At 64.9% G+C, this 55,739-nt stretch carries 51 protein-coding genes and 2 pseudogenes (2 of these 53 cut by a window edge); 37 read left to right on the top strand and 16 right to left on the bottom strand.

Features of this window, described 5'->3' with window-relative positions:
• Positions 1-2,405, bottom strand: partial view of a DNA mismatch repair protein MutS gene (gene mutS, locus H7F16_RS11100; RefSeq protein WP_338401998.1) — the 5' portion only. 238 nt of this gene lie to the left of the window's left edge; the window shows 2,405 of its 2,643 coding nt (coding positions 1-2,405); it begins with the start codon at positions 2,403-2,405; its stop codon lies off the left edge, out of view.
• A gap of 110 nt (positions 2,406-2,515) precedes the next feature.
• On the opposite strand from mutS, the gene H7F16_RS11105 reads away from it, so the two are divergent.
• Together H7F16_RS11105 and H7F16_RS11110 are read left to right on the top strand one after the other, a co-directional pair.
• Positions 2,516-3,418 (top strand): D-amino acid aminotransferase, encoded by a 903-nt coding sequence (locus tag H7F16_RS11105; protein WP_185797674.1) that lies wholly within the window; start codon positions 2,516-2,518, stop codon positions 3,416-3,418.
• Complete coding sequence (locus H7F16_RS11110; RefSeq protein ID WP_479682942.1) at positions 3,415-4,131, top strand: sulfotransferase-like domain-containing protein; 717 nt, start codon at positions 3,415-3,417, stop codon at positions 4,129-4,131. The genes H7F16_RS11105 and H7F16_RS11110 overlap by 4 nt, the downstream gene beginning before the upstream one ends.
• 47 nt (positions 4,132-4,178) lie before the next feature.
• On the opposite strand, the gene H7F16_RS11115 is transcribed toward H7F16_RS11110, so the two are convergent.
• Positions 4,179-5,408, bottom strand: a complete 1,230-nt coding sequence (locus tag H7F16_RS11115) for an argininosuccinate synthase (protein ID WP_185797675.1) — start codon at positions 5,406-5,408, stop codon at positions 4,179-4,181.
• A 126-nt stretch (positions 5,409-5,534) separates the two neighbouring features.
• Between H7F16_RS11115 and H7F16_RS11120 the strand changes: the two genes are divergently transcribed.
• The gene (locus H7F16_RS11120) at positions 5,535-6,275 is read left to right on the top strand and encodes a threonine dehydratase (protein WP_185797676.1); all 741 of its coding nucleotides are present in this window, start codon (positions 5,535-5,537) and stop codon (positions 6,273-6,275) included.
• Between the two features lie 55 nt (positions 6,276-6,330).
• Here the strand turns inward: H7F16_RS11120 and H7F16_RS11125 are convergent, their stop codons facing one another.
• Complete coding sequence (locus tag H7F16_RS11125) at positions 6,331-7,215, bottom strand: hypothetical protein (protein WP_185797677.1); 885 nt, start codon at positions 7,213-7,215, stop codon at positions 6,331-6,333.
• 101 nt (positions 7,216-7,316) lie between these two features.
• Here H7F16_RS11125 and ilvA point away from each other — a divergent pair, with 101 nt between their 5' ends.
• Positions 7,317-8,564 carry a threonine ammonia-lyase IlvA gene (ilvA, locus tag H7F16_RS11130; protein WP_185797678.1) on the top strand — a complete coding sequence of 416 codons (1,248 nt, stop codon included), beginning with the start codon at positions 7,317-7,319 and terminating at the stop codon, positions 8,562-8,564.
• On the opposite strand, the gene H7F16_RS11135 is transcribed toward ilvA, so the two are convergent.
• Positions 8,561-8,842, bottom strand: a complete 282-nt coding sequence (locus tag H7F16_RS11135; RefSeq protein ID WP_185797679.1) for an Hpt domain-containing protein — start codon at positions 8,840-8,842, stop codon at positions 8,561-8,563. The genes ilvA and H7F16_RS11135 overlap by 4 nt on opposite strands.
• Positions 8,843-8,975: 133 nt before the next feature.
• Here H7F16_RS11135 and H7F16_RS11140 point away from each other — a divergent pair, with 133 nt between their 5' ends.
• Positions 8,976-10,211, top strand: a complete 1,236-nt coding sequence (locus H7F16_RS11140; protein ID WP_185797680.1) for a PP2C family protein-serine/threonine phosphatase — start codon at positions 8,976-8,978, stop codon at positions 10,209-10,211.
• Here H7F16_RS11140 and H7F16_RS11145 read toward each other — a convergent pair.
• Entirely contained in the window at positions 10,142-10,594 is a 453-nt protein-coding gene (locus H7F16_RS11145) for an NUDIX hydrolase (protein WP_185798122.1), read from the bottom strand. The genes H7F16_RS11140 and H7F16_RS11145 overlap by 70 nt on opposite strands.
• 75 nt (positions 10,595-10,669) lie before the next feature.
• On the opposite strand from H7F16_RS11145, the gene hslO reads away from it, so the two are divergent.
• The 7 genes from hslO to H7F16_RS11180 all read left to right on the top strand — a co-directional run bounded on the left by hslO (position 10,670) and on the right by H7F16_RS11180 (position 18,945).
• Positions 10,670-11,668 carry an Hsp33 family molecular chaperone HslO gene (gene hslO, locus H7F16_RS11150; RefSeq protein ID WP_185797681.1) on the top strand — a complete coding sequence of 333 codons (999 nt, stop codon included), beginning with the start codon at positions 10,670-10,672 and terminating at the stop codon, positions 11,666-11,668.
• The gene (locus tag H7F16_RS11155) at positions 11,658-12,254 is read left to right on the top strand and encodes a CoA pyrophosphatase (RefSeq protein ID WP_185797682.1); all 597 of its coding nucleotides are present in this window, start codon (positions 11,658-11,660) and stop codon (positions 12,252-12,254) included. The genes hslO and H7F16_RS11155 overlap by 11 nt, the downstream gene beginning before the upstream one ends.
• Positions 12,251-13,393 (top strand): CCA tRNA nucleotidyltransferase, encoded by a 1,143-nt coding sequence (locus H7F16_RS11160; RefSeq protein ID WP_185797683.1) that lies wholly within the window; start codon positions 12,251-12,253, stop codon positions 13,391-13,393. Before H7F16_RS11155 ends, H7F16_RS11160 begins: the two co-directional genes overlap by 4 nt.
• Positions 13,394-13,453: 60 nt before the next feature.
• Positions 13,454-15,301: an ATP-binding cassette domain-containing protein gene (locus H7F16_RS11165; protein ID WP_185797684.1), complete on the top strand. Its 1,848-nt coding sequence runs from the start codon at positions 13,454-13,456 to the stop codon at positions 15,299-15,301.
• The gene (locus H7F16_RS11170; RefSeq protein WP_185797685.1) at positions 15,298-17,148 is read left to right on the top strand and encodes an ABC transporter ATP-binding protein; all 1,851 of its coding nucleotides are present in this window, start codon (positions 15,298-15,300) and stop codon (positions 17,146-17,148) included. Before H7F16_RS11165 ends, H7F16_RS11170 begins: the two co-directional genes overlap by 4 nt.
• On the top strand, positions 17,145-18,353 hold the full coding sequence (locus H7F16_RS11175; protein ID WP_185797686.1) for a class I SAM-dependent RNA methyltransferase: 1,209 nt from the start codon (positions 17,145-17,147) through the stop codon (positions 18,351-18,353). The genes H7F16_RS11170 and H7F16_RS11175 overlap by 4 nt, the downstream gene beginning before the upstream one ends.
• Before the next feature lie 100 nt (positions 18,354-18,453).
• Positions 18,454-18,945, top strand: coding sequence for a L,D-transpeptidase family protein (locus H7F16_RS11180; RefSeq protein ID WP_185797687.1), 492 nt, complete (start codon positions 18,454-18,456; stop codon positions 18,943-18,945).
• Positions 18,946-19,012: 67 nt separating this feature from the next.
• On the opposite strand, the gene dalA is transcribed toward H7F16_RS11180, so the two are convergent.
• Entirely contained in the window at positions 19,013-19,540 is a 528-nt protein-coding gene (gene dalA / locus H7F16_RS11185; protein WP_185797688.1) for a divisome-associated lipoprotein DalA, read from the bottom strand.
• Positions 19,541-19,720: 180 nt separating this feature from the next.
• Here dalA and H7F16_RS11190 point away from each other — a divergent pair, with 180 nt between their 5' ends.
• The gene (locus tag H7F16_RS11190) at positions 19,721-20,320 is read left to right on the top strand and encodes a L,D-transpeptidase (RefSeq protein ID WP_185797689.1); all 600 of its coding nucleotides are present in this window, start codon (positions 19,721-19,723) and stop codon (positions 20,318-20,320) included.
• Positions 20,321-20,468: 148 nt separating this feature from the next.
• Entirely contained in the window at positions 20,469-20,648 is a 180-nt protein-coding gene (locus H7F16_RS11195) for a hypothetical protein (RefSeq protein WP_185797690.1), read from the top strand.
• A 144-nt stretch (positions 20,649-20,792) separates the two neighbouring features.
• Here the strand turns inward: H7F16_RS11195 and hemH are convergent, their stop codons facing one another.
• Both hemH and H7F16_RS11205 read right to left on the bottom strand, forming a co-directional pair.
• Complete coding sequence (gene hemH, locus H7F16_RS11200) at positions 20,793-21,848, bottom strand: ferrochelatase (RefSeq protein WP_241741440.1); 1,056 nt, start codon at positions 21,846-21,848, stop codon at positions 20,793-20,795.
• A 93-nt stretch (positions 21,849-21,941) separates the two neighbouring features.
• Positions 21,942-22,769 carry a methyltransferase domain-containing protein gene (locus H7F16_RS11205; protein ID WP_185797691.1) on the bottom strand — a complete coding sequence of 276 codons (828 nt, stop codon included), beginning with the start codon at positions 22,767-22,769 and terminating at the stop codon, positions 21,942-21,944.
• A 23-nt stretch (positions 22,770-22,792) separates the two neighbouring features.
• Here H7F16_RS11205 and H7F16_RS11210 point away from each other — a divergent pair, with 23 nt between their 5' ends.
• The 5 genes from H7F16_RS11210 to H7F16_RS11230 are packed head-to-tail and all read left to right on the top strand — an operon-like array spanning position 22,793 to position 25,911.
• Complete coding sequence (locus H7F16_RS11210; RefSeq protein ID WP_185797692.1) at positions 22,793-23,515, top strand: ComF family protein; 723 nt, start codon at positions 22,793-22,795, stop codon at positions 23,513-23,515.
• A 38-nt stretch (positions 23,516-23,553) separates the two neighbouring features.
• A complete protein-coding gene (grxC, locus tag H7F16_RS11215) occupies positions 23,554-23,811 on the top strand; it encodes a glutaredoxin 3 (protein ID WP_185797693.1) in 258 nt (85 codons plus the stop codon).
• Positions 23,811-24,641: a carbon-nitrogen hydrolase family protein gene (locus H7F16_RS11220; protein WP_185797694.1), complete on the top strand. Its 831-nt coding sequence runs from the start codon at positions 23,811-23,813 to the stop codon at positions 24,639-24,641. The genes grxC and H7F16_RS11220 overlap by 1 nt, the downstream gene beginning before the upstream one ends.
• Positions 24,638-25,081 (top strand): MarR family winged helix-turn-helix transcriptional regulator, encoded by a 444-nt coding sequence (locus H7F16_RS11225; protein ID WP_185797695.1) that lies wholly within the window; start codon positions 24,638-24,640, stop codon positions 25,079-25,081. Before H7F16_RS11220 ends, H7F16_RS11225 begins: the two co-directional genes overlap by 4 nt.
• Positions 25,078-25,911, top strand: coding sequence for a YihY/virulence factor BrkB family protein (locus tag H7F16_RS11230; protein ID WP_185797696.1), 834 nt, complete (start codon positions 25,078-25,080; stop codon positions 25,909-25,911). The genes H7F16_RS11225 and H7F16_RS11230 overlap by 4 nt, the downstream gene beginning before the upstream one ends.
• On the opposite strand, the gene H7F16_RS11235 is transcribed toward H7F16_RS11230, so the two are convergent.
• The 3 genes from H7F16_RS11235 to H7F16_RS11245 form a co-directional block, all read right to left on the bottom strand.
• A complete protein-coding gene (locus tag H7F16_RS11235) occupies positions 25,905-29,435 on the bottom strand; it encodes a translocation/assembly module TamB domain-containing protein (RefSeq protein WP_185797697.1) in 3,531 nt (1,176 codons plus the stop codon). The genes H7F16_RS11230 and H7F16_RS11235 overlap by 7 nt on opposite strands.
• On the bottom strand, positions 29,435-31,255 hold the full coding sequence (locus tag H7F16_RS11240; RefSeq protein ID WP_185797698.1) for a BamA/TamA family outer membrane protein: 1,821 nt from the start codon (positions 31,253-31,255) through the stop codon (positions 29,435-29,437). Before H7F16_RS11240 ends, H7F16_RS11235 begins: the two co-directional genes overlap by 1 nt.
• 122 nt (positions 31,256-31,377) lie before the next feature.
• Positions 31,378-32,652 (bottom strand): ROK family transcriptional regulator, encoded by a 1,275-nt coding sequence (locus tag H7F16_RS11245; RefSeq protein WP_185797699.1) that lies wholly within the window; start codon positions 32,650-32,652, stop codon positions 31,378-31,380.
• 224 nt (positions 32,653-32,876) lie between these two features.
• On the opposite strand from H7F16_RS11245, the gene H7F16_RS11250 reads away from it, so the two are divergent.
• The 9 genes and pseudogenes from H7F16_RS11250 to H7F16_RS11290 all read left to right on the top strand — a co-directional run.
• Complete coding sequence (locus H7F16_RS11250; RefSeq protein ID WP_185797700.1) at positions 32,877-33,902, top strand: substrate-binding domain-containing protein; 1,026 nt, start codon at positions 32,877-32,879, stop codon at positions 33,900-33,902.
• A gap of 154 nt (positions 33,903-34,056) precedes the next feature.
• Positions 34,057-35,376: a sugar ABC transporter permease gene (locus H7F16_RS11255; RefSeq protein ID WP_185797701.1), complete on the top strand. Its 1,320-nt coding sequence runs from the start codon at positions 34,057-34,059 to the stop codon at positions 35,374-35,376.
• Between the two features lie 13 nt (positions 35,377-35,389).
• Positions 35,390-36,151 (top strand): ATP-binding cassette domain-containing protein, encoded by a 762-nt coding sequence (locus H7F16_RS11260; protein ID WP_185797702.1) that lies wholly within the window; start codon positions 35,390-35,392, stop codon positions 36,149-36,151.
• Positions 36,151-37,587 (top strand): xylulokinase, encoded by a 1,437-nt coding sequence (xylB, locus tag H7F16_RS11265; protein WP_185797703.1) that lies wholly within the window; start codon positions 36,151-36,153, stop codon positions 37,585-37,587. The genes H7F16_RS11260 and xylB overlap by 1 nt, the downstream gene beginning before the upstream one ends.
• A complete protein-coding gene (gene xylA / locus H7F16_RS11270; RefSeq protein ID WP_185797704.1) occupies positions 37,584-38,885 on the top strand; it encodes a xylose isomerase in 1,302 nt (433 codons plus the stop codon). The genes xylB and xylA overlap by 4 nt, the downstream gene beginning before the upstream one ends.
• A 72-nt stretch (positions 38,886-38,957) precedes the next feature.
• Positions 38,958-39,986 carry an L-glyceraldehyde 3-phosphate reductase gene (mgrA, locus tag H7F16_RS11275; protein ID WP_185798124.1) on the top strand — a complete coding sequence of 343 codons (1,029 nt, stop codon included), beginning with the start codon at positions 38,958-38,960 and terminating at the stop codon, positions 39,984-39,986.
• 205 nt (positions 39,987-40,191) lie between these two features.
• Positions 40,192-41,103: a hypothetical protein gene (locus H7F16_RS11280; RefSeq protein ID WP_185797705.1), complete on the top strand. Its 912-nt coding sequence runs from the start codon at positions 40,192-40,194 to the stop codon at positions 41,101-41,103.
• A gap of 60 nt (positions 41,104-41,163) precedes the next feature.
• Positions 41,164-41,997 carry a flagellar motor protein MotB gene (locus H7F16_RS11285; RefSeq protein WP_185797706.1) on the top strand — a complete coding sequence of 278 codons (834 nt, stop codon included), beginning with the start codon at positions 41,164-41,166 and terminating at the stop codon, positions 41,995-41,997.
• Positions 41,998-42,092: 95 nt separating this feature from the next.
• Positions 42,093-43,391, top strand: a pseudogene (locus tag H7F16_RS11290) (flagellar hook protein FlgE); the annotation flags it as partial.
• On the opposite strand, the pseudogene H7F16_RS19670 reads toward H7F16_RS11290, so the two are convergent.
• The 3 genes and pseudogenes from H7F16_RS19670 to H7F16_RS19675 all read right to left on the bottom strand — a co-directional run.
• A pseudogene (locus H7F16_RS19670) lies at positions 43,352-43,492 on the bottom strand (flagellin N-terminal helical domain-containing protein); the annotation flags it as partial. The pseudogenes H7F16_RS11290 and H7F16_RS19670 overlap by 40 nt on opposite strands.
• A gap of 168 nt (positions 43,493-43,660) precedes the next feature.
• Positions 43,661-43,789: a hypothetical protein gene (locus H7F16_RS19900; RefSeq protein ID WP_277818379.1), complete on the bottom strand. Its 129-nt coding sequence runs from the start codon at positions 43,787-43,789 to the stop codon at positions 43,661-43,663.
• 163 nt (positions 43,790-43,952) lie between these two features.
• Positions 43,953-44,216, bottom strand: coding sequence for a rod-binding protein (locus tag H7F16_RS19675; RefSeq protein ID WP_422121120.1), 264 nt, complete (start codon positions 44,214-44,216; stop codon positions 43,953-43,955).
• Between the two features lie 105 nt (positions 44,217-44,321).
• On the opposite strand from H7F16_RS19675, the gene H7F16_RS19680 reads away from it, so the two are divergent.
• The 3 genes from H7F16_RS19680 to H7F16_RS11310 are packed head-to-tail and all read left to right on the top strand — an operon-like array spanning position 44,322 to position 47,560.
• On the top strand, positions 44,322-46,073 hold the full coding sequence (locus H7F16_RS19680) for a flagellar hook-length control protein FliK (RefSeq protein WP_241741421.1): 1,752 nt from the start codon (positions 44,322-44,324) through the stop codon (positions 46,071-46,073).
• An 11-nt stretch (positions 46,074-46,084) separates the two neighbouring features.
• Positions 46,085-46,723 carry a flagellar hook capping FlgD N-terminal domain-containing protein gene (locus H7F16_RS11305; protein WP_185797710.1) on the top strand — a complete coding sequence of 213 codons (639 nt, stop codon included), beginning with the start codon at positions 46,085-46,087 and terminating at the stop codon, positions 46,721-46,723.
• A 39-nt stretch (positions 46,724-46,762) separates the two neighbouring features.
• Positions 46,763-47,560 carry a phosphotransferase family protein gene (locus H7F16_RS11310; protein WP_185797711.1) on the top strand — a complete coding sequence of 266 codons (798 nt, stop codon included), beginning with the start codon at positions 46,763-46,765 and terminating at the stop codon, positions 47,558-47,560.
• Here H7F16_RS11310 and ubiB read toward each other — a convergent pair.
• Both ubiB and ubiE read right to left on the bottom strand, forming a co-directional pair.
• Positions 47,548-49,077, bottom strand: coding sequence for a 2-polyprenylphenol 6-hydroxylase (gene ubiB, locus H7F16_RS11315; protein ID WP_185797712.1), 1,530 nt, complete (start codon positions 49,075-49,077; stop codon positions 47,548-47,550). The two genes, H7F16_RS11310 and ubiB, sit on opposite strands and share 13 nt — an antisense overlap.
• Positions 49,077-49,832 carry a bifunctional demethylmenaquinone methyltransferase/2-methoxy-6-polyprenyl-1,4-benzoquinol methylase UbiE gene (gene ubiE / locus H7F16_RS11320; RefSeq protein ID WP_185797713.1) on the bottom strand — a complete coding sequence of 252 codons (756 nt, stop codon included), beginning with the start codon at positions 49,830-49,832 and terminating at the stop codon, positions 49,077-49,079. The genes ubiB and ubiE overlap by 1 nt, the downstream gene beginning before the upstream one ends.
• A 99-nt stretch (positions 49,833-49,931) precedes the next feature.
• On the opposite strand from ubiE, the gene mutM reads away from it, so the two are divergent.
• From mutM to recF, 6 genes are all read left to right on the top strand, one after another.
• Positions 49,932-50,831, top strand: a complete 900-nt coding sequence (gene mutM, locus H7F16_RS11325) for a bifunctional DNA-formamidopyrimidine glycosylase/DNA-(apurinic or apyrimidinic site) lyase (protein WP_185797714.1) — start codon at positions 49,932-49,934, stop codon at positions 50,829-50,831.
• A gap of 62 nt (positions 50,832-50,893) precedes the next feature.
• A complete protein-coding gene (locus H7F16_RS11330) occupies positions 50,894-51,670 on the top strand; it encodes an enoyl-CoA hydratase (RefSeq protein ID WP_185797715.1) in 777 nt (258 codons plus the stop codon).
• Between the two features lie 167 nt (positions 51,671-51,837).
• Entirely contained in the window at positions 51,838-52,119 is a 282-nt protein-coding gene (rpsT, locus tag H7F16_RS11335; RefSeq protein WP_185797716.1) for a 30S ribosomal protein S20, read from the top strand.
• A gap of 632 nt (positions 52,120-52,751) precedes the next feature.
• Complete coding sequence (gene dnaA / locus H7F16_RS11340; RefSeq protein WP_185797717.1) at positions 52,752-54,158, top strand: chromosomal replication initiator protein DnaA; 1,407 nt, start codon at positions 52,752-52,754, stop codon at positions 54,156-54,158.
• A 133-nt stretch (positions 54,159-54,291) separates the two neighbouring features.
• A complete protein-coding gene (dnaN, locus tag H7F16_RS11345) occupies positions 54,292-55,410 on the top strand; it encodes a DNA polymerase III subunit beta (protein ID WP_185797718.1) in 1,119 nt (372 codons plus the stop codon).
• Positions 55,411-55,478: 68 nt separating this feature from the next.
• Positions 55,479-55,739, top strand: the 5' portion of a protein-coding gene (gene recF, locus H7F16_RS11350; RefSeq protein ID WP_185797719.1) for a DNA replication/repair protein RecF. The gene runs 834 nt beyond the window's last position; only the first 261 of its 1,095 coding nucleotides appear in the window; it begins with the start codon at positions 55,479-55,481; its stop codon lies beyond the right edge, outside the window.

The following is a 55,739-nucleotide window of genomic DNA, read 5'->3' on the forward strand; positions in this document are numbered from 1 at the left end:
TCGATCACGCTTTGCGGCAATCCGGCAAGCCGGGCGACCTGCACGCCGTAGCTGCGGTCGGCCGCGCCTTTCTTGACCTCGTGCAGGAAGATGACGTCGCCTTCCCATTCCTTGACCGTGACGGTGGCGTTTTCGACGCCGTCGAGTTTGGCCGAAAGGGCCGTCATCTCGTGGTAATGGGTGGCGAAGAGCGCGCGGCAGCGGTTTGCGCCGTGCAGGTGTTCCAGCGTGGCCCATGCGATGGAAAGGCCGTCATAGGTGGCGGTGCCGCGACCGATTTCGTCGAGGATCACAAGGGCGCGGTCATCGGCCTGATTGAGGATGGCGGCGGTTTCCACCATTTCGACCATGAAGGTCGAGCGGCCGCGCGCAAGGTCATCTGCCGCGCCGACGCGGCTGAAGAGCTGGCTGACAAGGCCGATATGCGCCGAGGCGGCGGGAACATAGCTGCCCGCCTGGGCCAGCAGTGCGATCAGGGCGTTCTGGCGGAGGAAGGTCGATTTACCCGCCATGTTCGGGCCGGTGAGCAGCCAGATGGCGGGGGTGTCGCCGGTCGTCAGGGCGCAGTCATTGGCGACGAACGGCCCCGCGCCCTGTTTGCGGAGCGCGCGTTCCACGACCGGATGGCGGCCTGCGGTGATTTCAAAGGCGCGGCTGTCGTCTACGGTCGGTTCCGACCAGTTCTCTTCCGCCGCAAGGTCGGCCCATGCGGCGGTGAGGTCGACTTCGGCCAGCGCGCGGGCAGCGGCGCCGATGGGTCCGGCGCAGTCGAGGATGGCTTGCCGCAGGGTTTCGAAGTGGCGCTTCTCGATTTCCAGCGCGTGGTTGCCCGCGTTCAGGATGCGGGTTTCCATTTCGGACAGTTCCACGGTGGTAAAGCGCACCTGTCCCGCGGTTGTCTGGCGGTGGATGAACCGTTCGGAAAGCGGCGGGGAGAGCATCTTTTCGGCGTGGGTCGAGGTGGTCTCGATGAAATAGCCCAGCACGTTGTTGTGCTTGATCTTGAGGCTGGAAATGCCGGTTTCGGTGATGAAATCGGCCTGCATTGCGGCGATGACGCCGCGCCCCTCGTCGCGGAGGCGGCGGGCCTCGTCGAGTTCGGCATCGTATCCGGGGGCGATGAAGCCGCCATCGCGGGCAAGCAGCGGGGGTTCGGCGACGAGCGCCTGATCCAGCAGGTCGGCGAGCGGGTCGTGGCCGACAAGCGCCTTGGCCGCCGCCGCCAACAGGGCGGGGGCGTTGGTCAGGCGTCCGGCAATGCTGCCCGATTGTGTCAGGCCGGCGCGGATGGCTGTCAGGTCACGGGGGCCGCCACGGTCGAGCGCGAGGCGCGAGAGGGCGCGGTCCATATCCGGCACGCGGCGCAGGGCATCGCGCAGGTCTGCGCGGAGGCGCGGTTCGTCCAGCAGGTGGCGCACGGCTTCGAGCCGTGTGTGGATGGTGGGAAGGTCGCGCGAGGGGGCCGAGATGCGGCGTTCAAGCAGGCGGGCGCCGGGGGCGGTGACGGTGCGGTCTATGGCCGAGAGAAGCGAGCCGTCGCGGCCACCCGAAAGCGCTGCGGTGAGTTCGAGGTTGCGGCGGGTTGCGGCGTCGATCTGGACGGTGCTGCCGCTGGATTCCCTGAGCGGCGGGCGAAGAAGCGGAAGTTTGCCGCGCTGGGTAAGATCGAGGTAGTCGACCAATGCGCCCATCGCGGACAGTTCGGCGCGATCGAACAGGCCGAAGGCGTCGAGCGAGCCGACATTGAACAGGGCGCAGAGGCGTTTTTCGGCCGAGGTGGAATCGAAAGACCCGCGCGAAAGCGGGGTCAAGGCGGCGCCCGATTCAGTCACTAACATGGCCAAATCGGCCTCGCGCGCTTCGCTTACCAGCACTTCGCGGGGGGACAGGCGGGCGAGTTCCGGTGACAGGCGCGCGGGTGTGCAGGCCATGACGCGCAGCTCGCCCGTCGAGATATCGGCCCATGCGAGGGCGCTTTCGTCGCGCACCTCGGCCCATGCGCAGAGGAAGTTGTGGCGGCGGGCTTCCAGAAGGGCATCTTCGGTCAGCGTGCCGGGGGTGACGAGGCGGACGACATCGCGTTTCACGACCGCCTTGTAGCCGCGCTTCTTTGCTTCGGCCGGGTCTTCGAGCTGTTCGGCGATGGCGACGCGGAAGCCTTTGCGGATCAGTTGCAGAAGGTAGCCTTCCGAGGCGTGGACCGGCACGCCGCACATGGCGATGGGTTCGCCAAGATGCGTGCCGCGCTTGGTCAGCGCGATGTCGAGTGCTTCGGCCGCCGCCACGGCATCGTCAAAGAACATCTCGTAGAAATCGCCCATGCGATAGAACAGAAGCGCGCCGGGGTTCTGCGCCTTGATCTCGAGATATTGCGCCATCATCGGCGTGACGGTGTCTTCGGTCACTCTGTCCCCCATGTTCTGGGCCGAACCCTACAAAAGCGGGGGGGGCGCGGAAAGGGCCATTGCGCGGGGCGGTTGCTTCGTTAGGTTTGCGGCAAAAGACAGGGGCCGTCATGACAGACCACGTTTCCACCCATGCCGCCGAGGAAGACGCGCGGAACGAGCAAATCCTGATCTATGTGAACGGCCGCATCCTGCCCAAGGCGCAGGCGGTGGTATCGGTTTACGATTCCGGCTTCATGCTGGGGGACGGGGTTTGGGAGGGGATACGGCTTTACGAGGGCAAGTGGGCCTTTATCGACGAGCATATGGACCGCCTGTTCGAGGCGGCGAAGGCGATTGATCTGGATATCGGGATGACCAAGGATCAGGTCGTTTCGGCAGTGTTAGAGACGCAAAAGGCCAATGGCATGGTCACGGATGCCCATGCCCGGCTGATGGTGACGCGGGGCGTCAAGACGCGGCCGTTCCAGAACCCGCGCTTGTCGCAGCAGGGGCCGACGGTCGCGATCATCATGGAGCATTCCAAGCCGAAAATCCCGCGTCCGATCACGCTGGCCACCGTGCCGCATCTGCGCGGCCTGCCGATGACGCAGGACCCGAAGCTGAACAGCCATTCCAAGCTGAACTGCATTCTGGCCTGCATCGCTGCGCAGAAGGCGGGGGCGGACGAGGCGCTGATGCTGGATGTGCATGGCTTTGTGAACACGACGAATGCCTGCAATTTCTTCATCGTGCGCAAGGGGCAGGTTTGGACCAGCACGGGCGATTACTGCATGAACGGGATCACGCGGGGCAAGGTGATCGATGTTTGCCGCGAGAACGGTATTCCGGTGTTCGAGCGGAATTTCAGTCTGGTCGATACCTATGGCGCGGACGAGGCGTTCCTGACGGGGACGTTCGGGGCGCAGACGCCTGTGGGCGTGATCGACGGGCGGGTGATCGGGACGGGGCAGATGGGGCCGATGACGGAACGGCTGCGGGCGCTGTACAAGGCGAAGGTTGCCGCATCGTGAGAATCGCGATGTGGAGCGGGCCACGGAACCTGTCCACGGCGCTGATGTATGCCTTTGCCGCGCGGGGCGATTGCGCGGTGTGGGACGAGCCTTTCTATGCGGCCTATCTGAAGGCCACGGGCATTGACCATCCGATGAAGGACGAGGTGATCGCGGCGGGCGAGGCGGATGCCGCGCGGGTGGCGGAAGCCTGTCTGGGGCCGCTGCCGGACGGGCGGGCGATCTGGTACCAGAAGCATATGACCATGCATATGGTGCCGGCCTTTGACCGTGGTTTCATGCGGGGGCTGACCAATGTGTTTCTGATCCGCCATCCGGCGCGCGTGGTGGCGAGCTATTCCAAGAAACGCGAGGCGGCGACCTTGGCGGATATCGGCTTTGTCCAGCAGGCCGAGTTGTTCGAGCAGGTCGCGGGGTTCACGGGGGAAACCCCGCTGGTGGTCGACAGCGCCGATATCCGCGCCGATCCACGCGGAACGCTGGGGCGGCTGTGCGCGCGCCTTGGCATCCCTTTTGTCGAGTCGATGTTGCGCTGGGAGGCGGGGCCGAAACCCTTTGACGGGGTCTGGGCGCCGCATTGGTACAACGCGGTTCATGCCTCGACGGGGATAGATGAACCCGAGGGGGATTTGCCGTCACTCGCAGCGGGCTATGCGCCGATCGTCGAGCAGGCTTTGCCCTATTACCAAAGGCTGGCGGCGCATCGGCTGTAAATGGGTCGAAAGAAAAGGGCCGCGTCGGTGGCGCGGCCCTTTTGCCTTTATTTCTTGGCGACCCGCGCGTTGCGCGTGGCGATCAGTTTCAGGCGAAGGGCGTTCAGCTTGATGAAGCCTGCCGCGTCCTTCTGGTCGTAGGCGCCCGCGTCCTCTTCAAAGGTCACGTGCTTTTCGGAATAGAGCGAATGGTCCGACCAGCGCGCCACGGTGCGGGCGCTGCCCTTGTAGAGTTTGACGCGGACGGTGCCGGTCACATGCTCTTGGCTCTTGTCGATCAGGGCTTGCAGCATTTCGCGTTCGGGCGAGAACCAGAAGCCGTTGTAGATCAGTTCCGCATAGCGCGGCATGATCGAATCTTTCAGGTGGCCTGCGCCGGCGTCGAGGGTGATCTGTTCGATGCCGCGATGGGCTTCGAGCAGGATCGTGCCGCCGGGGGTTTCGTAAAGGCCACGCGATTTCATGCCGACGAAACGGTTTTCCACAAGGTCGAGAAGGCCGACGCCGTGCTTGCCGCCAAGTTCGTTGAGGCGGGTCAGGATGGTGGCTGGCGAGAGGGCCTCACCGTTGATCGCCGTGGCGTCGCCGCGTTCGAAGGTGATTTCCACGTATTCGGGCGTATCGGGCGCTTTTTCGACCGGCGTCACGCGCTGGTAGACGAATTCGGGTGCCTCTTCGGCGGGGTTTTCAAGAACCTTGCCTTCGGACGAGGTGTGCAAAAGGTTCGCGTCGACCGAGAAGGGGGCATCGCCGCGCTTGTCCTTGGCGATCGGGATCTGGTTCGCCTCGGCAAACTCCAAAAGCTTGGTGCGGCTGGTCAGATCCCATTCGCGCCACGGGGCGATGACCTTGATCGACGGGTCGAGCGCATAGGCGGACAGCTCGAACCGGACCTGATCGTTGCCCTTGCCGGTCGCGCCGTGGGCCACGGCATCGGCGCCGGTTTCATGCGCGATGCGGACAAGGTGCTGCGAGATCAGCGGGCGGGCGATCGAGGTGCCGAGGAGGTAAAGCCCCTCATAAAGCGCGTTGGCGCGGAACATCGGGAAAACGAAGTCGCGGACGAATTCTTCGCGCACGTCGACGATGTGGATGTTTTCGGGCTTGATGCCCAGAAGAATGGCCTTCTGGCGGGCGGGTTCAAGCTCTTCGCCCTGGCCGAGATCGGCGGTGAAGGTGACGACCTCGCAGCCGTATTCGGTTTGCAGCCATTTCAGGATGATCGAGGTATCGAGGCCGCCCGAATAGGCAAGCACGACTTTTTTGGGCTTTTGCATCGGACGCTCCATCGCGGTTTCGCCTGCGATTAAAGGGAAATGCAGGGAGGCGCAAGGATGGCTGCTTGACAGGGGGAATCCGTGCTTGGCACGGTGTCACAGGTTCGTGAATTGATGGGGCGGAAGATGAAGGCTTGGCAGATTTTTACCCACTCGCTGCGGCAGGTGTTCGGCAATATGGGCGCTGCGGTGCGGGTGTCGCTGGTGCCGTTCGTCGGGCTGATCGTGGCTTTCCTTGTGCTGGGTGGCGGCATGATGTTTTCCATGATGGGCCGGATGGAGCAGGGCATGGAGGGCGGCATGGGCGGCGGCGGCATCGTGCTGATGCTGGTGCTGATCGTGGTCTATATCGGTGTGTTCACCATGATCGCGGTGAACTGGCACCGCTTTGTTCTGCTGAATGAACCCGTAGGCTGGATGCCGCAGGTGCGGATGGACCGGATTCTGGCCTATTTCGGAACGGCCTTGCTGGTTGGCCTGATCATGGCGGTCCTGTTTCTGATGGTCGGGCTGCTGGTTTCGTTGACGGGGATGGTCGGCATCATCGTCGGCATACCGGTGTTCGTGCTGCTGGTGTCGCAGAGCTTCCGCTTCACCACCGCTTTGCCGGGGGCGGCGCTGGGGCAGGGCGGCGGCATTTCGGGCGCGATGGCCGCGACCTCGGGGCAATGGCTGACGCTGCTGGGGCTGACGGTGATCTATCTGGCGGCAAGCATCGTGGTCGGGCTGGTCGCAGGGCTGCTTTCGATGATTCCGCTGCTGGGTATCCTGATCTACATCGCGTTCCAATGGGCGGCGATGATGGTCGGGCTTTCCATCCTGACCACGCTTTATGGCCATTACGTCGAAGGGCGCGCGCTGGCCTGACATGCAAAAGGGGCGGCCCGAAGGCCGCCCCTGTCGCTTGCGGGTTCGGGTCCGTTCAGCCTGCGGTGGCTGCCGCGATGGCGGCAAGCTCTTCGTCGGTGAAGCGGGCGCGCAGGCCGTCGAGCAGGGCCTGCTCTTCGGGGCTGATCGTTGCCGGATCGGCGTCGGGGTTCTTGTTCCAGTCAGCCAGAACGGCGGCTTCGGCCTCGGTCACTGCGGCGGCGGCTTCGGCAGCGGCGGCTTCGGCGGCAGCAAGTTCCTCGGCCGTCGGGCGCGTTTCGGTCGGCGCGGCGGTGGTCAGGTAGGTGTCGATGGCCTCGACCGCGACAAAGGCGCTGCCGTCGGGCGCTGTCGGAGCGGCGGTCGACTGGTCGGTGGCAAGCCAGGCGTCATAGTCGCTTTTGACCTGCGCGTATTGCTCGGCCGAAGTGTAGGACGTGCCGGCAAGCGCGTTGGTTTCCGCGGTTTCATAGGCAACCCATGCCGCTTCGGCTGCGGCCAGAGCCTCGGCCTCGGCCTCGGCTGCGGCGACGCCGGCGTCTGCGACCAAGAGACCGGCAAGCAGGCCGACGGGGCCGTTGGTGTTGCCGTTGCGGATATGGGCAAGCACGGCGTTCACGTTCGCATGGAGCGCGCCGTTCATGTTGCCGAGGCCGCTTGCGCCCTTGCCCTTGCCGTTCGATGCGACGGTGGTTTCGGTCGCTGCGGCAGCCTTGGCCGAGGAGGAATGCGCGGCGCTGTTTCCGCCACCGTTCCCGCCGGCATTGCCCGCGTTTCCGCCAGCATTGCCGCCGCCGTTACCCCCACCGTTGCCATTGCCGTTTCCGCCCTTGGCGGCAAATGCGGCATCGACTCCGGTCAGGTGAAACGCGGGTGCGAGAGGGGTCAGCATGAAGGTCGAGAGGCTGAGAACGACGATAAGCTTCTTGGGGTGGATCATGGTGTGGTCCTCGCTTAGGTTGCCTGCATGTTGCCCTTCAATCGGGCTGATGTTGGACGCTATTAAGTTATCTTAATGACACTGTGTAGGGGCAACACCGGATGAGTCGCTTTGCTGAGCGGGCAATCGCCACCACGCAAGCCCTGCGGGAGTTGTTTCCCGAAACGCCGTTGCAGCGGAACGAGCATCTTTCGCAACGCTATGAGGCGAACATTTACCTTAAGCGCGAAGATCTTAGCCCGGTCCGCAGCTACAAGTTGCGCGGGGCCTTCACGGCCATGCGCAAGGTCTTGGCGGAAAACCCCGACAAGACCGTGTTCGTCTGTGCCAGTGCGGGGAACCATGCCCAAGGCGTGGCCTTTGCCTGCCGCCATTTCGGGGTGACGGGCGTGATTTTCATGCCCGTGACGACGCCGCAGCAGAAGATCGACAAGACGCGGGCCTTTGGTGGCGACGCGGTCGAGATTATTCTGACAGGCGATTACTTCGACCAGACGCTTGCGGCGGCGCAGGCCTTTTGCGCCGAGCGGGGGGCGCATTTCCTTTCGCCCTTTGACGACGAAGATGTGATTCTGGGGCAGGCCACGGTTGCCGTGGAAATGCTGGAGCAGTTGGGCCAGGCGCCGGACATGGTGATTTTGCCGGTGGGCGGCGGGGGGCTTTCCTCGGGGGTGACGGCCTATCTGCGCGAGGCGGCGCCGGGGGTGGAATACCGGTTCGTCGAGCCATTGGGCGGGGCAAGCCTGATGGCGGCGCTGCGGGCGGGAAAGCCCGAGAAACTGGCGCGGGTGAACAGTTTCGTCGACGGTGCGGCAGTGGCGCGGCTGGGCGACCGGACCTATGCGCGGCTTGACTGGGTCGATGCGGCGCATGTGTTGCTGGCGCCCGAGGACCGGATTTGCGTGACCATGCTGGAAATGCTGAACGTCGAGGGGATCGTGCTGGAGCCGGCGGGGGCGCTGTCGGTCGATGTGCTGCCCGAACTGGCCGACGAGGTGCGCGGCAAGACGGTGGTCTGCGTGACCTCGGGCGGGAACTTTGACTTTGAACGCCTGCCGGAAGTGAAAGAGCGGGCGCAGCGCTATTCGGGGGTGAAGAAATACTTCATCTTGCGGATGCCGCAGCGTCCGGGGGCATTGCGCGAGTTTCTGGCGATGCTTGGCCCCGAGGATGACATCGCGCGCTTTGAATACCTGAAGAAATCGGCGCGCAACTTCGGCTCGGTCCTGATCGGGATCGAGGCGAAGCGGCCCGAGGCGTTCAAGGCGCTGTTCGCCAAACTGGACGAGGCGGCTTTTGTCTACCGCGACATCACGAATGACGAGATTTTGGCAGAGTTCCTGATCTAGACGGCCTCTGCCACCAGCGCGGCCTTGCTTTGCGCATATAGCGTGGCGAGGGCGGCGGGGTCGGTTCCGTCGCGGCAGCTTTCGGCCAGATCTGCAAAGCCGAGGTTCAGCGCCGCGCCGCGCAGAAAATGCAGCTCGGCACCTGTGACGGTTTCGCCCGCGTCGATGCGGGCGATGACGGCATCGCTTTCTTCCAGAAACAGGGCGACGACGTCTGAAAAGCTGTCGCCGCCGATTTCGTCACGCAATTCGCGGACGCGTGCCCAGTCAATCAGCATGAATGCACCCCTTTTGGTCCCACGGCGGCAAGCTTGGCGCGGCAGGCTTAAGGCAAGGTAAGCGTGGCGAAGTGGAATGCGGACAAGTCGAGCCTTCACCCCGTGTTAAACCTTGTCGGGCAGGCTGTGCGTCATGGGAGAGACGCGGATCAGGGTTCTGGTGGCCGATGAAAGCAGGGCGCAGCGGATGATGCTGGCGCTTCAGCTTTCGCGCTGGGGGTATGAGGTGCTTGAGGCCGCAACCGGACCCGAGGCGCTGGCGCTGGCGGTCGATGCCGATGTGATCCTGTCGGGCTGGGTGTTGCCCGGTATGGATGGGCCGGACCTGTGCCGCGCGTTTCGCGCCCTTGGGCGGGACCGGTACGGGTATTTCGTGCTGCTCACCTCGCGCACGGGAAAGGAGGATGTGGCGGGCGGTCTTGATTGCGGGGCGGATGACTTTCTGGCCAAGCCCATCGGCGCCGGAGAGTTGCGGGCGCGGCTGCGGGCCGGAGAGCGGATTTTGGGCATGCAGGCCGAACTTCTGGCCAAGAACCGCGCGCTGCGTGGCCTGTACGATGCGGTGGATCGTGACCTGGCCGAAGCGCGGCGGCTGCAAGAGTCGCTGGTGCCCGAGCGGGTGTTCCGCTTTGACGGGGTCGAGGTGTCGTTGCTGATGCGGCCTTCGGGCCATGTGGGGGGCGATCTGGTCGGCTGTTTGCGGCTGACGCCGGATCTGGTGGCGCTTTATGCCATCGACGTGTCGGGGCATGGCGTGGCGGCGGCGATGATGACGGCGCGTCTGGCGGGGATGCTGTCACCCCATGCGCCGGACCGGAATGTCGCATTGCGCGACGGCGTGCCGCTGCCGCCCGAAGAGGTCGCGGCGGTGCTGAACCGGATGATGCTGCGCGAGATGCGGGTGGACCAGTATTTTACGATGGTCTTTGCGCATCTGCGCCTGTCGACGGGCGAATTGCGGCTGGTGCAGGCGGGGCATCCGCATCCGGTGGTGATGCATGCAACGGGGTTCGTCAGCCGGATCGGGGCGGGGGGCTTTCCGGTCGGGCTGGTCGAGACGGCCGAGTATCCGGCGGTGTCGCTGCGGCTGGCGGCGGGCGACAGGGTGGTGATTCCCTCGGACGGGATCACGGAATGCCCCTGCGCGGACGGCGATCTGGGCGAGGCGGGAATGGTCAGGATGCTGCGCGGCAAGCGTGGCTTGGCAGGAACCGCGCTGCACCGGGCGTTGTTGCAGGATCTGGCGGCCGAAGCCGGTGGCGACGACCTGCCTGACGACGTGTCGGCGGTGATCGTCGATTACCGCGGCGGGTCGATGCCCAGAACCCCCGCAAGCATGGCCCTGTCGCCTTCGTTGCCAAGCAGGTGAACGGCGTCTTTCGCCGCCATCCAAACGGCGGAATGTCCGGCTTCGGACGGGGGGCCAAGGCGCATCACGGGGCGGGCCAGATAGACGGTGCAAAGCTTTTCGGCCCAGAGGTCGTATTCGGGCATATAGGTAAAGCGGCGGAACGCCCCGAGGCGCTGGGCGATGTCGATTTTCCAACCCGTTTCTTCGAACACCTCGCGGTGCAGGGCGGCTATGGGGTGTTCGCCCTTGTCTATTCCGCCTCCGGGAAGCTGGAATTCGGGGGTGGGTTCGGCCTGATGGGTGGCCAGAATGTCGGCGCCGTTCAACAAAATGGCATAAACGCCCGGCCTGCGCTTGTAGCGTTGACCTTTTCGCACAGTCTCACCATATCGACGGATCATGTTCATGCCTTTGGTCCGAAGGTTGCCGTAGCCATATTGGCGCGGTATGCCAGACGGACACAATCAGGAAACCCGATGACTCTTGGTTCTCAACTCGCATGGGACGATACCGTCCTGCCGTTTCAGCTTGACCGCTCGGATATCCGCGGGCGGGTCGCGCGCCTTGATGGCGTGCTCGAGCAGGTGTTGCGCCAGCACGATTACCCGCCGGTGATCGAGGCGCTGGTGGCTGAAGCCGCATTGCTGACCGCGCTGATCGGCCAGACAATCAAGCTGCGCTGGAAGCTGTCGTTGCAGGTGCGCGGCAAGGGTCCGGCGCGGTTGATCGCCACCGATTATTACGGCCCGACCGAAGATGGCCAGCCCGCGCGCATCCGCGCCTATGCCAGCTATGACGACGAACGTCTTGACCATGCGGCCGAACCGTTCAGCCAGATCGGCGAAGGCTATCTGGCCGTGTTGCTGGATCAGGGCGAGGGGAACGTGCCCTATTCCGGGATCACGCCGATTGCGGGTGCTTCGCTGTCGTCCTGTGCGGAAACCTATTTCGCGCAGTCCGAACAGCTTCCGACGCGCTTTGCCGTGACCTTTGGCAAAAGCCGGATGCCGGGCGGGGTTTCGCATTGGCGGGCGGGCGGCGTGATGTTGCAGCATATGCCCAAGGCCTCGCCCTTTGTCGCAAGCGAGGGCGGGTCGGGCGAGGGCGGGTTGCTGAGCCATAGCGACATCCTCGACGGTGCCGAAGCCGAAAACTGGACGCGGGCCAATGCGCTGCTTGATACCGTCGAGGAGATGGAGCTGATCGGGCCGACCGTGCAGCCGACCGAATTGCTGGTGCGCCTGTTCCACGAGGAAGAGCCGCGGGTGTTCGACGCGCAACCCGTGCGCTTCGGCTGCACCTGTTCCGAGGCGAAGGTGCGCAATTCCCTGTCGATCTATTCGGCCAAGGATATCCGGCACATGACCACGCCCGAAGGGATCGTGACGGCCGATTGCCAGTTCTGCGGCGCGCATTACGAACTCGACCCGCTGACGGTCGGCTTCGAGGCGGTGAAAACCCCCGATGCCGAGTGACGAGGAACGGCTGCGCGAGGCACTGACCCGCCCCGCGCGGCCTTCGTCGGATTTCGACCTCAACCCTGCGATCGTTCTGCCCGAGGGGCGGGTCTTGCGGCCTGCTGCCGTTCTGGTTGCCGTCTGGCTTCGGCCCGAGGGTGCGCGGCTGATCCTGACGAAGCGGGCATCGCATTTGCAGCACCATCCCGGCCAGATCGCCCTGCCCGGCGGTAAGGTGGATGCGGGCGACGATGGCCCCGTGGGGGCCGCGCTGCGCGAGGCGCGGGAAGAGATCGGCCTGCCAAGCGCGCAGGTCGAGGTTCTGGGTGAATTGCCCGCGCACGAGACGGTGACGGGTTTTTCGGTGACCCCGGTTCTGGCGCTGATGCGCGGCGATTTCGTGGCTGTTCCCGAAGCGGGCGAGGTGGACGAGGCGTTCGACGTGCCGCTGTCCCATGTGCTGGACCCTGCGCGCTACCGGATCGAGCGGCGGCGCTGGCGCGGGGAATGGCGGCGTTATTACGCGGTGCCGTGGGGGCCGTATTACATATGGGGCGCCACGGCGCGGATCTTGCGCGGTTTGGCCGACAGGGTGCAGGGATGAGGGTCGCGGGTCCGTGGATCGGCGATGCGGATGCCCAGGCGGTTTGCGCGGCGATTGTCGCGGGCGGATTTAAGGCGCTTTTCGTGGGTGGCTGCGTGCGCAACGCGCTGCTGGGCGCTGCGGTCGCCGACTACGACATCGCCACCGATGCAACGCCTGAAACAGTCACTAACCTTGCGGAAAAGGCCGGTCTTAAGGCGGTGCCTACGGGAATTGACCACGGCACGGTGACCGTGGTTTCAGGCGGAAAGCCGCATGAGGTGACGACATTTCGCCGCGATGTGGAAACCGACGGGCGGCGGGCGGTGGTGGCCTTTTCCCCGGACGTTGCCGAAGATGCGGCGCGGCGCGATTTCACCATGAACGCGCTTTACGCGACCGCCGAGGGCGAGCTGATCGACCCGCTTGGCGGCCTTGCGGATTTGCAGGCGCGGCGGGTGCGCTTTGTGGGCGATGCGGGCCAAAGGATCGCCGAGGATTATCTGCGCATCCTGCGGTTCTTCCGGTTCCATGCCTGGTATGGCGATGTGGCGGGCGGGATAGACCCCGAAGGTCTTGCCGCATGTGCAGCACTTTCGGCCGGAATAGAGACGCTTTCGCGCGAACGTATCGGGGCCGAGATGCGCAAGCTTCTAGCCGCGCCCGACCCCGCCCCCGCAGTGGCGAGCATGGCGCGTGCGGGGGTTCTTGCGGCGGTGCTGGCGGGGGCGGATGACCGCGCCTTGGCGCCGCTGGTCCATCTGGAAGCGGGGCGCGCGCCGCGATGGCAGGCGCGGCTGGCGGTGCTGGGCTTGCAGGATTGGTCCAAGGCGCTGCGCCTGTCGCGGGCCGAGGCGCGGGATATGGCGGCGCTGCGCGAAGCCGTGGGGTCGCTGCACCGGCCTGCCGCCCTGGGCTATCTGCTTGGGGCCGATCTGGGGGCGGATGCCGTGTTGGTGCGCGCCGCGCTGATGGAACAACCCCTGCCCGACGGGTGGCAGGCCGAGGTTGCGCGCGGTGCCGCATCGGTGCTGCCCGTGACGGCGGCAGACCTGATGCCCGCCCTGTCTGGCCCCGCGCTGGGCGCGCGGTTGAAACAGATCGAACAGCGGTGGCTTGCCGCCGATCTGCGGGCAAGTCGCGCCGAGTTGCTTGGCTGACGGTTTCCCTTTGGTTTCAACGGGCCTATATCGTTTGCGAACAGTGCGAGAGGCTTTGTGGTGTTTTCCTTCTTTGAAGGCCTCGTCGACCCTTATGGTCCTTACGAGCAGAACGATACGCCCGCGCGGCGGCTTTGGCCGTTTCTGCGCGAATACATCCGCCCTTTCCGGCGCGTGTTCGCGATTACGGGCTTTCTGTCGGTCGTCACGGCTTTTGCCGATGTGGCGCTGATCTGGTACGTCGGGCGGATCGTCGATCTGCTGTCGGTGGCAACCCCGGCCGAGTTCTGGGCGGCGCACGGGACCGAGGTGATGCTGGTCGCCCTTGCGCTGGTCGCGGTGCGGCCGGTGTTGCAGGTTACGCATGTGGCGCTGCTGCACAACACGATCATGCCGAACTTCGGCACGATGATGCGCTGGCGGGCGCATGGGCATGTAATCCGCCAGCCCGTCGGCTGGTTCGAAAGCGATTTCGCGGGGCGCATCGCCAACCGGATCATGCAGACGCCGCCGGCGGCGAATGATGCTGTGTTCCAGACATTCGACGCGGTGAGCTTTGCGTCGGTCACGGTGGTCGGCGCGGGGATCATGCTGGCGGATGCCGACTGGCGGCTGCTGGTGCCGCTGGTGGTGTGGTTCGTTCTTTATGCCGCGCTGGTGCGCTGGACGGTGCGACGGGCAGGGCCTGCGTCGAAGGCGGCGTCGGATGCGCGGTCGGCCATCACGGGGCGGGTGGTGGATGCCTATACCAACATCCATTCGGTCAAGCTGTTCGCCCAGAACGACCGCGAGATGGTCTACGCCCGCGAGGTGATCGAAACCGCGCGCGAGGCGTTCAAGGCCGAGCAGCGCATCACGACCAAGATGGACCTGTCGCTGACGTTGCTGAACGGGGCTTTGATCGTGACGATCACTGGGCTGGCGGTCTATCTGTGGATGCAGGGGTCGGCCACGGTGGGGACGGTGGCGGCCGCCTCGGCGCTGGTGCTGCGGCTGAACAATATGACCTATTGGATCATGTGGGCGTTTTCGTCGCTCGTGCAGTCGCTTGGCGTGGTGCAAGAGGGCATGGAGACGATCACCCAGCCGATCACGCTGGTCGATGCGGCGGGGGCGCAGCCCTTGCGGTTCGAACGCGGGATGATCGAGGTGCAGGAGGTCAGCCACCATTACGGGCGCGGGTCGGGCGGGTTGGAGAAGCTGTCGCTGACGGTCAAACCGGGCGAGAAGATCGGGCTTGTCGGCCGCTCTGGCGCCGGAAAATCAACCTTGGTGCGGCTGATGCTGCGGTTTTACGACTGCGAGGGCGGACGCATCCTGATTGACGGGCAGGATATCGCGGGCGTCACGCAGGACAGTTTGCGCCGCCAGATCGGGATGGTGCAGCAGGACAGCAGCCTGATGCACCGTTCGGTGCGGGACAACATCCTTTACGGACGCCCGGATGCCGGCGAGGCGGCGATGATTGCCGCCGCGAAACAGGCCGAGGCGCATGATTTCATTCTGACACTGGAAGACCCGCAGGGACGGCGCGGCTATGATGCCCATGTGGGCGAGCGCGGGGTCAAGCTGTCGGGCGGGCAGCGGCAGCGGGTGGCGCTGGCGCGGGTGATCCTGAAGGATGCGCCGATCCTGATTCTGGACGAGGCGACAAGCGCGCTGGATTCCGAAGCCGAGGCCGCGATTCAGGCCGCCCTGTCGGGGGTGATGCAGGGCAAGACGGTCATCGCCATTGCGCACCGGCTTTCGACCATTGCCGCGATGGACCGGATCGTCGTGCTGGAAGATGGCCATATCGCCGAAGACGGCACCCATGCGGAACTTTTGCAGCGGAACGGTCTTTATGCGCGGTTCTGGGCGCGGCAATCGGGCGGCTTTATCGGATCGGAAGAGGAGGCGGCGGAATGAGCGCCCTGTCACGGCTTGGCGACTGGATCGATGCCTTCCGCCCCGCGGATGGCCCGCCGCCGCAAAAGCTGGGCGCGTTCATGAACTGGTGCCTTTCGGGGTCGTGGCCGATGCTGGTTCTGGCGGGGGTGATCTCGTCGCTGTCGGGGGTGACCGAGGTTGTTTCGGCGCTGATCATGGGTTGGGTGATCGATGCGGCCATTGCATCGGGGCCGACGGGGTTTTTCACCGACCATATGCGGCTGATCGTCGGGTCGATCCTGTTCTACATGGTGCTTCGGCCGCTGGCCTTTGGCGTGTCGTCGGCGTCGAACGCCATCGTCATCGGGCCGAACGTGATGCCGCTGGTGCTGAGCCGCCTGCATCGCTGGACGCTGGGGCAGGCGGTGACCTTTTTCGACAACGATTTCGCCGGACGCATCGCGCAAAAGCAGATGCAGGCGGCGCGGGCTGTCACGGATGTGGCGACCGAGATCATCAACACGGTGTGTTTCGCCTTGGCCTCGGTCATCGGGTCGGTGATCTTTTTGCTGGCGATCGACTGGCGCATCGCGGCGGCGCTGGCGGTCTGGCTGGTGGGCTATGTGCTGCTGATCCGGTTCTTCATGCCGCGCGTGCGGGTCAACTCGGCCAGCCGTGCCAGTGCGCGGGCGATGGTTTCGGGGCAGGTCGTCGATACGATTACCAATATCAAGACCGTTAAGCTGTTCGCCCACGCCGCATTCGAGGACCGGGTCGCGCTGAAGGCGATGGAGGTTTTCCGCGAGAGCAGTGTCGAATTCGGAGAGATTTCCACCTGGTTCCGCTTGTCGCTGATGGGGATCGCGGGGGTGTTGCCCGTGCTGCTGATCGGCGGATCGGTGCTGTTGTGGCAGCAGGGGCTTGCGACCGAGGGCGCGATTGCGGCTTCGGGGGCGATTGCCATGCGGATCGCGCAGATGTCGGGCTGGGTCAGTTTCACCCTGATGTCGATTTACACCAGCGTGGGCGAGGTCGAGGACGCGATGAAAACGCTGTCGGTGCCGCATACGCTGGCCGATGCCGAGGGCGCGCAGGACCTGCCGCGCGTGACCGGCGAAGTGCGGTTCGATCACGCCTCGTTCGCCTATGGGCGGCGGCGCGGCGGGGTCAGGGACATAGACCTGACCATCCGCGCGGGCGAAAAGCTGGGCATCGTGGGGGCTTCGGGGGCGGGGAAATCCAGCCTCGTGTCGCTGCTTCTGCGGCTTTACGACACCGAGGAAGGCGCCGTTCTGATCGACGGGCATGATGTGAAGACCGTCACGCAGGAAAGCTTGCGGCGGCAGATCGGGATGGTCACGCAGGAAACGGCGATGTTCAACCGCTCGGCGCGGGACAACATCGCCTATGGTCGGCCCGATGCGACGATGGACGAGATCATCGCGGCGGCGAAACAGGCCGAAGCGCATGATTTCATTCTGAACATGGTCGATCACACGGGGCGCAAGGGGTATGACGCCTTTCTTGGCGAACGCGGGGTGAAGCTTTCGGGCGGGCAGCGGCAGCGGATCGCGCTGGCGCGGGCTTTCCTGAAGGATGCGCCGATTCTGGTGCTGGACGAGGCGACGAGCGCGCTGGATTCCGAAGTCGAGGCCAGCATCCAAGAGGCGTTGGACCGTGTGATGGTGGGCAAGACGGTGCTGGCAATCGCGCACAGGCTTTCGACCATTTCCGCGATGGACCGGATCGTCGTGCTTGACGATGGGTGCATTGTCGAAGAAGGCACGCATGACGAATTGCTCGCCCGTGGCGGGCTGTATGCCCGTTACTGGAACCGCCAATCGGGCGGATTCATCGGGGTGGATGACAAGGAAGCGGCCGAGTGAAACTGACCATCGAGCGGATCGGGCATCTGGGCGACGGAGTTGCGCAGGGGCCGGACGGGTCTGTGTTCGTGCCGGGCGTGCTGCCGGGGGAAGAGGTCGAGGTTGACGGGTCCGTGGTGCGGATCGTGACACCAAGCGTCGACCGCAAGAAGCCGCCATGCGTTCATGCCCGCACCTGTGGCGGTTGCCTGATGCAGCACGCTTCGGATGCTTTCGTCGAGGGCTGGAAAACGGGAATCGTGCGCGGGGCGCTGGCGGGGCAGGGGTTGGAGGCCGCGTTCCGGCCCACCGTCACCTCGCCCCCGCAAAGCCGCCGCCGGGCGACGCTGGCTGCGCGCAAGACCAAGGGCGGGGCGTTGGTGGGGTTCCATGCGCGGGGGTCGGATGTGATCATCCCCGTGCCGAATTGCCAGTTGTTGCATCCCGATCTGGTCGCGACCTTTCCGGCGCTGGAGGCGCTGGTCAGGATTGGCGGCTCGCGGTCGACCGAAGTCGACCTGACGGTGACGCGCAGTCTGGCGGGGCCGGATGTGGCGGTGCAGGGCGGCAAGGAGATTGACGCGCAGATGCGGCTTGAACTGGCGCGGCTGGCGGAATCGCACGGGATCGCGCGGCTGACATGGGGGGGCGAGGTGATCGCCCTGCGCACCGCGCCGATGCAGCGTTTTGGCGCGGCGCTTGTCTCGCCGCCGCCGGGGGCGTTCCTTCAGGCGACGGCCGAGGGCGAAGCGGCCCTGCTGGCGGGCGTGCGCGAGGCGGTGGGCGGGGCGAAACGGATCGTCGATCTTTTCGCAGGATGCGGGACATTTTCGCTGCCCCTGTCCGAGCAGGCCGAAGTTCTGGCGGTAGAGGGCGAAGCCGCGATGACGGCGGCGCTTGAAAAAGGCTGGCGCAACGCGCAGGGGCTGAAGCGGGTGACGGTGGAAACCCGCGACCTGTTCCGCCGCCCGATGGAGCCGGACGAGCTGAAAGGCGTGGATGCCGTGGTGATCGACCCGCCCCGCGCGGGGGCCGAGGCGCAGGTGGCCTGTCTGGCCGCAAGCAAGGTTCCGGTGATTGCCGCCGTGTCGTGCAACCCCGTGACCTTTGCCCGCGATGCGAGGGTGCTGGTCGCCGCGGGCTGGAAAATCGACTGGGTTCAGGTGGTTGACCAGTTCCGCTGGTCCTCGCATGTCGAATTGGTCGCACGGCTGTCACGGCAATAACGAATCCGTGAGGGATCAAGCCGAATGGCTGCCTATGCAGGCGGCCGATTTTTCGCTATGCGCTTGGGAAAAATATAAACAGGCACGGCGGACAGGCAAAATGTGGTTGGTCAGAGCGTTCTTCGTAGTGGTATTGGCGTTGGGTCTTTCCGCCTGCGGCGGCAAGTTCCGCACCTATAACGGGCCGGAGGTCACCTCGATCCAGGTGCATAAATCCGAGCGGAAGATGTATCTGCTGCACAATAACGAAGTGCTGGAACAGTTCGACATCTCGCTGGGCAAGGAACCGGTCGGACCCAAGCAGTTCGAGGGTGATTTCAAGACACCCGAAGGTGCCTATTACATCAGCCACAAGAACCCCAAGTCGCAGTATCACCTGTCGCTGGGCATTTCCTATCCGAACCCCGCGCAGGTGGAATATGCCGCGTCGCAGGGCAAGGCGCCGGGCGGGGATATCTTTATCCACGGCGGGCCGCCGCGCCCCGTGAACAAGCGCGACTGGACGGCGGGCTGCATTGCCGTGACCGACAAGGAAATGGAAGTGATCTATTCGATGGTGAAGCCGGGGACGGTGATTCACATCCTGCCCTGACGGGCGGGGAATGGCGGAAAGACGAAGGGGGCCGCGTGGCCCCCTTTTTGTTGCAACCCGCCGGTTCTTACAGACCGCGCACGCCGCCGGTGACCATTGTCCACCAGATCTTGCCGTTGGGTTCCTGGAACCATGCAAAGCCGAGTTCGGTCGCCTTGGGGTCGAGAATGACGTTGCGCATGTCGGGCGCGCCCATCCATGTCGCAAGGGTTTCAAGCTCGGTCTCGTAGGTTTCCGAGATCAGCTCGCCCAGAAGCTTGCCGGTATAGCCGACGCGGTTGACGCGATCGAGCGGCGACGACCCGTCAGAGCCGAAGTGCCACGGGCGGTTCTGCACCGACATGTCGCGCGAATGCGTAGCCGCGGCGGCGTTGAGTTGCGCGTTATAGGCAAGCGGGCCCATGCCGCGCGACGACCGCAACGTATTGACCGAGTCGAGCAGGCGGTAGGCAATGGTGCCTTCGCCCTGTGCTGCGATATTGTAGACCTGCGGCAACGGCTTGCCATCGGCGCCGAGCTGCGGGCGGGGGCCGATGGCCCCGCAGGCCGACAGGAAAGCAAACATGCCTGTCACCAAAACTGTGCGTCTGTCCATCATGCCCATCCGGCTTTGTTCTGCTCTTGAAGATGCTCATAGCGAAAGGGCGGGGGCAGTTCAAACCCAACTGTGCGTGACCGGTCGGCGGTCGGCGGCGCAGTGACATGTCTTTGATTTGCTGTAAGCCGCGCAAAGCGGTAAGGAGCGGGTAAATCAGAAACCAAATGGGGCAAGCAGATGAGTGATGACAAGCATGCATTGAACCGCCGCCTGTTCGTGGGCGGGGCTGCCGCCGTGCTGGGGGCTTCGGCGCTGCCCGCGATGGCGATGGAAAATACGACCGAGATGGAAACGGCGGCCTCGGCCTCGGTCCGGCACAATGCGTCGAGCTTCCGGATGCTGGATTGGCAGCCCTATTTCGCGAACACGCGCAAGGGGGCCATTCTGGTCGATATCACCTCGCGGGCGCTGCATTTCTGGTCGGAGGACCAGTCGATCTACAAGCTTTATCCGACCTCGGTGCCGCTGTCGGACGATCTGACGCGCAAGGGCAAGACCGAGGTGATCCAGAAGGTCGAGAACCCGACCTGGCGGCCCACGCCGTCGATGAAACAGCGCCATCCGGAATGGCCCGATGTCGTCGAAGGCGGCGCGCCGGACAATCCGTTGGGCGTGCGCGCGCTGTATCTCTCGTGGCCCGCCTACCGGATCCACGGCACGCATGACACGCGCAAGATCGGCCGCCGGTCGAGCAATGGCTGCGTCGGGCTTTACAACGAGCACATTCTTGAATTGTACGCGCTGGCCCAAGTCGGGACTCAGGTGTTGCTAATTTGACGACAAGGCCTTGAACAGCGGGGGGAATGCTTGCTGTAAGTTGCATTCTTCCCATCAAGCTGTTTAAGAGAAATCACGAGGAATAATCTTGGGTGCATGCCGTCGCCTCTGCAACATCCGGCGTCATGCGAAATCTGGAGGTCTTATCATGAAGAAACTTGCGCTCGTCGCCGCTCTGTCGCTGGCTGCTACCTCGGCTTTCGCCGGCGGTATGGCTGAACCGACCATGGAACCGGCTGTTGTCGAAGCGAACACCTCGTCGTCGGCTGGCGGCATCGTTGTTCCGCTGCTGCTCCTCCTGGTCGTCGCGGCTGCTGCCTCGAACTGATCACTGGATCAATTTCAGGAAAGGGTCGGCGGGTTATGCCCGTCGGCCCTTTTCTTTTGTCCGGCGCCGTGATGGCGGTGGAAAAGGCGGGGGCCAGCCCCCGCGCCCCCGGAGTATTTGGGCAAGGATGAAGGCGGCTTCGGGTTAGCGGAGCCAGCCGGTCAGGTTTTCACCGATCACCGCCGACAGGGCTGCGATATGCGCATCATCGTCGTTCAGGCAGGGGATGTAGGTAAAGGATTCGCCGCCCGCGTGTTCGAAGGCTTCGCGAATCTCGCCGTTGATCTCTTCCAGGGTTTCGATGCAATCGGCAGAAAAGGCGGGGGCGATCACCGCGATGCGCTTCTTGCCCTGTTTTGCCAATTCCGCGACATGTTCGACGGTATAGGGTTTCAGCCATTCTTCGGGGCCGAACACCGACTGGAACGTCGTGTCGATCGCGCCTTTGTCCCAACCCAGACGTTCGCGCAGCAGGCGCGAGGTTTTCTGGCATTGGCAGTGGTAGGGGTCGCCCTCCATCAGGTAGCGTTGCGGCATGCCGTGGTATGAGGCGACGAGGACATCGGGCTTTTCCGGCAGCGCGGCATAGGCGCGTTCGACGGATTGGGCGAGGGCTTCGATATAAAGCGGGTGGTCGAAGTATTCGGCCACGGTGCGGACGGCGGGCTGGCGTTTTTCCTTCATCAGGGCGCGGAAGAACTGGTCATTTGCGGTGGCCGAGGTGGCGCCGGCGTAATGGGGATAAAGCGGGAAGAAGAGGATCTTCTCGCATCCGGCCTCGACCATCGCGCGGACCTTGGAGTCGGTCGACGGGTTGCCGTAGCGCATGCAGAAATCGACCATGACGTTATCGCCGTGCGCGGCTTTCAGGGTTTCGGCGATCTTGCGCGTCTGGTCCTTGGTGATGGTCAGCAGCGGGCTTTCGTTCTTTTCGTGGTTCCAGATCAGCTTGTAGTTCGCACCCGAGGAGAAGGGGCGTTTGGACAGGATCACCAGTTGCAGAAGCGGCTGCCAGATCCAGGCGGAATAGTCGACGACCCGCTTGTCCGAGAGGAATTCGTTCAGATAGCGGCGCATCGACCAGTAATCGTAATTGTCGGGCGTGCCGAGGTTGGCCAGAAGGACGCCGATTTTCGCCTGCCGCACGGGCGGGTGTGACGCGGGCGCATGGGCAAGGCGGCCGGTGCCGGGGGTGACCATCTGGTCGGTCGGGCCGGTCATGGGCTTTGCGTCGAGCATGGTCGCGTCCTTTGATAGGTCAACGTGCGGGACATATAGGCTTATGCGGCGGGGTCAACCTTTGGGGGGAGGGTCGCGCAGCGGCAATTCGGCGGTATTGAGCGCGTCGGCCAATCTTTGGGCGGCAGAACCGGGGCGGAGCGGCTTTTGCTGGCTTTCGTGCGGGGCCCAGCCGGTCAGGCAGATGATCTCGAACGTGGCCTTGATGCGGCCATCGGGCAGGGCGTGGTGATGGTGGTAAAGCTCGGCCGCGCGGGAAATGACGGCGCGGCGGGTCGGGTGGCGCAGACGTGACTGGAGGGCATTTGTTTCGCCCATCGCCCGAAGGTCGCGCATCAGGGCGAGGGTATCGGGATAGGTGACCGTCTTGGTGAAGCTGTCGGCAACCGGAAGGTTGAAGCCCGCCCGTTGCAGCAGGCCACCAAGGTCGCGGATTTCGGCCATCGGCAAGACGCGGGGCGAGAGGCCGCCGGTAACCTCGGATTCCGCCTGGGCCAGACAGGCGCGGAGTTCGTGCAGCGTCTGGCCGCCGAAGAGGAAGCCGAGGAACAACCCGTCAGGCAGCAGCGCGCGGCGGCACTGCACCAGCTGGCCGACGGGGTCGATGGTCCAGTGCATGCACAGGGCATGCACAACCAGATCATGCGACTGGATCGCCAGGGCAAGGATTTCTTCATCCGGCACGGTCGGGGCGAAACCCTGCCAAAGCCCCGGATAGGGGGTCACCACGGCGGGGGCCGTAAAGGTTCTGTTAACCTCGGCCAGTCTTTCCTGAGTTTCGGCCACCACCTCGTCGTGAAGGAAAAACGCGGGCGCGCGCAGGGCGCGGGCGCGGTTGCGGCCAAGAGCGGTGCGGTCGGTCAGGATCGGTGGGGTCTGCATGGGCGGGACCATAGGAGGCGGGAATGGGATTGCAAGCGGCGCTGCGACTGATTTACCCGCCGCAATGCGTGAATTGCGGGGAACGGGTCGACAGCGATTTCGGTCTGTGCGGGCCATGCTGGCGCGAGACGGGGTTCATCGCGGGGCTTGTTTGCGAAACCTGCGGCCTGCCCCTGCCCGGCGAGGGTGAGGGCGAGGGCGCGCAATGCGACGATTGCCTGATGCTGGGCCGCCCCTGGGAGCGGGGGCGCGCGGCCTTTCTGTACCGGGATGTGGGGCGCAAGCTGGTTCTGGGGTTGAAACATGCCGACCGGACCGACCTTGCGCGGCCCGCGGGCGAATGGCTGCACCGCGCGGCGCGGCCGATCTTGCAGGCGGGGATGCTGGTCGCCCCCGTGCCGCTGCATTGGCGGCGGCTGTTCCGGCGGCGCTACAATCAGGCGGCGCTGGTTTCGGCGCGGCTGGCGCATCTGGCGGGGTTGGCGCATTGCCCCGACCTGTTGCAACGTGTGCGACCGACCGGATCGCAAGAGGGGCGCGACAGGGCCGCGCGCTTCGGCAACCTTGCCGGAGCGATGCGGGTTCACAAGCGGCGGGTGGCGCTGGCGAAGGGCGCGCATGTGCTGCTGGTGGATGATGTGATGACCAGCGGCGCCACGCTGACCGCCTGCGCCGAGGCCTGTCTTGCGGCAGGCGCAACACGGGTATCCGTTGCGGTGTTGGCCCGCGTTGCTAAGGATGCCTAAATCCTTATAGTTTGCTGCAACTGCAAAGGAAGCCTGCGATGAAACCCGTGGAAATCTACACGACGCCGCTGTGCGGCTATTGCCACGCCGCCAAGCGATTGCTTGGAAAGAAGGGCGTTGCCTTTACCGAGATCGACGTCAGCACCGATACGACGCTGCGCGCCAAGATGATGGAGCGGGCAGGCGGGCGCCGGACCGTGCCGCAAATCTTTATCGGCGGCGCGCATGTGGGCGGCTGCGACGATCTGCATGCTCTCGAGGCGGACGGCAAGCTCGACCCGATGTTGGCGGGCTGATGCGGGTCGGGCTGGTCCAGTTGAACGTGAGCGACGATCCGGCGGCGAACCTGCCGGAGACGGTGGCGCTTGTGCGGGCGGCGGTGGCGGGCGGGGCGGGCTTTGTGCTGACGCCCGAATGCACCAACGCCCTGTCGTCAAACCGCGCCAAGCAGCGCGAGGTCTTGCGGCACGAGAGCGACGATCCCACGCTTGCCGCCCTGCGGGACGAGGCGGCGCGGGCGGGTATCTGGCTGCTGATCGGGTCGCTGGGCGTGTTGACGGACGATGCCGACGGGCGCTTTGCCAACCGGTCTTTCCTGATCGGGCCGGACGGGGCGATTGCGGCGCGCTACGACAAGATCCACATGTTCGACGTGAACGTGTCCGAGACCGAGGTCTATCGCGAATCCTCGGGCTACAGGCCGGGGGGGCAGGCGGTTCTGGCCGAGACGCCCTATGGTCGCGTGGGGATGACGGTTTGCTACGACGTGCGCTTTGCGCATCTGTACCGGCGGCTGGCGCAGGCGGGGGCCGAGATCATCACGGTTCCGGCGGCGTTCAACCACATTACCGGTGCCGCGCATTGGGAAATTCTGCTTCGGGCGCGGGCGATCGAGACGGGATGCTATGTGCTTGCCCCCGCGCAGACCGGTTTTCACCCCGAGAAAGACGGCAAGGGACGGCGGACGCATGGCCATAGCCTTGTCATCGCGCCCTGGGGCGAGGTTCTGTCGGATGCGGGTGCAGAGCCGGGAGTGACATTCGCGGATCTCGACCTTGCCGAAGTGGCCAAGGCCCGCGACCGCGTTCCTTCGCTTTCGCACGACCGGATGTTCGACGGGCCATGAGCGAGCGGAACGAGGATATCGCGGTTGCGTTGTTCGGTGAGCTGTTCATGGCTGACCAGCTTGCGCGCAACCGCATATCGAAGGTTTTGCCCAAGGGAATGGAATTGTCGCATTTCGGAGTGCTGAACCATCTGGCGCGAAGCGGGGACGAGCGGACCCCCGCGCAGCTGGCGCGGGCGTTCCATGTGACGCGGGGGGCCATGACGAACACGCTGACGCGGCTGGAATGGGCGGGGCATGTGCATATCCGCCCCGATTGGGACGATGCGCGGCGCAAGTTCGTGGCGATTTCCCCTGCGGGGCGGGCCGCGCGGGATGCGGCGGTGCAGGCCGTGGCTCCGGTGATCGCAGAGGTGGTGCAGGCGCTTGGCGCTGACCGCGTGCGGGCGCTTATTCCGGTGCTGCGCGAGATGCGGACGCGACTGGAAGACGAAGGATGAAGATCCGCTGGGGCATTCTGGGCGAGCTTTGGACGCTGAGCGACGAGCGCGAGCTTGACCTGATCGCCGCAGGGATCGCGTTCTACGGTTTTCTGGCCCTGTTCCCCAGTGCCGCCGCCGTCATCGCCATCTGGAGTTTCTTTGCCGATGCCAGCGTCATCCGCGAAGAGCTTGCCCTTGCGCGGGCCTATCTGCCGGATGACGCGTGGTCGCTTATCGCCAATCAGGTGGAATCCTTGCTGTCGCTGAACAGTGACAATCTGGGAATCGCGACGGGGCTTTCGCTGCTGCTGGCGCTGTGGACGGCGCGGGCGGGGGTGGCGGCGCTGATGCGCGGCTTGAACGCGATACACGGTTTGCCGAACCGGGCGGGGCATTGGCACCATTTGCGCGCGCTGGTGCTGACACTGGTGATGATCGGGCTGGTGATCTGCGCGATGTTCGCGGCCGTGGTGGGGCCGGTCCTGCTTGCGCTTCTGCCCTTGGGGCGGTTTGCGGCGCTTGGACTCGAGATCGTGAACCTTGGGCTTTCGCTGTTGCTGGTGGTGGTGGGCGTGGCGCTGGTTTACCGCCTGGGTCTGAACCGGAACATCCACCATCCGCTGTTCACGCGGGGAATTCTGGTGGCCGTGGTGATCTGGATCGCCGCATCGCGTGGCTTTGTGGTCTATCTGGCGAATTTCGACACCTATAACCGTATCTACGGGTCGATCGGTGCGGTGGTGGCGTTGCTGATGTGGCTTTACTTTAGCGGTTACGCGATCTTGCTGGGCGCGGCGGTCGATGCCGCGCGGGCCGAGCGCAAGCGGCTGAAGTCTGTCGTTCAGTAATCCTTTTCCCAGAACAGGCCGACGCCGGTGCCTCCGGTGCTGCCCGCCGATCCGCGCAGGGTCAGGCTTTTCGAGATGTCGAGGTTCAGGTTGATCTGGCTTTGGCCGTTCTGGCCGACCTCGACCTCGGTATAGACGTTCTTCGATAGGTATTTGCCCACGGTCAGGCTGGCCGCGCCGGTTTCGTCGGTCTGCACGTCGAGGTCGTCGAGACCGAAGCCCTGACGCAGGCGGTCAATCACGCTGGCGCCGCCGCGTCCGGCAAGGGTGGCGACGGCATTGGCAAGCTGGGCGGCTTGCAGGGCCGAGAGGTTTTCGAGGCCGCGCCCGAAGAGGAGGCGGGACAGAACCTCTTCCTCGGGCAGTTCGGGGGTCGAGGTGAAGGTGACCTCGGGCGAGGTGGCGGGGCCGTCGATGCGGACGTAGCTGGTGATGCCGTCGCTTTCGGTCGAGGCGGCGATGGCGAGGGTGGGGAGGAATTCCCCCTCGAGCAGGAGGGTGGCTTCCGACAGGACAAGGCGGCGGCCGAGGATGTCGAGGCGGCCCCGGATCAGCGAGAAGGAACCGGCGGGTTGCACATTGGCGGTGGTGCCCCGCAGGGTAAGGCTGCCGCCGAGTTCGGCATCAAGGCCGCGGCCGCGGATGAACACCTGCGAGGGGGCGGAGATCCTGAGATCGAGGGCGAGGGGGCGGGACGCGGTGCCCCCGCCCGTTGTCGCACGGGCCAGAAGCCCCGCGCGGTCGCGTGTGGCGCGGACGGGGGCGGGTTCGTTCAGGTGGCGCAGTTCCGCCAGATCGGTGCTGCCGCCGAAGCCGGTCGAGGGGATTTGCAATTCGGTCTCGCCCAGATCGATGCGGCCGGCGACAAGGGCGCCTGCGGCGAGCGGGCCGGTGAGGGCAAGATCGCCGCTTGCGCTGGTCTGGAACAGGCGCGGATCGCGCAATACGGCGTTGCGCAGCGCGATTTGCAGGTTGGCACCGAAGGGCGGGGCAAGGCCGACAGAGCCGTTGACCTGCACCTGACCGCCACTCGACAGGCGGGTGGATGCGGTGATCCGGGCGCTTCCGCCGCGCAGGCTGGCGTTCAGCGTCACCGCTTCAAACCCGAAGGCGAGGGCGGGGTCGGCAATGCGCCCGCCGGTCAGCGAGACTTGGCCCGACAGTGATGCGGGGCTGAGGGGGCCGTTCAGCGCAAGGTCGAAGCGGGCCGGGCCGGACAGCACACGGCCCGACAGGAAGGGAGAGAAGAGGCCCGCTTGCAGGCTGCCCTTTATAGCAAGATCGCCGCGACCGAAATCCTGCGCCATGCGTCCTGACAGGCGGGCGTCGATCTGTCCCGGACCTTGGGCGCGAAGGTTCAGGTCATAGCCTGCGGCATCGTCGATGGCCGTGCCGGTGACGGTGACGGGGCCGGGAAATTCGGGCAGGAACAGGCCGAGGTTGGCAAGGCGGGCGGTCAGGTCGATGTCGCGCTGCGCTTGGGTCGCGGTGCCGGTGGCGCTGGCGGTGAGTTGCGGATTGGTCAGGCGCGCGGCGTTGACGGTGATGCGCCCCTTGGTCAGGGCAAGGTCGAGCGTCAGGTCGGATGCGCCCGCAAGCAGGCGGTCGGCCTGCGCCTGCCCGAGCCGCAGGTTGCTGCCCTTGGCGGTGGCGGTGATGCGGCCGGTGGCGGGCACACCCTGAAAGGCGATGTCACCCGAAAGGCTGCCGCCCCATGCTGGGTCAAGCGTGCCAAGGTCGAACAGGGCGAAGCTGCCGCCGAGGTCGGTGCCTTCGGTGGCAAGGCGGCCTGTCGCGCTGGCGGTCATGGTGCCCGCGTCGATGGTCAGCGCCCGCAGCGTGGTGCCTTGGGTGTTGCGCGAGACATTGGCCTTGATGGTGGATCGGCCCGAAAGCAGGCGGTCAAGCTGCGGTTGGGCAAGGGTGACGTTCTGGCCCGCAAGACCTGCGATCAGGTCGAACTCGCCGCCAAGGGGGCTGCCGTTGCCCGTGACGGTCAGCGTCGCCGCGCCCGAGAGCGGCCGTCCGGCAAGGGCCGAAAGGCGGGTCAGGTCTTGCAGCCTTGCCTGTGCCTTGCCCGACAGGCGGAAGCCTTCGGTCAGCCCGTCGAGCGTGCCCGAGGCATCGAGGCTGTAATCGGTCCCGTCAAGCGAGAGGTTGCGGATGTCGAGCGTGCTGCCGCCCTGAACCGCGCCAAGGTCGGCGCGGCCCGTCATGCGGGTGCCAAGGGCTGCGGCAAGGGCCGGATCGTCGGGCCTGACCCCGTCTCCGGCAAAGCGGAAGGCGGCGTCGAAGCGGTCGGTTTCGCCCTCGTGGGTGATGTTTCCCGAGCCGTTCAGGGTAAGCCTGTCAGCCTTTAGCCCCGCACGGTCGAGGCCCTGAATGTCGATGCGGCCGCGCCAGCCCGTGCCGACGGCGGCGTTGAACCCGAGAGAGAGGTTCGCGGCGGTGACACGGGTTTCGGTTGCGCCGAGGGGCAGAAGCACGGGCGAGCCGTCGGGCAGGCCGATTTCGCCCTGCACGTTCAGCCGAAGCGGCACGTAATCGGGCGCGAGTTGCACCGCGCCCGACAGGTGGATCGCCTGCGCCGCAAGATCGAAGGCTTGCAAATCAAGCGTGCCGTCGGGGCGGGATTCGCCGCGTGCCGTCAGGCGGATGCTGTTGCCGAAGAACGAGGCGTATTCGGGCAGGAACAGGGGGGCGAGGTCGCCTGCAAGACTGGCGTCAAAGCCCTGCCCGCCAAGACCCGTGCCTGTAAGGGTGACGCGGCCTGCCAGACGGTCGACCCCGTCGCTGCGCAGGGCGATGTCGGCGGCGAAGGCATCGAGCGGTCCGGTTCCGTCGATGGTCAGTTCAGTTGCCGGAGAACCGGGAAGCCCGAGTTTGCGCACGGCGATTCCGCCAGCGGCCTCGGCGGCGGTCAGCTTCAGGCTGAGTGCCTTGGTCGCGTTTGAATAGGCCGCGTCGAGCGACAGCTTGCCTGCGGGGCCGCCATCGGTGCGTTCGAGCAGGAGGGTGGCTTTGCCCTCGCCCCCGGCAAGCGACATGGATGAGGAAAGCCGCGCTTCGACCGCCTCGCCCAGAACGGCGGGGCCAAGGGCGATGCGCTTGGCGGCAATGCTCCCGATGTCGATGGAAACGGGCAGGTCGGGCAGGGAAAAGCCCTTGGCTTCGGTGCCGGTGCCGGTATCGGTGACGGGGGGGCGGGTCAGGATGATTTCGTCGGCGGAGAGTTCGGTCACATCGACCACGCCGAGCAGAAGGGCCGAACGGCTCCAGTCAAGGGTGACGCCGTTCAGGGTGATCCAGACGCCCTCGCCATCGGCGATGGAAAGCGACTGGATGGTGGCGCGCGAGGAGAGGGCGCCCGCAAAGCCGGTGATGGTGACCTGACGCCCCGCGCCGGACAGGTTTTCTTCCAGAAGGGCGGCAAGATAGCCCTTGTCGGTTTCGGCCTGCGTCTCTTGTGCCGGGGCGTGAAGCGGCGACAGGGCAAGTGCTGCGGCGAGGAGAATGCGTTTCATCAAAACGATTGCCCCAATCCGACGTAGATCTGCACGCCGCCATCGGTCGTTCCGCCGACCGGCTTGGCGATGTCGAGGCGGATCGGGCCGAAGCCCGTGTCGTAGCGGAAGCCGATGCCCGCGCCGGAATGGCTGCGCGACTGGTCGGTGAAGAAGCCGTCGACGCCGATCTGGCCGTAATCGTAAAAGCCGACGATGCCGATCTTTTTGGTCACGCCAAGGCGGGCTTCGAGTTGCGAGCCGAGGAAATACGAGCCGCCGATGCGCGAGGTCTGGTTGTTGATGCGCAGCACGTTCACGCCAAGCGACTGGTAGGGCTGGCCGCGCACGGTGCCGCCGCCGCCGGAATAGAACAGGGCGTCGCGCGGGGTGCCAAGCAGGCTTGCGCCATAGATCGCACCGCCCTGAATGCGGGCGGCAAGGGTGATGCGGCCCGTTGCGAAGCTGTGATAGGCGCGCGCGTCCCATGTGAAGCGGACGCCGCTGTCGGTGGTGCCGAAGCCCAGAAAGGGTTTCGCCTCGGCGTCGACAAAGAAGCCGCGTGTGGCATCGGTCGCGTCGTCGCGCCGGTCCCATGTAAAGCCGAGGGGCAGCGAGACGTTGCGGAACTCGAAGGCCGAGACGGTGTCGCGCCCTTTGGAGAAATCGTAGCTGAAGCCGGTGCGGGCGGTGAGTTCTGTCGAAAAGATCTGCGTCGCGGTCAGTCCGACCGAGGCGAGATCGGCGCTGTAGTCGAGATCGTCGACATGGCCGATTTCGGCCCGCAGGCCGACGGTTGTGTCGGCGGTGAAGGTTGCGGGGCGGTCGAGCGTGACGCCAAGGTTGTAATCGGTGCCGCTGGATTGCGCGCCGAGATTGCCGATCTCGCCGTAGACCTTGAGCCGCTCGGCCCCGCCCAGAAGGTTGCGGTGCATCCAGTAGCCGGACAGGGTGACGCCGTCGAGGCTGGCCACTTCGGCGCCAAGGCTGTAGCGGCGGGTCTTTTCTTCGACCACGGTGGCGGTGATGGGCAGCAGGTCGGGGGCGGTGATCGTGTCGGACTCGGCCAGCGAGACGGATTTGAACACGCCGGTCCGGCGCAGGCGGGTGGCGGCGAGGTCGAGTTCCGCAGGGCTGAAGGTTTCGCCCGATGGCAGGCCCGCGATGGCGCGGATGCGTTCGGGGCGCATGCGCTCTTGTCCCTTGATGACAAGCGGGCCGAAGCGCAGGCGCGGGCCGGGGTCAAGGGCGATGCTGGCCGAGAGCAGGGCGCTGGCATGATTGGCGGTGATGTCCTGACCGGCCACGCCGGCCTTGGCATGGCCGCGCTTGCGCCAGCCTTCGACGCCTGCGGCGGCGGCGCTGCGGATGCTGCCGGAGCGGGCGATCCCGCCTGTGCGGAAATCGTCGGGCAGGGTGGTGCCACGGGCGAGCGGGGCAACCGTGGCGCGCGAGAAGCGGAAGGCGGGGCCGGGTTCGACGGTGACGCGGATCACGTCGATGCGGCGGGGCGCGTCGAGCGGGGCGATGGAGGCGGCCTCGCGCCCGTCGATCAGGATGTGGATGACGCCCGAGTAATGGCCCGCCGCGTAAAGCGTGCCGAGGAGCTGGGCATATTCGGCCTGTGCGGCGGCAAAGAGGTCTTGCGCGTTGGTCTGGTCGTCGCTTTGCGAGATAAGAAGCAGCGACGAGGCCCGCAGCGCCGAGGCGAGGTCATCGGCCGCGCCGGGGGTGAGAAAGTCGATCCGGTCAAGCGCCAGTGCCGGTTGCGCCGCAAAAAGCGCCGCGCAGGCGGCCGCGATGGACAGGCGGCGCAGGGCATGAAGCGGGGATGGCGGCACAATCAACCTCGGGGCGCTGGGCTTTTAACTATTGCAACTAGCCCAAGCCTGCGCAACGCAAAGAAGTTCCGTGTGCGACCCGCGCGATGCGGCGTTTTCCCGCTTGGGCCGCGCCGCGCGGTCTATTGGGCGGCGATGTCGCGGGCCGGTTGCAGCAGCCCTTCGCTGACGAAGGAGAGGGCGAGTGCCGCCGCGCCATGCGCCCAGAGCAGGTCGCCCCAGGCGTGGATTTCGATGGGCGGGCGGGGGCGGCCCGACTGGATGGCAAGGTTGTCCATCTCGGCCAGCGTTTCCTGCGCGTAGAGGTAATCGTAGCGCATCCGTTCGCCCGACAGGATGATAAGGGCGGGGTCGAACAGGTTGATGACGTTGGACAGGCCCACGGCAAGGTAACGGCCCGCACGGCGAAAGATCGACCGCGCGGCGGTGTTGCCCGCCTTGGCGTGGTCGTAAAGGCTTTCGAGGAGGATGGCGATGGACTGCCCCTCGCGGTGGGTCCAGTTGAGGGCGGTCGTCGCCTCGCGCGCAAGGGCGTAGTCGGCGATATAGGCCTCGAGGCAGCCGCGCTGGCCGCAGCGGCAAAGCGCGCCGTCGAGCTGCACCTTGGTATGGCCAAGTTCCATGCCGAGTCCGTGGGCGCCGCGATAGATGCGGTGGTTGATGACGTAACCCATGCCCACGCCGTGTTCGATGGTGACGACGGCAAAGTCGGCAAGGCCGCGGCCCGCGCCGAACCACAGTTCGGCCAGCGTGACGAGGTTGGCGTCGTTGTCGATGGTCACCGGCAGGCCGACACGGGCCGAGGCGGCGGCGGCAAGGGGAACGGTGCGGTCGGACAGGACCGAGGACCACATGACAGTGCCGCTTCCGGTATCGACGAAGCCCGGCACGCCGACGCCGAGGGCGGAGAGGTCGGATCTTGCGATGCCCGCCTTGGCGCAGACGCGGTTGAGCAGGGTTTCGATGGCGTCAAGGATTTCGGGCGTGGTCATCGGGCCGGGGCGGCGGGGGATGACATCGTCGGCGATGAGGTTGCCCGCGAAATCGATGATGACGGCGGTATGTTCGCGGTCGGAGAGCTTCATTCCCGCCACGCGATGGGCCGAGGCGCGGACGCCAAGCGCCACGGCGGGGCGGCCGCGCCCCTGGTCGATGTCGCGCGGGGCAGCGATTTCCTCGATCAGTCCCGCTTCGATCAGCTCTTGCGTGATGGTCGTGACCGAGGCGGGGCTGACGCCAAGATCCTTGGCGACCTGCACACGCGGAATGAGGCCCGCCGCGCGCACGCGTTCGAAAACCTGCTGGCGAAGCGGGCGCAGCGTGTCGCTGAGCGGAGGAATCAGCGGGCCGCAGCCCCGCCGCCCCTCTGACCGCTCGCGATGCTCGACGCTGTGCATTTCTTCGACCTTCAAAGTAAAAAGCTAAGCGTTCATGGGCTTTTGCCGCATAGCTCGCCCGAAAATTGCTGCAGAGCGGCATGAAACCGCCCTGATTTGCAGCGTCTTTAGCCTGAAGCAGCATTTTTATTTTGACAAGTGAAATAATTAACGGCAGTTTTCCCCGCGTGCCGACGAATCTGTCGGACCGGCCATGCGTTGGCCGCATCCATGGGAGGATAAAAATGCATAAGGTATTTCTCGCCGCCGTCGTCGCGGTGGCCGGCTTCTCGTCGGCCGCGCTGGCCGAGGGCAAGAAGATCGGTGTGTCCTGGGCCCAGTTCCAGGAAGAGCGCTGGAAGATCGACGAAGCTGCCATGAAGGCCGCCATCGAAGCCGCCGGCAACGAATACGTCTCGGCTGACGCCCAGTCGTCGGCTGAAAAGCAGCTTTCGGACATCGACGCGCTGATCAGCCAGGGTGTCGACGCCCTGATCATCAACGCCTGGGACAAGGACGCCATCGGGCCGGCCATCGAAAAAGCCGCTGCCGAAGGCATTCCGGTCGTCGGCTATGACCGCCTGATCGAAGACAACCGCACCTTCTATCTGACCTTCGACAACGTCGGCGTCGGCAAGATCATCGCGGAAAACGTGTTCGCCGCTGCCCCCAAGGGCAACTATGCGATCATCAAGGGCGACCCTGGTGACCCGAACGTCGGCTTCCTGCTTCAGGGCATGATGTCGGTGATTCAGCCGGCCGTCGACTCGGGCGACATCAAGATCGTCGGTGAAGCGAACTCGGACGGCTGGAAGCCCGAGAACGCCCAGAAGAACATGGAACAGATCCTGACCGCGAACGACAACAAGGTCGACGCTGTCCTGTCGCAGAACGACGGCATGGCCGGTGGCGCTGCCGCTGCTTTGGCAGCACAGGGTCTGAACGTTCCGCTGGGTGGTCAGGACGGCGACCTTGCCGCGATCAACCGTGTGGCCCGTGGCACCCAGACCGTTTCGGTCTGGAAAGACGCGCGCCAGCTTGGCAAGGCCGCTGGCGAAATCGCTTCGTCGCTGGCTGACGGCGCTGCGCTTGACGCGGTTCCGGGTGCGACCAAGTTCTCGGGCGGCGAGAAGGGCGTTGAGATGAATGCGATCCTTCTGACCCCGACCGCGATCACCAAGGACACCGTGAACCTGGCGATCGACGCCGGCCACATCACCAAGGAAGCCGCTTGCGAAGGCGCGGTTGCCGGCGTGAAGGGCTGCGAATAATCGCTTGAACGCGGGGCGCCGGTCCGAAAGGGCCGGCGCCCTTGTTTATCGACGGGCCGGACATGACCGGCCGATGCGTCCTCACCGGTTTGACGCTGCCGATCCGGAGTGACCCGATCCGCAGGCGCCGCCTCTCAGCATCATTGGACGAGACATGACCGAAACAACCCATCAACCCCAAGCCCAAGACAAGGCCGAGGGAGCGATTGCCCGCTTTCTGCGCGCGACGGAACTTGACCCGCGACTGATCGGCATGGTCGGTGCGCTGCTGCTTATCTGGGTGGGTTTCCACCTTTACGGCGCGCTGGTGCTGGGTGACGGATCGTTCCTGACGCCGCGCAACCTGTGGAACCTGTCGGTGCAGACGGCATCGATCGGGATCATGGCGACGGGGATGGTGCTGGTCATCATCACGCGCAACATCGACCTGTCGGTCGGTTCGATCGTCGGTGTGACGGGCATGTACATGGGCCTGTTGCAGGTGGAATGGCTGCCGCAATATGTCGGCCTTGGCCATCCGATGATCTGGATCGTGACGGTCGCCTTCGGCATCATCATGGGGGCGCTGATCGGCGCGCTTCAGGGCGGCATGATCGCCTATCTGAGCATTCCTTCCTTTATCGTCACGCTGGGCGGTCTTTTGGTCTGGCGCGGCGTCGCCTTTCTGGCATCGAGCGGGCGGACGATTTCGCCGGTGGATTCGACCTTTGCGCTGATCGGGGGCGGGCCATACGGATCGATCGGCGCGACCGGAAGCTGGATCATCGCGGCCATTGCCAGTGCCGGTGTGATCTGGCTGGTGCTGAACGGGCGCAAGAACCGCAGGCTGCACGGCTTTCCGCTGCGTCCGGTCTGGGCCGAATGGTTCATGGGGCTGCTGGGCTGCTCGATCATCGTGATCGCGACGCTGATCGTGAACTCGTATCCCTGGCCGAAGGGTATTCTCAAGGACTATTACGCCACGCTGGGACAGGACGTGCCCGAGGGCGTGTTCATCGCGCATGGCTATGCCTATCCGGTCATCCTGCTGGCGGTGGTCGCCATTCTGATGACGATCCTGATGACGCGGACGCGGTTTGGCCGCTATGTGTTCGCCATCGGTGGCAACCCCGAAGCGGCGGCACTGTCGGGGATCAATACCCGCGCCATGACGGTGAAGATATTCGCGCTGATGGGCGGGCTTGCCGGTCTGGCGGGGGTCATCGCCTCGGCCCGTCTGAACAGCGCCACCAACGCGCTGGGGGATCTGGACGAACTTTACGTGATCGCCTCGGCGGTTGTGGGGGGCACGTCGCTGGCCGGCGGCGTCGGCACGATCTACGGCGCGATCATCGGCGCGCTGGTGCTTGTGTCGTTGCAGACCGGCATGGTGCTGATCGGCTTCGGGGACGGTTCCTACCGCAAGATCGTAATCGGTGCGGCGCTGGTTCTGGCCGTCTATCTCGACATCATCTACCGCAAGCGCATCAAGTAAGGGGAGAGAAGCCATGAGCACCAACCGCGGAACACCCCTTGTCGAAATGCGCGACATCTCGATCTCGTTCGGGGGGATCAAGGCGGTCGACCACGTGACGGTCGACCTTTACCCCGGCGAGGTCGTGGGGTTGCTGGGCCATAACGGCGCGGGCAAGTCGACGCTGATCAAATGCCTGTCGGGCGCCTATCAGGCCGATGCGGGCGAAATCCGCATCAACGGCGAAAAGGTCGAGATCACCAGCCCCCGCGATGCACGGGCGCAGAACATCGAGACGATCTACCAGACGCTTGCGCTGGCCGATAACCTCGATGCCGCGTCGAACCTTTTCCTCGGGCGCGAGATCGTCAACAGCTTCGGTTTCGTGGACGAGACGAAGATGGAAGCCGAGACGCGCAAGATCATGGCGCGGCTGAACCCCAACTTCCGCAAGTTCAACGTGCCGGTAAGCGCGCTTTCGGGCGGGCAGCGCCAGTCGGTCGCCATCGCGCGGGCGGTCTATTTCAACGCCAAGATCCTGATCATGGACGAACCGACCGCCGCCCTTGGCCCGCACGAGACGCAGATGGTGGCCGAGCTGATCGAAGAATTGAAAAAGCAGGGACTTGGCATTTTTCTTATCGAACATGACATTCACAACGTCATGAAGCTGTGCGATAGGGCGAGTGTGATGAAGAACGGACAGCTTGTCGGCACGGTCAACGTGAACGAAGTGACCGATGACGACATTCTTGGCATGATCATCATGGGCAAGAAACCTGCAAAGGCAGCATGATGTATATCGGACTTGATCTTGGCACCTCCGGCCTCAAGGGGGTGTTGATCGACGACGCGCAGAAGGTGCTGGCGGAAGCGTCGGCACCTTTGACCGTGCAGCGCCCGGCCGAGGGGCACAGCGAACAGCTTCCCGCCGACTGGATCGCCGCCGCCGAGATCGTGATGGAGGCTTTGGCCGCCCACGGTCTGGGGTCGGTGCGCGGGATCGGGCTGTCGGGGCATATGCATGGCGCCACGCTGCTGGATGCCGCGGACGAGGTGCTGCGTCCCTGCATCCTGTGGAATGACACGCGCAGCCATGAAGAGGCTGCCGAGCTGGACGGCGACCCGCAGTTCCGCCGGATCACCGGCAACATCGTGTTTCCGGGCTTTACCGCGCCGAAACTGGTCTGGGTGCAGCGCCACGAGCCGCGCATCTGGGAAAAGGTGGCCAAGGTTCTGCTGCCCAAGGACTATCTGCGGCTTTGGCTGACGGGCGAGCATGTGGCCGAGATGTCGGATGCCGCAGGGACGAGCTGGCTTGATACCGGCAAGCGCGACTGGTCCGAGGAGTGTCTGGCCGCGACAGGGCTGAGCCGTGCGCAGATGCCCCGTCTGGTCGAGGGGTCGCAGGTTTCGGGATCGTTGCGTGACGCGCTGGCAAGCCGCTGGGGATTGCCCAAGGGCGTTGTCGTGGCCGGTGGCGGCGGCGACAATGCGGCTTCGGGCGTGGGCGTCGGCGTGGTGCGGGCGGGCGATGCCTTTGTGTCGCTTGGCACAAGCGGCGTGCTGTTCGCGGCGAACGACGGCTATCAGCCCGCGCCCGAGACGGCTGTCCATACCTTTTGCCACGCGTTGCCGGACACTTGGCACCAGATGGGCGTGATCCTTGCCGCGACCGATGCGCTGAACTGGTATGCGGGTCTGGTGGGCGAGACGGCGGCAAAGCTGACCGGATCGCTTGGGGATTTGCAGGCTCCGGGGAAGGGTATTTTCCTGCCCTATCTGGGCGGAGAGCGGACCCCGCTGAACGATGCCGCCATCCGCGGCGCTTTCCTTGGGCTGGAACATGCGACCGACCGCGCGGCGGGCACGCGGGCTGTGCTGGAGGGCGTGACATTCGCCATCCGCGACAGCCGCGACGCGCTGGCGGCGACCGGCACAAAGCTGGAGCGGTTGCTTGCGGTCGGGGGCGGGTCGCGGTCGGAGTATTGGTTGCGTGCGATCGCGACGGCGCTGGACATTCCGGTGCAATTGCCCGTGGCGGGCGATTTCGGCGGGGCATTCGGTGCCGCGCGCCTTGGCCTGATGGCCGCCACCGGCGCGGGCGCAGAAGTGGCGACCTTGCCGCCGATTGCAAAGACCATCGAACCTGACCGCAGGCTTACGGCGGCCTTCGACGCGGGCCATGCCCGCTACCATGCCGCGCAAACCGCTATTCGAGGCTTGAAATGACCGATTTCTTCAAAGGCATCCCGCAGATCAAATACGAGGGGCCGGACAGCACAAACGAGTTCGCCTTCCGGCATTACAACCCCGACGAGGTGATTCTGGGCAAGCGGATGGAGGACCATCTGCGCTTTGCGGTCGCCTATTGGCACAGCTTTGCCTGGCCGGGCGGTGACCCGTTCGGCGGGCAGACGTTCGAGCGGCCGTGGTTCGGCGAGACGATGGCGCTGGCCAAGATGAAGGCCGATGTGGCGTTCGAGATGTTCGATATCCTGAACGCGCCCTTCTACTGCTTCCACGATGCGGATGCGCGGCCCGAGGGGGCGACCTTTGCCGAGAGCAAGCGCAACCTTGAGGAAATCGTTGACTACCTTGGCGAGAAGCAGGCCAGCCACAAGACGCAGCTTCTGTGGGGCACGGCCAACATGTTCAGCCACCGGCGCTGGATGTCGGGTGCCGCCACGAACCCCGATCCGGACGTTTACGCCTATGCCGCCGCGACGGTGAAGGCGAACATGGATGCCACGCACAAGCTGAACGGCGCGAACTATGTGCTGTGGGGCGGGCGCGAGGGCTACGAGACGCTGCTCAACACCGATCTGAAGGCCGAGCGCGAACATGCGGGGCGCTTCCTTCAGCAGGTGGTCGAATACAAGCACAAGATCGGTTTCAAGGGCACGATCCTGATCGAGCCGAAGCCGCAAGAGCCGAGCAAGCACCAGTATGACTATGACGTGGCGACGGTGTACGGCTTCCTTGTGCAGTTCGGTCTGGAAAAAGAGGTCAAGCTGAACATCGAGCAGGGCCATGCCATTCTGGCGGGCCATTCCTTCGAGCATGAAATCGCGCTGGCCAACGCGCTGGGAATCTTTGGTTCGATCGACATGAACCGGAACGATTACCAGACCGGATGGGATACCGACCAGTTCCCGAACAACCATGCGGAAAAGGCCGTGGCCTTCTACGAAATCCTGCGGGCGGGCGGCTACACCACCGGCGGCACCAATTTCGATTCGAAGGTGCGGCGGCAATCGCTGGACCCCGAGGACCTGATCCTTGCCCATGTCGGCGGGATGGACGTTTGCGCCCGCGCGCTGAAATCGGCGGCAGCGCTGATGCAGGACGGCGCGATGGAGCGGGCGCGGGCCGAACGCTACGCCGGCTGGAACAAGCCCGAGGCCAAGGCACTGCTGGCCGGGTCGCTGGAAGATGCGGCGGCGGTGGTGACCGCCAAGGGGCTGAACCCCGAGCCGCGCTCGGGCCGTCAGGAGCGGTTGGAAAACCTTTGGAACCGCTTCGTCTGATTTGTTGATATGATGAACAGAACGGGCGGCGGTGTGGATGGCACCGCCGCCCTTGTCATGATGGAGGACGCGATGACCTATACCCCCGCCGCCGACCGCTATACCAAGATGGTCTATCGCCGCTGTGGCAAATCGGGGCTGCAATTGCCCGCGATCAGCCTTGGGCTTTGGCACAACTTCGGCCACGACACGCCGCATCAGGTGAAGCGCGACATTTGCCGCACGGCCTTTGACCTTGGCATCACGCATTTCGACCTTGCCAACAACTACGGCCCGCCGCCCGGCAGCGCGGAAGAGGCGTTCGGCGATATCCTGAAAACCGATTTCGCGGGCTATCGGGACGAGCTGATCGTCAGCTCGAAGGCCGGTTACAACATGTGGGACGGACCCTATGGCGAATGGGGAAGCCGCAAGTATCTGATCGCATCCTGTGACCAGAGCCTGAAGCGGATGGGGCTGGATTACGTCGACATCTTCTATTCGCACCGCTTCGACCCGGACACCCCGCTGGAAGAGACGATGATGGCGCTGGACCATATCGTCCGGTCGGGCCGCGCGCTTTATGTGGGCATTTCAAGCTACAACAGCCAGCGCACGCGCGAGGCTTATGCGATCCTGAAAGAGCTGGGCACGCCGCTTGTCATTCACCAGCCGAGCTACAACATCCTGAACCGCTGGGTCGAGCATGACGGGCTGAAAGAGACATTGGCCGATCTGGGGGTGGGGTCCATCGCCTTTACCCCGCTTGCGCAGGGGATTCTGACCAAGAAGTATCTGGGCGGCATCCCGCAGGGCAGCCGCGCGGCGCAGGGCAAGAGCCTCGACCCCGCGACGATCACCAATTCGGCGCTTGAATCGGTGCGTGCGCTGGACGCACTGGCGCAAAAGCGCGGGCAGACGCTGGCGCAGATGGCGATTGCATGGGTGCTGCGCAATGGCGGCATCACCACGGCGCTGATCGGGGCATCAAAGCCCGAACAGGTGGTCGATTGCGCCGGGGCCATCGGCAACCTTGACTTCACGCATGAGGAACTGGCCGAGATCGACCGGATTTCCGGCGAAGAGGACATCAACCTTTGGGCGAAATCCTCGGCCGAGTGATCCGGTAGGGATTGCGCGTTGGCCGGACCGGGTGGTCCGGCTGACGAATGGCCATGCAAAATCCATCCGAAAGCGCGGCATTTTTGTCTGGTGCAACGATGTTTCGAGTTGGCTTTGCTTCAGTTTCGTATTTCCTTTTTACCAACGGGTCAGAATGCGCAAATACTTTGCGCGGCGGACCTTACGGGATGCGTGACTGTTTAAGATGACGACAGAGCTTTCATCCTCGGCGCGGTTGCGGCTTGTGCTCGTTTCGACGGGGCCTTCGGCGGCTTTGGCCGCCGCAACCTTGCAGCAACACCTGAACCTGCCGGAACGCGTTGCGCTGGAACGGCTCAGCTCGGCGCCTTCGGTTCTGGCCGAGGGGCTTGATGCGGATACGGCACGCCGTCTGGCCAATCTGCTCCGCAGCTTTGGCCTGCGCGTGCGGGTCGACGGGGATGGCGTGACAAGCGATCTGGTCGACCTGTCGATCCAGCTTGCCATGCCGTTGCGGGTGCAGCGCACCGTGCGGCAGATCGTGGTCGAGACGGGGCTCGACGCCGGAGAGATCGGCGCGGCCCTTGCGGGTCCGGGCGGTCTGGTCCTGACCGGATTGCCGCGGGACGAGGTCTCGCGGCTGCAGCAAAGCCTTGGCCGGATGAACAGCCTGACGCTGATCGAATCCGATCCCGCCAGCGCGGTCTATGATGTGTACCTGCCCGACGGCACCGTGAACGAAGCCCTGTCCGAACGGCTTCGCATGATGGGGGCCGAGGGCGACCCCATCACGGGTGCGGTGGCGACGGGTCTGGACCGGGCCTTGTGCCGCCATCTGGTTCAGCGCTTTCCCGATGCGGGGCTGATCGCCATCGACCGCGCGTTTCAGCGGTTTGACCTTTACCTTACGCGGGTTACGGGTTGGGTGACGCGCGATCTGGCCGATTTTCTGGCAGCGCGCACCGGTTTGCCGCGCAGCCGGTTCGAGGTGCTGTCACAGGGAACGCCGCTTCGGATCGAGCTTGGTCTGACCCATGCGGCCGCGCGGCAGTTCCGCGCCGATTACGCGACCATAGGTCTGCATACGCTGATGGTGCTTTCGGGCCTTGGGGAAGATAGCGACAATTCCATTGCTTAGGGTTTGATTCACCCCTTGGGGCCAAGCTGGCGGCGGGTGTGTGAAATCTTGGGGTAAACGATGGCCGCGCAGGGCAATGCCGCGCCGGTTATCATCAAGCGCAAGAAGGTTATCGCGGGTGGCGGTCATCACGGGGGGGCCTGGAAGGTCGCCTATGCTGACTTTGTGACTGCGATGATGGCCTTTTTCATGCTGATGTGGCTGTTGAACGCGACGACGGAAAAGCAACGCAAGGGGATTGCGGATTACTTCAACCCGACGATTCCGGTGAACCGCATTTCGGGCGGCGGCGACGGGTCTTTCGGCGGCGATTCCGTGCTGTCGGAGCAGACGCTTGCGCAGAACGGCACGGGGGCATCGGCGTCGGTTCCGACCGAAGAGATGCAGGCGCGGGGCGAAAGCGGCGAGAAGGACTCGGTCGCCGAGGCCGAAACGCTGGTCGAGGTGGAAAAGGCCCTGACCGCGCGCACGGGTGAAAGCATGACGATGGAGCGCCTGATGCGCCATGTCGTCACCCGGGTCACGGACGAGGGGTTGGTGATCGAGCTGTTCGACGTCGAGGATCAGGCCCTGTTCCTGCCGGATTCGGCCATGCCCGACCATGTGCTGACCGAGATCGCGGGCGTGCTGGTCGAGGTGCTGGACCTTGCCAGCAATCAGGTCGCGGTGAACGGGCATGTGCGAAGCTATCCCTTGCCGCTGATCGAGAACCCGACGTGGAACCTGTCGGCCGAGCGCGCGCAGGTGATGCGGGGGTTGCTGGAAAAGGCGGGGCTGGATGCGGCGCGGGTCCAGAGGGTGACGGGCTTTGCCGACCGCAAGACGGTGACCGCGAACCCGCAGGCGATACGCAACAACCGGATCGAGGTGATCTTGCTGCGCAAGAACCGGTAAACTGCATCGCATTGTCGGCATTAGGGCGGTGTTAACGCAACAGGCGCAAGGATGGGCCAACCCAGAAGGGACATGGCTACAGAAGGGCGCGTCTTATGTCGATTTCCTCATCTTTGAACGCCGGTGTTGCCGGATTGAATGCCAATGCCACGCGGCTTGCGGCGATTTCCGACAACATCGCCAATTCGGGCACCTATGGCTACAAGCGCGCCTCGGCCGATTTCGAAAGCATGGTCATCACCTCGGCCCGCGGGTCGGGGACCTATTCGGCGGGCGGGGTGCGGGCCTCGACCACGCGGTTGATCGAGGAGCGGGGGGCGCTGGTCGGCACGGCCAATTCGCTGGACATCGCGGTTTCGGGGCGGGGGATGCTGCCTGTCATTCCGGCGGTGTCGATGGGGTCGGATTTTTCGGACCAACCCTTGGTGATGACGACGACGGGTGCATTTCGCACCGATGCCAACGGGGTTCTCAAGACGGAATCGGGGCTGGTGCTGCTGGGGTGGCCTGCCAATGCCGACGGGTCGATCCCGGTCAACGCCCGCGATACGATCCAGGGGCTGCAACCGGTGGTCATCAACGCCAACCAGACAGCGGGCGACCCGACGACGGTGATGGGACTGGGCGTGAACCTGCCCGCCGTGCAGACCGAGGCGGGGGCTAGCGGCGGCACGCTGCCGCTGTCGGTCGAGTATTTCGGCAACCTCGGCACGTCTGAAACGCTGGACATCACCTTTACCCCCGACGTTCCGGCAACCGGGGCGTCGAACAAGTGGAACATGGTGATCCGCGATTCCGCCCAAGGCGGCGCGGTGATCGGGGAATATACGCTGGTGTTCGACGACAGCCGCGGCAACGGGGGCACGCTGTCTTCGGTTACGGCGGTGTCCGGCGGCGCCTATGACGCGGCGGCGGGCACGCTGGCGCTGACGGTCAAGGGTGGCCCGATGACGGTGACTATCGGGCGCCTGGGCGATCCGAACGGGCTGACGCAGCTGTCCGACAGCTTCGCGCCCGTGTCGATCACCAAGGATGGCTCGCCGGTCGGTAACCTGACGGCGGTCGAGGTGGACGAGAACGGTTTTGTCACGGCAAGCTATGACACCGGCTTCATCCGCCGCATCTACCAGATCCCGCTGGTCGACGTGCCGAACCCGAACGGCCTGCGGACCATGTCGAACCAGACCTATCAGGTCTCTCCCCAGTCGGGGAATTTCTTCCTGTGGGATGCGGGAACGGGGCCGACGGGCAAGGTGATCGGCTACGCGCGCGAGGGGTCGACGACCGATGTGGCGGCGGAACTGACCGCGCTGATCCAGACGCAGCGGGCCTATTCCTCGAACGCCAAGGTGATCCAGACGGTGGCATTGTCCTTGGCGCTGCCGACCGACTTGCCGGTCGAGATTTCGGACTGCGTCTTGCTCAGCCCCGCGTTGATGGATTTCATGGTTTGCAGCGCGACCATCGCGCTGGTGTTGGTCAGAATCGACGACATGTTTTCCGTCCTTTCGTGCAGCGCGGCTTTGGCGGCTGCGTTTTGGGAGTGGCGGCTTCTGGCCGGTGCGGTCTGTGCCGCGCCATCCCGTCGGGGATGCAGGGACCAGTCAAATCCAAGGGTGCTAAGTCTTTGCTAACGGCGCGGGCAGAGTAGGGACAATCCGATTCAAATCCGCTTTGATCCGGCAACAGGCGCGCTGCGGTCGATGCGTCGGCCCGTGCCGTCATAGGTGGTCAGGCTGCGGCCCGAGCGCAGGTCGGACAGGCGGCGCGAGGCGGCGCGCAGGCCAGCCATGGCAGCTTGCAAAAGCTGCGCGTTCTCGCGTGCGATGCACGCGGCACGGCGCAGGGTTGCGGGGTCTGGCCCGGGTAAAACAGTGTCTAACATGGCTGAAATTGCCGATATCCGCGCAAATTCCCCTTGGCGAAGGGCGGTACGAAGATCGTCAAGTAGCTGGTCAACCGGCTGCATCCTTGCCCCCCATCGCGCGAAACAGTGCTTCTGTCAGGCCGATGCCGCCCGCGCGGACCATTGCCTTTGCCTGCGCCTCGCGCAGGAACGAGGCGAATTGTTCTTCGCCGATGCCGCCTGTGAATGCGCCCTGCTGCGGACCAAGCCCCGCATGGCCCAGCATTTCGGCAAGGAACGCGGTTTCGAGGTCTTGTGCCTTGGCGCGCAGCGATGACGCGGGCGGGGTGACAGAGGAGAGGGGCGGGATCACGGGCAGGCTCCATTCTGGACTGCGAGGCAGAATGCCGGCCGCGGGTAAAGAATTCGGTAACGGATGGCGGCGATGCTGGCGGGGTGCGGCAGAAGGTCGGTGCGGATGATTCCCTTGGTGCTTGGTTCGGTGACGATGCGGGGCGAAACAGTCTCTGACATTGCGCAAACGGGTGATCTTGTGGCGTGCTTCGCTGTCGAGGGCGTGCCGGAAGCGGGCGGCTTTGCCCTGCCGGATGTGGCCGTTCCGGTGGCGGACCCTGCCGCTATGGCCAGCGCTGCGGTTGCCCTGCCCCCTGTGGCGGTGCCGCAGGCCGGCGCGATGTTCTGGCAGACAACGGGGCAGGAAGATGCGGGCGTGCCGCTTCCGGTCGCAGGGGATGCGCCGAAGGAAACCGACCTGCATGACAAGGATGCGGGGCCGCCCGCCCCATTCCTGCCGCCCTTGGCCGTGCTGCCTGTGGCTGTGCCATTGCCCTTGGCAGGCAGGGCGCCTGTGGTGGCAAAGGAAACCGCGCCCCCGCCCGATGGTGCGGCGGCGGCATCGGGGGCGGTTTTTCATGCGCGGGACAGCATATCGCAAGGTCGGGATGATCTGCCCGATGCGGACAGGGTGGCGGTCGCTGCACCCTTGCCGCCCGTTCTGTCAGGCGGGGCTGTGGCGGTCTTGCCTGTCATGCGGGCGGCGGTAGTTGACGGGGCGGCACAATCTGCCGGACAGGTGGGTGAAGTCCGCCCGGGCGCAGAGGCAGAGAGGGTAGGCCCCTTGCCCGTCGCGGCGAAAGGCGCGCCCGATGGCGGGCGCGAGGGGGTGGCGGAACGGGCATCATTCCCCCCCGCGGTTGCCACGCCGCAAGCGGGGGGGCGGGACGCTGCACCCCGACAGCCCGCAAAACCGCCCTTGGGGCCGTCAGATCGGGGCGATATGCCGGCTTTGGCCGCTTTGCCTGCGGTAGAAGGGTCTGCCCCGCCCGCGCGGGCCGTGCCTTTGGCTTTTCCCGAAGGCGTGGCAGGACCGCAAGCCCAAGTGCCTGTTGCGGGGCGGGCGGTCATCGGGCTGCCGCCTGCCGTTTCCGAGGTGCCGCACCATGCGGCGGCGGATAGGTCGGGCGATTTGGCCCCGACGCCTGCCATCGTGGTGCCCGATGCAAAGGGGGCGCCGCCCTTGGCCGCGCCCGAGCCGGAAAGCGTGGTAAAGGAAAGGCCGACGAAGGCGGATGTTCCGCCGCAGCCTGACGATATGGCCGCCAGCCTTTCGACGGCCAAGGATGCGCCCCTGCCGCCCGAACGGATCGACGCGCGGGGCGCTGGGCCGGGAATCGAAGAAGGTGCCCGCCCGTCCTTCGGGTCGCCTGCCGAAAGCGCGGCCGTTGAAGCCGCGCAACCGGCCAGCGGCTTTGCCCCCTTGCAAGGCGGTGCCGACCCCGCCGCGCCCTTGGCCGAAGGGCCTGTCGCGCACAGACCCGCCCCGATCCGGCACGAATTGCCGCCGGGCGTTCCTGCGGCGCTTGTGCAGCAGGCACAAACGGGGACCGAGGGGCCTGTGACTGTCATGCTTAGCCCCGAAGACCTTGGCCCCCTGCGGTTCGAGATGCAGGGGCGCGGCGATGCGATCCATGTGGCGCTGGTGGTCGAACGGCCCGAGACGCTGGACCTGCTGCGCAGACATTCCGACCAGTTGGTGGCCGAGTTCCGTCAGGCGGGCTTTGCCGGAGCGTCGTTTTCCTTTTCCGGCACGGGTGGCCAGGAGCGCGGGGTTCCGCACCCCCGTCACTATCGCGCTGCAGAGAGCGACGGTGAAATCGTGACGGTGAAACCGCGCAGACCGGCCCGCGACGGGCTGGATTTGCGCCTGTGAAGGAGGTGGCGATGGAGATTGCACAGGTTACGACAAAGCCCACGCAGACCACGAAACCCGCGATCAGTGCGGATTTCGATACGTTCCTGAAGATGCTGACCGTGCAGATGACGAATCAGGATCCGATGAACCCGATCGAGGGCGCCGATTACGCGGTGCAGCTGGCGACCTTTTCGGGGGTCGAGCAGCAGGTCAAGACGAACCAGTTGCTTGCCGATCTGGCCGCGCAGTCGAGCCTTGCGAATATGGCGCAGCTTGCCGGATGGGTGGGGCAAGAGGCGCGGTCCGCCGCGCCCGTGTGGTTCGAGGGGTCTCCCGTGACGATATCGCCCAAACCGGCGACAACGGCCGATGGCGCGACGCTGGTGGTCACGGACGCATCGGGCAAGGTCGTCTCGCGCGAGGAGGTGCCCGTCAACGCCACGTCCTATGCGTGGTATGGGGCCGATGCGGCGGGTGATCCGCTGCCGCCGGGGAAATACACGCTGAAGCTGGAAAGCCGCGCGGCGGGGGCTGTGCTGCGGACCGATCCGGTGGAAAGCTACGCGCCGATCACCGAAGCGCGGCGCGGGCCGGACGGGGTGGAACTGATCCTGCGCGGGGGAATCGCCGTGAAGGCGACCGATGTGACAGCACTTCGCGCGCCCTGACCCTTTGAAAGCGGGCGCAAAGCGGGTAAGCGCAGGACGATGGAACAGGCGCCCTATACCGCAAAGGCCGCGATATGGCGGCTGGACCCCGCATTGAAGGGCGTCTGCTGGCTGCCCTTGGCAGGGGGGCGCACGAACCGGCTTTGGCGGATCGGGGGGTTTACGGTCAAGAAGTATCAAGCCGATGCGGCCTCGCCCCTGTTTCCCAACGATGCGGCGGCCGAGGCGCGGGCGCTGGAACTGTTCGCACCGCTTGGCATCGCGCCGCGCCTGCGGGCGGCGGGGGCCGATTGGCTGGTATACGACCATGCCGAAGGGGCCGTCTGGAGCGGTGATCCCGCCCCCGTGGCGCGGGCGCTGCATGTCTTGCACGGCGCGCGCGTGGGCGGGGGCGTCTTTCGCAGCGCGCCGAACGGCAGCGCCGCCGTTCTGGCCCATGCGCGGGCGATACATGCCCTGCCCGATGCGCCGGATGACCCCGGCCTCGGGCCTGTGGCGGCTATGCCGATCCACGCCGATGCGGTTTCGGGGAATGTGCTTGCCACACCGCAAGGGCCGCTGCTGATCGACTGGCAATGCCCCGCGCTTGGCGATCCGGCCGAGGACCTTTGCACCTTTGTTTCGCCTGCCATGACCTGGCTTTACAGCGGCAGGGTCCTGTCAGCGGCCGAGGTGGAAGGCTTCCTTGCCAGCTACCCCGACCCCGCCGTCGTGGCGCGCGCGCGGGCGATGATGCCGGTCTATCGCCACCGCATCGCAGCGCATTGCGCCTGGAAGGCGGCGCGGGGCGATGCGGATTACGAAGACGCGCTGAGGATCGAGCTTCAGAGCAGGTGACCGAGGCCGACGCCCGCCGCAAAGATCACCACGGCCAGAGGAATGAGATACCAGCGCGAACGGCGGCGCGGCGGCACCAGCGGACGCGAGGGTTCCGCCTGCGCGATCAAGGCGGCCTCGACCAGACGCGGCAGTTTCGGGCCGAAGCGCGACAGGACGCGCGCGGTCTGCGCCAGATCGCGCAGCAGGGCGGCGGGACCGACGTTCTTGGCCACGTAGCTTTCCACCACGGGGCGGGCGACCTGCCAGATGTTGATATGCGGATCAAGCGAGCGGGCCACCCCCTCGACCACGACCATCGTGCGTTGCAGCAGGATCAGCTCGGTCCGTGTCTGCATGCCGAAGCGTTCGGTCACGTCGAAAAGATAGGCCAGAAGCCGCGCCATCGAGATGCGGCTGGCGTCCATGCCGAAGATCGGCTCGCCCACAGCGCGCAGGGCGCGGGCGAATTCGTCGATGTCGCGGTCGGCGGGGACGTAACCGGCTTCGAAATGCACCTCGGCCACGCGGCGGTAGTCCTTGCGGATGAAACCCATCAGGATTTCGGCGTAGACGCGGCGGGTGTATTCGTCGATGCGCCCCATGATCCCGAAATCATAGGCGATGATCGCGCCATCGGCCCCGACCTTGAGGTTGCCTTGGTGCATGTCGGCGTGGAAATACCCGTCGCGCAGGGCATGGCTGAGGAACAGGTGCAGCACGCGCGCGGCAAGCACCTTGCGGTCAAGCCCGGCCGCGTCGATGGCGGCGTTGTCGTTCATGCCGAAGCCTTCGGCCCAGCCCAGCGTCATCACCGTCTTGCCCGACAGGAACCAGATGGGTTTCGGAACGCGGAAGCCTTCGTCCTTTTCGGTGTTCGCGGCGAATTCGGCGGCGGCCGAGGATTCAAGCCGCAGGTCGAGTTCGCCCATCACCACGCCTTCGAAATGGGCGATCACCTCCATCGGGCGCAGGCGGCGCGCGGCGGGGGCGACGATTTCGATGGTGCGGGCGATCAGGTAGAACGCGTCGATATCGGTGCGGAAGGCGCGTTCGATGTTGGGGCGAAGCACCTTGACCGCAACCTCTTCGCCGGTTTCGGCGATCCGCGCGCGGTGGACCTGTGCGATCGAGGCCGCCGCGACCGGTTCGGAGAATTCGGAAAACACCTGATCGACCGGCACTTCCAGTTCCGCCGCGATCATCGCCTTGGCGATTTCGGTCGGAAAGGGGGGCAGTTTGTCTTGCAGGTATTTCAGCTGCACGGCCAGTTCCTCGCCCACGATATCGGGGCGGGTCGAAAGGATCTGGCCGAACTTGATATAGGCCGGGCCAAGCGCCGTCAGCGCCCGCGTTGCGGGCGGAAGCGTCGGGTCACCCTTGAGGCCGAGCCATTTGAACGGCCAGCCGAGGAGATGCGCCAGAATGCGCAGGCGGGGCGGCGCGCGGAAGGCTTCCAGCACCACCTCCATCGCGCCGGTGCGTTCCAGCGTGGCGCCGGTGCGGATGAGACGCCAGATATTGTGCGGACCGCGCATCAGAGCTTCCAGCCGGAATGGAGGGCTGCGACACCCATCGTCAGATTGCGGTATTTGACGTTGCCGAAGCCCGCCTGCCGGATCATTCCGGCAAAGGTTTCCTGATCGGGAAACTTGCGGATGGATTCGACGAGGTATTGGTAGCTGTCGCGGTCATTCGCCACGATCTGGCCCATGACGGGAATGACGTTGAAGGAATAAAGGTCATAGGCCTTTTGCATCATCGCATTGGGGATATGGCTGAATTCCAGCACCATCAGGCGCCCGCCCGGTTTCAGCACGCGATAGGCCTCGCGCAGGGCATCGGGGATGCGGGTCACGTTCCGGATGCCGAAGCTGATCGTATAGACATCAAAGCTGTTCGCGGGCAGCGGCAGCGCCATCGCATCGCCCACGACCCAATCGAGGCGTTCGGCCTGACGTTCCGCCTCGGCCCGTTTGCGGCCTTCGACCAGCATGGATTCGGTCATGTCGAGGACGACCGCGCTGGACCCCGGCGCGCGTTTGAGGAAGCGGAAGGCCACGTCGCCCGTGCCGCCCGCCACATCGAGCAAGCGCTGTCCGGGGCGCGGGGCAAGCCAGTCCATCATCGCATCTTTCCACAGGCGGTGGACGCCGCCCGACATCAGGTCGTTCATGATGTCGTAGCGGCTGGCGACGCGGGTAAAGACTCCATGCACCATTCCGGCCTTTTCGCCTTCGGCCACGGTCTGGAAACCGAAGTGGGTTGTGCCCTTGGTGCTGTCGTCGCTCATCTGCTCTTGCCGTTCCTTGCTTCGCCCCTTCCTTATAGGGCGGTAACCCGTCGCTGCAATGCGCCCCAATGTCCAAAGCCCCGATGACTGTAGGATGCCATGCCTGAACTGCCAGAGGTCGAAACCGTGCGTCGCGGGCTTGTTCCGGTGATGGAGGGGCGGGTGATCGAACGCGCGCAGGTGAACCGCGCCGATCTGCGCTGGCCCTTTCCGGAACGGATGGCAGACCGGCTGACCGGCGCGCGGGTGCTGGCCCTGCGGCGGCGGTCGAAATACATTCTGGCCGATCTGTCGACGGGCGAAACGCTGCTGGTGCATCTGGGGATGTCGGGGCGGATGCTGATTTCCCCGCCCCCCGTTTCCCTGCCCCCTGATGCAAGCGAGCGGGACGAGCAGCGCGAAACCCTTGGCGAATGGCATCACCACCACCCCGCGCCGGAAAAGCATGACCATGTGGTCTTTGACATGGAGGGCGGGGCGCGGGTGACGTTCAACGACGCGCGGCGCTTCGGGGCGATGGACCTGATGCCGACCGAAGGGGCCGAGGCGCATATGCTGCTGGCCGGTCTGGGGCCGGAACCTTTGGGCAACGGGTTCGACGAAAGCTATCTGGTCGAAAGGCTGAAGGGAAAGAACACGCCGGTCAAATCGGCGCTGCTCGACCAGCGGCTGATCGCGGGGCTTGGCAATATCTATGTCTGCGAAACGCTGTACCGCGCGCGCATCCACCCCGCGACCAAGGCAGGGGCGTTGAAGCGGGCGCAGGTGGCGGGGCTGGTGCCGATCATCCGCGACGTGCTGGCCGAGGCGATCACGGCGGGCGGATCCTCGCTGCGCGATTATCGGCAGGCGGATGGCGAGCTTGGCTATTTCCAGCACAGTTTTCAGGTCTACGGGCGCGAAGGCGCGCCATGCCTGACAGCGGGGTGCGGGTCGGTCATCGCGCGGATCGTGCAGTCGGGTCGGTCGTCCTTCTATTGCCCGACCTGCCAGAGGTGACTTGCCAAAGGGCGGGTTGCTGCTAGGACATGGCGCAGTCAGCACATGGCGGGAGAGAGCGCATGGCCTATGAGACCGTGATCGTCGAGGTGGAAGACTATATTGCCACGATCCGCCTGAACCGCCCCGATGCGCTGAACGCGCTGAACACCAAACTGATGCAAGAGCTTTCCGCCGCCCTTGCCGCCGCCGATGCCAACGAACGGGTGCGCTGCATCATCGTCACGGGGTCGGAAAAGGCCTTTGCCGCCGGTGCCGACGTGCGCGAGATGGCGACCAAGGGTTTCACCGATGTGTTCTTTGACGATCTTTTCGGCCCCGAGGCCGAGGCGATTGCACGGGTGCGCAAACCGGTCATCGCCGCCGTGTCGGGCTATTGTCTGGGCGGGGGATGCGAACTGGCGATGATGTGCGATTTCATCATCGCCTCGGACACCGCCAAATTCGGGCAACCCGAGATCAACCTTGGCATCTGCGCGGGCATGGGCGGCACGCAGCGCCTGACCCGCGCAGTGGGCAAGGCCAAGGCGATGGACATGAACCTGACAGGCCGCTTCATGGAAGCCGCCGAGGCCGAGCGGGCGGGGCTGGTAAGCCGCGTGGTTCCGGTCAAGGACCTGATGGCCGAAGCCACCAAGGCCGCGACCAAGATCGCGCAGAAGTCGATGCTTGCCGCGATGGCGATCAAGGAAACGGTCAACCGCGCGCAGGAAGCCAGCCTGCGCGAAGGCTTGCTGTTCGAGCGGCGCGTCTTTCACGCGCTCTTTGCAACGGAAGACCAGAAAGAGGGCATGGCCGCCTTCCTTGAAAAGCGCGAGCCGCAGTTCCGCGACCGCTAAGGGCGCTTTGGCCTTATTTTCCTGTTTCCTTTCGCTGCCAATTGTCCTAAAGGCCACGGCACATGCGCGTGGGCCCGCTTAGGCAAGATGATTCCCGTCTTTTCAGACGGGGCCTTTGGGTTTTCGTGCGACCAGATTGTAACGACAGACCCTAGGAAAAAAGCCAGATGGCAAATACCGCCCAGTCCAAAAAGCGCGCCCGTCAGTCCGAAACGCGCTACGCGATCAACAAAGTCCGCCGCTCGCGCATCCGCACCTTCCTGCGCAAGGTCGAAGAGGCGCTTGCTTCGGGTGATGCGTCGGTTGCGGCCGAAGCCCTGAAGAACGCCCAGCCGGAACTGCAGCGCGGCGTCTCGAAAGGCGTCCTGCATGCCAACACCGTGTCGCGCAAGATCTCGCGTCTGGCCCACCGCGTGAAGGTTCTGGCGACCGGCACCCCGGCAGCCTGAACCGGGTTTATCGATAGAATCGGGGGCGCATTCCGCAGGGAGTGCGCCCTTTTCTTTTTGCCGCAGGATGCGGTTTCGGCGTCTTGTGCCACATTTTTGCACCGCTCGGGCGCGGTCCGGCCAAGGGCGGCGTGGCGCTTTTGCACGGGGGTCCGGATTCGGTTGCAGCAAGTTTCTGTCAAGCGCGAAGTTCGGTTGCAGACGCGTTCACGGGCTTGTTAGCTTGACCCTGCGATTCACTTCGTCTTGGGGGACATGACGGGATCGCAGACTGGAACGACCGGGTCGGCTGTGCTGCCAAGCTTTGACCAGCCCGCGAAATAACAGTTTGCGATCAGTAAGTTATGATGTCTGCAGCGCCTTGCAGAACACATGGCTGTGCCTGACGGGATTGGCTTGGGGCCGATTCCCTTCGGGTCTGGAATGTCCGGCTTCGGTGCCGGATAGCGGCGCGCCGTGTTTGCCATGGGGGATGGCAGACGGGGCGCACGGTGTCCGATCTGTTGTCTAGTGCGGGATATCCCCCGCTGCCCGATCCGGAGCGTTTTGGGGTGTGTGAGCGGTGCAAACAACAAAAGGGCGCAGGGGATAACCCCGTTTTAAAAGCGCTTCATCCGGACGGGTCAGAAACGATGACAAACGAGACTTGGGGATTGGTTCGTGAAGAACTGATCAAAAGGGTTGGACGCAATAACTATGTCACATGGATCGAGCCGCTTCGACTTTCCGACCTGAACGGGGGGGTGGCCCGTTTCGAGGTGCCGACGACGTTCTTCGGGGATTGGGTCTCGCGCAATTTCGCCGACCATATCCGGGCGCAGTTGAACACGTCGGGCGTGTCGGTTGATCGGGTGGAATTCGCGGTGGGCCAGTCGGCCCGCGGGCAAAAGGGGCAGGGCCGTGCCGCCGCCCCCGCAGCACCGGTCGCAGCAGCGGTTTCGGCCGCAAAGCCCGCCACGGCCCGGGCGACCGCCAAGCCGCGCGCGGAAACCGAAGAGATGCCGGGTGCGCCGCTTGATTCGCGCTTTACCTTTGACAGCTTCGTCGTCGGCAAACCGAACGAGCTGGCCCATGCCGCCGCCCGCCGCGTGGCCGAAGGCGGGCCGGTCACCTTCAACCCGCTGTTCCTTTATGGCGGCGTGGGCCTTGGCAAGACGCACCTGATGCATGCCATCGCGCATGAATTGCAGACCCGCCAGCCGCATCTGCGGGTGCTTTACCTCTCGGCGGAGCAGTTCATGTATCGTTTCGTGCAAGCCCTGCGCGAGCGTCAGGTCATGGATTTCAAGGAAATCTTCCGTTCGGTCGATGTGCTGATGGTCGATGACGTGCAATTCATCGCCGGCAAGGATTCGACGCAGGAAGAATTCTTCCACACGTTCAACGCGCTGGTGGACCAGAACAAGCAGATCGTGATTTCGGCAGACCGCGCGCCGGGCGAGATCAAGGACCTTGAAGACCGGATCAAATCGCGCCTGCAATGCGGGCTGGTCGTGGACCTGCACCCCACCGATTACGAACTGCGTCTAGGCATCCTGCAACAGAAGGTCGAGCTTTACCGCCAGCAATACAGCGGGCTGGTGATTGCGGACGGGGTGCTGGAATTCCTTGCCCATCGCATCACCACCAACGTCCGCGTTCTCGAAGGGGCGCTGACGCGGCTTTTCGCCTTTGCCTCGCTGGTCGGACGCGAGATCTCGCTTGAACTGGCGCAGGACTGTCTGGCCGATATCCTGCGGGCTTCGGATCGCAAGCTGACGATCGAGGAAATCCAGCGCAAGGTTGCCGAGCATTACAACATCCGCCTGTCGGACATGATCGGCCCGAAGCGGGTGCGCAACATCGCGCGGCCGCGGCAGATCGCCATGTATCTGGCCAAGCAACTGACCCCGCGCAGCCTGCCGGAAATCGGGCGGCGCTTTGGCGGACGCGATCACACCACCATCATGCACGGGGTGCGCAAGATCGAAGAGCTGATGGCGACAGACAGCCAGATGTCGGACGATCTTCAGATGTTGCGGCGCCAGCTTCAGGGCTGAAACGGGCCAAAGGCGCGGGGTTGTTGCAAAACACTCGCGCCTTGGCGTGAAACTTCGTCAAAACTCTTGTGAAGCCGCTGAAAACGGCTAGTTTTGCCTTCCCCGAACGGGGCAAGAGCATGGGGTGGTTTGCATGAAACTCTCGATCGAACGCGGCACGCTTCTGAAGGCGTTGGCTCAGGCGCAATCCGTTGTCGAGAGGCGCAATACCATTCCGATCCTTGCCAACGTGCTGATCGAGGCCGAGGGCAATCAGGTCAGCTTGCGGGCGACCGATCTGGATATCGAGGTGGTGGACCGCGCGCCTGCGATGGTGGAACGCGCGGGGGCGACGACGGTGTCGGCGGTGATGCTGCATGAAATCGTGCGCAAACTGCCCGATGGCGCGCTGGTGAACCTGACCGAGGATGGCGCCACGGGGCGGTTGACGATCACGGCGGGGCGGTCGACCTTTAGCCTTGCCACGCTGCCCAAGGAAGATTTTCCGGTCATGGCGACGTCGGAATACGCCACGAATTTCTCGGCCCCCGCGCCGGTGCTGCGGCGGCTGTTCGACAAGGCGAAATTTGCCATCTCGACCGAAGAGACGCGCTATTACCTGAATGGCGTCTATATGCACACCTCGACCGCCGAAAGCGGCCCCGTGCTGCGCTGCGTGGCGACCGACGGTCACCGTCTGGCGCGGATCGACGCACCGTTGCCGGACGGGGCGCAGGCCATGCCCGGCGTGATCGTGCCGCGCAAGACGGTGGGCGAATTGCGCAAGCTGCTGGATGACGATGACGCGACGATTGCCGTGTCGGTGTCGGAAACCAAGGTGCGCTTTGCCACGCCGGCGATCACGCTGACCTCGAAGGTCATCGACGGAACCTTCCCCGATTACACCCGCGTCATTCCCACGGGCAACACGCGGCGTCTGGAAGTGGATGCGAGCGAATTCGCCAAGGCGGTTGATCGCGTGGCGACCGTGTCCTCGGAACGCTCGCGCGCGGTGAAGCTGTCGCTCGACGAGGACCGTCTGGTCCTGTCGGTCAATGCGCCCGACAGTGGCGCGGCCGAGGAAGAGCTTGCCGTGGCCTATGCCGACGAACGGCTCGAGATCGGGTTCAACGCGAAATACCTGCTGGAAATCGCCAGCCAGGTTGACCGCGAGAACGCGGTGTTCCTGTTCAACTCGTCGGGCGATCCGACCCTGATGCGCGAAGGCAATGACCTGAGCGCGGTCTATGTCGTCATGCCGATGCGCGTTTGACGCGTCGCAGCGGGGGGCTTGCCCCCCGCGCCCCCGAGGATGTTTCAAGACAGAAGATGGAGGCGAAGGTGCGGGGCTTGATGATTTCGGGCCTGACGCTTTCGCATTTCCGCAGCCATCGGGCGGGGCGGTTCGTCTGGGACGGGCGGCCCGTGGCGATTTCGGGGGCGAACGGGGCGGGAAAGACCAATATCCTTGAAGCCGTGTCGCTGCTGTCGCCGGGGCGCGGTTTGCGGCGGGCCGGGGCCGAGGAACTGGCGCGGCGGCCCGAGGCGCTGGGCTGGAAGATCAGGGCCGAGGTGCAGGGGATCGGCGGGCTCCACGAGCTT

Source organism: Paragemmobacter straminiformis (assembly GCF_014243445.1).
In the GTDB taxonomy this organism is placed as follows: Bacteria; Pseudomonadota; Alphaproteobacteria; order Rhodobacterales; family Rhodobacteraceae; genus Paragemmobacter; species Paragemmobacter straminiformis.

Bases quoted from the DNA above. Each gene is read 5' to 3' on its own strand.
- H7F16_RS11105 (WP_185797674.1), top strand. From the start codon at position 2,516: ATGACAGACCACGTTTCCACCCATGCCGCCGAGGAAGACGCGCGGAAC.
- H7F16_RS11115 (WP_185797675.1), bottom strand. From the start codon at position 5,408: ATGCAAAAGCCCAAAAAAGTCGTGCTTGCCTATTCGGGCGGCCTCGAT.
- H7F16_RS11120 (WP_185797676.1), top strand. From the start codon at position 5,535: ATGAAGGCTTGGCAGATTTTTACCCACTCGCTGCGGCAGGTGTTCGGC.
- H7F16_RS11125 (WP_185797677.1), bottom strand. From the start codon at position 7,215: ATGATCCACCCCAAGAAGCTTATCGTCGTTCTCAGCCTCTCGACCTTC.
- ilvA (WP_185797678.1), top strand. From the start codon at position 7,317: ATGAGTCGCTTTGCTGAGCGGGCAATCGCCACCACGCAAGCCCTGCGG.
- H7F16_RS11135 (WP_185797679.1), bottom strand. From the start codon at position 8,842: ATGCTGATTGACTGGGCACGCGTCCGCGAATTGCGTGACGAAATCGGC.
- H7F16_RS11140 (WP_185797680.1), top strand. From the start codon at position 8,976: ATGGGAGAGACGCGGATCAGGGTTCTGGTGGCCGATGAAAGCAGGGCG.
- H7F16_RS11145 (WP_185798122.1), bottom strand. From the start codon at position 10,594: ATGATCCGTCGATATGGTGAGACTGTGCGAAAAGGTCAACGCTACAAG.
- hslO (WP_185797681.1), top strand. From the start codon at position 10,670: ATGACTCTTGGTTCTCAACTCGCATGGGACGATACCGTCCTGCCGTTT.
- H7F16_RS11155 (WP_185797682.1), top strand. From the start codon at position 11,658: ATGCCGAGTGACGAGGAACGGCTGCGCGAGGCACTGACCCGCCCCGCG.
- H7F16_RS11160 (WP_185797683.1), top strand. From the start codon at position 12,251: ATGAGGGTCGCGGGTCCGTGGATCGGCGATGCGGATGCCCAGGCGGTT.
- H7F16_RS11170 (WP_185797685.1), top strand. From the start codon at position 15,298: ATGAGCGCCCTGTCACGGCTTGGCGACTGGATCGATGCCTTCCGCCCC.
- H7F16_RS11180 (WP_185797687.1), top strand. From the start codon at position 18,454: ATGTGGTTGGTCAGAGCGTTCTTCGTAGTGGTATTGGCGTTGGGTCTT.
- dalA (WP_185797688.1), bottom strand. From the start codon at position 19,540: ATGGACAGACGCACAGTTTTGGTGACAGGCATGTTTGCTTTCCTGTCG.
- H7F16_RS11190 (WP_185797689.1), top strand. From the start codon at position 19,721: ATGAGTGATGACAAGCATGCATTGAACCGCCGCCTGTTCGTGGGCGGG.
- H7F16_RS11195 (WP_185797690.1), top strand. From the start codon at position 20,469: ATGAAGAAACTTGCGCTCGTCGCCGCTCTGTCGCTGGCTGCTACCTCG.
- hemH (WP_241741440.1), bottom strand. From the start codon at position 21,848: ATGGTCACCCCCGGCACCGGCCGCCTTGCCCATGCGCCCGCGTCACAC.
- H7F16_RS11205 (WP_185797691.1), bottom strand. From the start codon at position 22,769: ATGCAGACCCCACCGATCCTGACCGACCGCACCGCTCTTGGCCGCAAC.
- H7F16_RS11210 (WP_185797692.1), top strand. From the start codon at position 22,793: ATGGGATTGCAAGCGGCGCTGCGACTGATTTACCCGCCGCAATGCGTG.
- grxC (WP_185797693.1), top strand. From the start codon at position 23,554: ATGAAACCCGTGGAAATCTACACGACGCCGCTGTGCGGCTATTGCCAC.
- H7F16_RS11220 (WP_185797694.1), top strand. From the start codon at position 23,811: ATGCGGGTCGGGCTGGTCCAGTTGAACGTGAGCGACGATCCGGCGGCG.
- H7F16_RS11225 (WP_185797695.1), top strand. From the start codon at position 24,638: ATGAGCGAGCGGAACGAGGATATCGCGGTTGCGTTGTTCGGTGAGCTG.
- H7F16_RS11230 (WP_185797696.1), top strand. From the start codon at position 25,078: ATGAAGATCCGCTGGGGCATTCTGGGCGAGCTTTGGACGCTGAGCGAC.
- H7F16_RS11235 (WP_185797697.1), bottom strand. From the start codon at position 29,435: ATGAAACGCATTCTCCTCGCCGCAGCACTTGCCCTGTCGCCGCTTCAC.
- H7F16_RS11245 (WP_185797699.1), bottom strand. From the start codon at position 32,652: ATGCACAGCGTCGAGCATCGCGAGCGGTCAGAGGGGCGGCGGGGCTGC.
- H7F16_RS11250 (WP_185797700.1), top strand. From the start codon at position 32,877: ATGCATAAGGTATTTCTCGCCGCCGTCGTCGCGGTGGCCGGCTTCTCG.
- H7F16_RS11255 (WP_185797701.1), top strand. From the start codon at position 34,057: ATGACCGAAACAACCCATCAACCCCAAGCCCAAGACAAGGCCGAGGGA.
- H7F16_RS11260 (WP_185797702.1), top strand. From the start codon at position 35,390: ATGAGCACCAACCGCGGAACACCCCTTGTCGAAATGCGCGACATCTCG.
- xylB (WP_185797703.1), top strand. From the start codon at position 36,151: ATGTATATCGGACTTGATCTTGGCACCTCCGGCCTCAAGGGGGTGTTG.
- xylA (WP_185797704.1), top strand. From the start codon at position 37,584: ATGACCGATTTCTTCAAAGGCATCCCGCAGATCAAATACGAGGGGCCG.
- mgrA (WP_185798124.1), top strand. From the start codon at position 38,958: ATGACCTATACCCCCGCCGCCGACCGCTATACCAAGATGGTCTATCGC.
- H7F16_RS11280 (WP_185797705.1), top strand. From the start codon at position 40,192: ATGACGACAGAGCTTTCATCCTCGGCGCGGTTGCGGCTTGTGCTCGTT.
- H7F16_RS11285 (WP_185797706.1), top strand. From the start codon at position 41,164: ATGGCCGCGCAGGGCAATGCCGCGCCGGTTATCATCAAGCGCAAGAAG.
- H7F16_RS19900 (WP_277818379.1), bottom strand. From the start codon at position 43,789: ATGGCTGGCCTGCGCGCCGCCTCGCGCCGCCTGTCCGACCTGCGCTCG.
- H7F16_RS19680 (WP_241741421.1), top strand. From the start codon at position 44,322: ATGATTCCCTTGGTGCTTGGTTCGGTGACGATGCGGGGCGAAACAGTC.
- H7F16_RS11305 (WP_185797710.1), top strand. From the start codon at position 46,085: ATGGAGATTGCACAGGTTACGACAAAGCCCACGCAGACCACGAAACCC.
- H7F16_RS11310 (WP_185797711.1), top strand. From the start codon at position 46,763: ATGGAACAGGCGCCCTATACCGCAAAGGCCGCGATATGGCGGCTGGAC.
- ubiB (WP_185797712.1), bottom strand. From the start codon at position 49,077: ATGCGCGGTCCGCACAATATCTGGCGTCTCATCCGCACCGGCGCCACG.
- ubiE (WP_185797713.1), bottom strand. From the start codon at position 49,832: ATGAGCGACGACAGCACCAAGGGCACAACCCACTTCGGTTTCCAGACC.
- mutM (WP_185797714.1), top strand. From the start codon at position 49,932: ATGCCTGAACTGCCAGAGGTCGAAACCGTGCGTCGCGGGCTTGTTCCG.
- H7F16_RS11330 (WP_185797715.1), top strand. From the start codon at position 50,894: ATGGCCTATGAGACCGTGATCGTCGAGGTGGAAGACTATATTGCCACG.
- rpsT (WP_185797716.1), top strand. From the start codon at position 51,838: ATGGCAAATACCGCCCAGTCCAAAAAGCGCGCCCGTCAGTCCGAAACG.
- dnaA (WP_185797717.1), top strand. From the start codon at position 52,752: ATGACAAACGAGACTTGGGGATTGGTTCGTGAAGAACTGATCAAAAGG.
- dnaN (WP_185797718.1), top strand. From the start codon at position 54,292: ATGAAACTCTCGATCGAACGCGGCACGCTTCTGAAGGCGTTGGCTCAG.